Annotated in this window: 43 protein-coding genes and 1 pseudogene; 25 read left to right on the top strand and 19 right to left on the bottom strand. The window is 65.7% G+C overall.

The window, feature by feature from the left end; all coding sequences use genetic code 11:
• From H607_RS0100230 to H607_RS0100215, 4 genes and pseudogenes are all read right to left on the bottom strand, one after another.
• A pseudogene (locus H607_RS0100230) lies at nt 1-398 on the bottom strand (hypothetical protein); the annotation flags it as partial.
• Between the two features lie 108 nt (nt 399-506).
• A complete protein-coding gene (locus tag H607_RS11020) occupies nt 507-719 on the bottom strand; it encodes a helix-turn-helix transcriptional regulator (protein ID WP_037989085.1) in 213 nt (70 codons plus the stop codon).
• A 112-nt stretch (nt 720-831) separates the two neighbouring features.
• Nucleotides 832-1,590, bottom strand: a complete 759-nt coding sequence (locus H607_RS0100220; protein ID WP_028873759.1) for a hypothetical protein — start codon at nt 1,588-1,590, stop codon at nt 832-834.
• The gene (locus H607_RS0100215) at nt 1,580-2,830 is read right to left on the bottom strand and encodes a tyrosine-type recombinase/integrase (protein ID WP_037989083.1); all 1,251 of its coding nucleotides are present in this window, start codon (nt 2,828-2,830) and stop codon (nt 1,580-1,582) included. Before H607_RS0100215 ends, H607_RS0100220 begins: the two co-directional genes overlap by 11 nt.
• 452 nt (nt 2,831-3,282) lie before the next feature.
• Between H607_RS0100215 and H607_RS0100210 the strand changes: the two genes are divergently transcribed.
• From H607_RS0100210 to H607_RS11005, 8 genes are all read left to right on the top strand, one after another.
• Complete coding sequence (locus H607_RS0100210) at nt 3,283-4,197, top strand: NAD(P)-dependent oxidoreductase (protein ID WP_281168716.1); 915 nt, start codon at nt 3,283-3,285, stop codon at nt 4,195-4,197.
• A 97-nt stretch (nt 4,198-4,294) separates the two neighbouring features.
• Entirely contained in the window at nt 4,295-5,095 is an 801-nt protein-coding gene (locus H607_RS11015; protein WP_051240492.1) for a phosphatase PAP2 family protein, read from the top strand.
• On the top strand, nt 5,092-5,703 hold the full coding sequence (locus tag H607_RS0100200; protein ID WP_028873756.1) for a YqiA/YcfP family alpha/beta fold hydrolase: 612 nt from the start codon (nt 5,092-5,094) through the stop codon (nt 5,701-5,703). Before H607_RS11015 ends, H607_RS0100200 begins: the two co-directional genes overlap by 4 nt.
• Before the next feature lie 164 nt (nt 5,704-5,867).
• A complete protein-coding gene (locus H607_RS0100195) occupies nt 5,868-6,317 on the top strand; it encodes an OsmC family protein (protein WP_028873755.1) in 450 nt (149 codons plus the stop codon).
• A 14-nt stretch (nt 6,318-6,331) separates the two neighbouring features.
• Nucleotides 6,332-7,675, top strand: coding sequence for a quaternary amine ABC transporter ATP-binding protein (locus tag H607_RS11010; protein ID WP_083961838.1), 1,344 nt, complete (start codon nt 6,332-6,334; stop codon nt 7,673-7,675).
• Nucleotides 7,672-8,541 carry an ABC transporter permease gene (locus H607_RS0100185; RefSeq protein ID WP_028873754.1) on the top strand — a complete coding sequence of 290 codons (870 nt, stop codon included), beginning with the start codon at nt 7,672-7,674 and terminating at the stop codon, nt 8,539-8,541. The genes H607_RS11010 and H607_RS0100185 overlap by 4 nt, the downstream gene beginning before the upstream one ends.
• Nucleotides 8,538-9,410: a glycine betaine ABC transporter substrate-binding protein gene (locus H607_RS0100180; protein ID WP_028873753.1), complete on the top strand. Its 873-nt coding sequence runs from the start codon at nt 8,538-8,540 to the stop codon at nt 9,408-9,410. The genes H607_RS0100185 and H607_RS0100180 overlap by 4 nt, the downstream gene beginning before the upstream one ends.
• An 11-nt stretch (nt 9,411-9,421) precedes the next feature.
• A complete protein-coding gene (locus H607_RS11005) occupies nt 9,422-10,096 on the top strand; it encodes a trimeric intracellular cation channel family protein (RefSeq protein WP_083961836.1) in 675 nt (224 codons plus the stop codon).
• 20 nt (nt 10,097-10,116) lie between these two features.
• On the opposite strand, the gene H607_RS0100170 is transcribed toward H607_RS11005, so the two are convergent.
• The 3 genes from H607_RS0100170 to H607_RS0100160 form a co-directional block, all read right to left on the bottom strand.
• A complete protein-coding gene (locus H607_RS0100170; RefSeq protein WP_028873752.1) occupies nt 10,117-10,503 on the bottom strand; it encodes a type II toxin-antitoxin system VapC family toxin in 387 nt (128 codons plus the stop codon).
• Nucleotides 10,500-10,733: a type II toxin-antitoxin system Phd/YefM family antitoxin gene (locus H607_RS0100165; protein WP_028873751.1), complete on the bottom strand. Its 234-nt coding sequence runs from the start codon at nt 10,731-10,733 to the stop codon at nt 10,500-10,502. Before H607_RS0100165 ends, H607_RS0100170 begins: the two co-directional genes overlap by 4 nt.
• A 64-nt stretch (nt 10,734-10,797) precedes the next feature.
• The gene (locus H607_RS0100160) at nt 10,798-11,739 is read right to left on the bottom strand and encodes a CysB family HTH-type transcriptional regulator (protein ID WP_028873750.1); all 942 of its coding nucleotides are present in this window, start codon (nt 11,737-11,739) and stop codon (nt 10,798-10,800) included.
• A 103-nt stretch (nt 11,740-11,842) separates the two neighbouring features.
• On the opposite strand from H607_RS0100160, the gene H607_RS11000 reads away from it, so the two are divergent.
• From H607_RS11000 to H607_RS0100135, 5 genes are read left to right on the top strand one after another with little or no spacing between them, the layout of a single operon-like run.
• A complete protein-coding gene (locus H607_RS11000) occupies nt 11,843-13,558 on the top strand; it encodes a nitrite/sulfite reductase (protein ID WP_051240490.1) in 1,716 nt (571 codons plus the stop codon).
• A complete protein-coding gene (locus H607_RS10995; protein WP_037989082.1) occupies nt 13,545-14,069 on the top strand; it encodes a DUF934 domain-containing protein in 525 nt (174 codons plus the stop codon). The genes H607_RS11000 and H607_RS10995 overlap by 14 nt, the downstream gene beginning before the upstream one ends.
• Nucleotides 14,066-14,809, top strand: coding sequence for a phosphoadenylyl-sulfate reductase (locus H607_RS0100145; protein WP_028873749.1), 744 nt, complete (start codon nt 14,066-14,068; stop codon nt 14,807-14,809). The genes H607_RS10995 and H607_RS0100145 overlap by 4 nt, the downstream gene beginning before the upstream one ends.
• A complete protein-coding gene (gene cysD / locus H607_RS0100140; protein WP_028873748.1) occupies nt 14,806-15,708 on the top strand; it encodes a sulfate adenylyltransferase subunit CysD in 903 nt (300 codons plus the stop codon). The genes H607_RS0100145 and cysD overlap by 4 nt, the downstream gene beginning before the upstream one ends.
• Nucleotides 15,708-16,973 (top strand): sulfate adenylyltransferase subunit 1, encoded by a 1,266-nt coding sequence (locus tag H607_RS0100135; protein WP_037989079.1) that lies wholly within the window; start codon nt 15,708-15,710, stop codon nt 16,971-16,973. Before cysD ends, H607_RS0100135 begins: the two co-directional genes overlap by 1 nt.
• A gap of 4 nt (nt 16,974-16,977) precedes the next feature.
• Here H607_RS0100135 and H607_RS0100130 read toward each other — a convergent pair whose 3' ends face one another.
• The 6 genes from H607_RS0100130 to mbhE are packed head-to-tail and all read right to left on the bottom strand — an operon-like array spanning nt 16,978 to nt 22,838.
• Nucleotides 16,978-17,367 carry a Na+/H+ antiporter subunit G gene (locus H607_RS0100130; protein ID WP_028873746.1) on the bottom strand — a complete coding sequence of 130 codons (390 nt, stop codon included), beginning with the start codon at nt 17,365-17,367 and terminating at the stop codon, nt 16,978-16,980.
• A 10-nt stretch (nt 17,368-17,377) separates the two neighbouring features.
• The gene (locus H607_RS0100125) at nt 17,378-17,647 is read right to left on the bottom strand and encodes a K+/H+ antiporter subunit F (RefSeq protein WP_028873745.1); all 270 of its coding nucleotides are present in this window, start codon (nt 17,645-17,647) and stop codon (nt 17,378-17,380) included.
• The gene (locus tag H607_RS0100120) at nt 17,644-18,162 is read right to left on the bottom strand and encodes a Na+/H+ antiporter subunit E (protein WP_028873744.1); all 519 of its coding nucleotides are present in this window, start codon (nt 18,160-18,162) and stop codon (nt 17,644-17,646) included. The genes H607_RS0100125 and H607_RS0100120 overlap by 4 nt, the downstream gene beginning before the upstream one ends.
• A complete protein-coding gene (locus H607_RS0100115) occupies nt 18,159-19,655 on the bottom strand; it encodes a monovalent cation/H+ antiporter subunit D (protein WP_028873743.1) in 1,497 nt (498 codons plus the stop codon). The genes H607_RS0100120 and H607_RS0100115 overlap by 4 nt, the downstream gene beginning before the upstream one ends.
• Nucleotides 19,652-20,002 carry a Na+/H+ antiporter subunit C gene (locus tag H607_RS0100110; protein ID WP_028873742.1) on the bottom strand — a complete coding sequence of 117 codons (351 nt, stop codon included), beginning with the start codon at nt 20,000-20,002 and terminating at the stop codon, nt 19,652-19,654. The genes H607_RS0100115 and H607_RS0100110 overlap by 4 nt, the downstream gene beginning before the upstream one ends.
• Before the next feature lies 1 nt (nt 20,003).
• Nucleotides 20,004-22,838 carry a hydrogen gas-evolving membrane-bound hydrogenase subunit E gene (mbhE, locus tag H607_RS0100105; RefSeq protein ID WP_028873741.1) on the bottom strand — a complete coding sequence of 945 codons (2,835 nt, stop codon included), beginning with the start codon at nt 22,836-22,838 and terminating at the stop codon, nt 20,004-20,006.
• Nucleotides 22,839-22,904: 66 nt separating this feature from the next.
• On the opposite strand from mbhE, the gene H607_RS10990 reads away from it, so the two are divergent.
• Complete coding sequence (locus H607_RS10990; protein ID WP_051240488.1) at nt 22,905-23,741, top strand: IclR family transcriptional regulator; 837 nt, start codon at nt 22,905-22,907, stop codon at nt 23,739-23,741.
• A 126-nt stretch (nt 23,742-23,867) separates the two neighbouring features.
• Here H607_RS10990 and pbpG read toward each other — a convergent pair whose 3' ends face one another.
• Nucleotides 23,868-24,731 carry a D-alanyl-D-alanine endopeptidase gene (gene pbpG, locus H607_RS10985; protein WP_211218412.1) on the bottom strand — a complete coding sequence of 288 codons (864 nt, stop codon included), beginning with the start codon at nt 24,729-24,731 and terminating at the stop codon, nt 23,868-23,870.
• 201 nt (nt 24,732-24,932) lie between these two features.
• Between pbpG and H607_RS0100090 the strand changes: the two genes are divergently transcribed.
• Together H607_RS0100090 and H607_RS0100085 are read left to right on the top strand one after the other, a co-directional pair.
• Nucleotides 24,933-26,777, top strand: coding sequence for a phosphoenolpyruvate carboxykinase (GTP) (locus H607_RS0100090; RefSeq protein WP_028873740.1), 1,845 nt, complete (start codon nt 24,933-24,935; stop codon nt 26,775-26,777).
• 19 nt (nt 26,778-26,796) lie between these two features.
• Nucleotides 26,797-27,963, top strand: coding sequence for an aminotransferase class I/II-fold pyridoxal phosphate-dependent enzyme (locus tag H607_RS0100085; RefSeq protein ID WP_028873739.1), 1,167 nt, complete (start codon nt 26,797-26,799; stop codon nt 27,961-27,963).
• Nucleotides 27,964-27,990: 27 nt separating this feature from the next.
• On the opposite strand, the gene H607_RS12805 is transcribed toward H607_RS0100085, so the two are convergent.
• Together H607_RS12805 and ampD are read right to left on the bottom strand one after the other, a co-directional pair.
• Nucleotides 27,991-28,839 carry a lytic transglycosylase domain-containing protein gene (locus H607_RS12805; protein ID WP_051240484.1) on the bottom strand — a complete coding sequence of 283 codons (849 nt, stop codon included), beginning with the start codon at nt 28,837-28,839 and terminating at the stop codon, nt 27,991-27,993.
• 223 nt (nt 28,840-29,062) lie between these two features.
• A complete protein-coding gene (gene ampD, locus H607_RS10975) occupies nt 29,063-29,704 on the bottom strand; it encodes a 1,6-anhydro-N-acetylmuramyl-L-alanine amidase AmpD (RefSeq protein ID WP_083961835.1) in 642 nt (213 codons plus the stop codon).
• Between the two features lie 66 nt (nt 29,705-29,770).
• Here ampD and cobU point away from each other — a divergent pair, with 66 nt between their 5' ends.
• From cobU to H607_RS0100030, 8 genes are all read left to right on the top strand, one after another.
• Entirely contained in the window at nt 29,771-30,304 is a 534-nt protein-coding gene (gene cobU, locus H607_RS0100070) for a bifunctional adenosylcobinamide kinase/adenosylcobinamide-phosphate guanylyltransferase (RefSeq protein WP_028873738.1), read from the top strand.
• Between the two features lie 83 nt (nt 30,305-30,387).
• Complete coding sequence (cobT, locus tag H607_RS0100065; RefSeq protein ID WP_028873737.1) at nt 30,388-31,428, top strand: nicotinate-nucleotide--dimethylbenzimidazole phosphoribosyltransferase; 1,041 nt, start codon at nt 30,388-30,390, stop codon at nt 31,426-31,428.
• 33 nt (nt 31,429-31,461) lie between these two features.
• Nucleotides 31,462-32,241 carry an adenosylcobinamide-GDP ribazoletransferase gene (locus H607_RS10970; protein ID WP_037989076.1) on the top strand — a complete coding sequence of 260 codons (780 nt, stop codon included), beginning with the start codon at nt 31,462-31,464 and terminating at the stop codon, nt 32,239-32,241.
• Nucleotides 32,226-32,783, top strand: a complete 558-nt coding sequence (locus H607_RS0100050; RefSeq protein WP_028873736.1) for a histidine phosphatase family protein — start codon at nt 32,226-32,228, stop codon at nt 32,781-32,783. The genes H607_RS10970 and H607_RS0100050 overlap by 16 nt, the downstream gene beginning before the upstream one ends.
• An 81-nt stretch (nt 32,784-32,864) precedes the next feature.
• Nucleotides 32,865-33,953, top strand: coding sequence for a Gfo/Idh/MocA family protein (locus tag H607_RS0100045; protein WP_028873735.1), 1,089 nt, complete (start codon nt 32,865-32,867; stop codon nt 33,951-33,953).
• Nucleotides 33,950-35,629 carry an ArnT family glycosyltransferase gene (locus H607_RS10965; protein ID WP_051240483.1) on the top strand — a complete coding sequence of 560 codons (1,680 nt, stop codon included), beginning with the start codon at nt 33,950-33,952 and terminating at the stop codon, nt 35,627-35,629. Before H607_RS0100045 ends, H607_RS10965 begins: the two co-directional genes overlap by 4 nt.
• 30 nt (nt 35,630-35,659) lie before the next feature.
• Complete coding sequence (locus tag H607_RS0100035) at nt 35,660-36,751, top strand: DegT/DnrJ/EryC1/StrS family aminotransferase (protein ID WP_051240480.1); 1,092 nt, start codon at nt 35,660-35,662, stop codon at nt 36,749-36,751.
• A complete protein-coding gene (locus H607_RS0100030) occupies nt 36,748-37,497 on the top strand; it encodes a glycosyltransferase family 2 protein (protein WP_037989073.1) in 750 nt (249 codons plus the stop codon). The genes H607_RS0100035 and H607_RS0100030 overlap by 4 nt, the downstream gene beginning before the upstream one ends.
• Before the next feature lie 54 nt (nt 37,498-37,551).
• Here the strand turns inward: H607_RS0100030 and msbA are convergent, their stop codons facing one another.
• Together msbA and polA are read right to left on the bottom strand one after the other, a co-directional pair.
• Nucleotides 37,552-39,324: a lipid A export permease/ATP-binding protein MsbA gene (msbA, locus tag H607_RS0100025; RefSeq protein ID WP_028873732.1), complete on the bottom strand. Its 1,773-nt coding sequence runs from the start codon at nt 39,322-39,324 to the stop codon at nt 37,552-37,554.
• Complete coding sequence (gene polA / locus H607_RS10960) at nt 39,324-42,044, bottom strand: DNA polymerase I (protein ID WP_037989070.1); 2,721 nt, start codon at nt 42,042-42,044, stop codon at nt 39,324-39,326. The genes msbA and polA overlap by 1 nt, the downstream gene beginning before the upstream one ends.
• Nucleotides 42,045-42,112: 68 nt before the next feature.
• Here polA and H607_RS0100010 point away from each other — a divergent pair, with 68 nt between their 5' ends.
• On the top strand, nt 42,113-42,838 hold the full coding sequence (locus H607_RS0100010; protein WP_028873731.1) for an LOG family protein: 726 nt from the start codon (nt 42,113-42,115) through the stop codon (nt 42,836-42,838).
• 316 nt (nt 42,839-43,154) lie between these two features.
• Here H607_RS0100010 and H607_RS13005 read toward each other — a convergent pair.
• Nucleotides 43,155-43,487: integrase core domain-containing protein (locus tag H607_RS13005; protein WP_157381239.1), on the bottom strand; the 333-nt coding region annotated here is incomplete at its 5' end.

Genomic DNA, 43,487 nt, shown 5'->3' with positions numbered 1-43,487 from the left:
GCTTGCGCCACCCGCGCCGCCTCCTGGCGTTGCCGCGCTAGCTCGGCCTCGGCCTTGGCGCGTTCCGCTTCCCGCCGCCTGGCGCGTTCCTCGCGTTCGGCCGGCGATAGCTCGGCGTCTGGCCGCCCGACAAAGCAGGTTGCTTGCTCGCCGCTCTTCCAGTTGTGCGCGATGACGCCTTGGCCGTCGGCGAACACCTTGACCGAACCGTCGTCCCGCCCCTTCCTCCCGGCGCCGGTCACGTCGCAGCGCACCCATTCGCCGGGTCGGCAGGGGCTTTTCGGTTCGTCGAGTCCGACGGCCGCGCAGGCCTCGGCGATGGCGTCTTGAAGATCGCGGATCGTGCGCGGGGCCGCGGGGGTGGCGCGCGCAGTCGGCAAAGGGGGCAGCGCTACCATGCCGCGCCTCCTGCCCGGCGAGCCTGCCCGGCGTCCGTGCTAGAATCGAAAACCGCGCATTCGTTTTCGGCCGTCTCGGGTTGCCCGCCCGCGACGGCCTCGATTTTTTCACTCATGGCGCGCGCCCTCCTGCACCGGCGCCGCCCAGGTAGGCACGGGGGCCGTGCGCAGCCATTCTTCGACTTCTTCGGCCAGCCAGAAGAGCCGGGAACCGGCCATGCGGGGCGCGGGGAAAGTGCCATTGCGCGCGTGGCGATAAACCCACACACGCGAACGCCCGATGAGCTTGCAGACTTCGGATTGAGACAAAACACGTTGCATGGTGCCGCTCCATAAGGAATGAATGCGACACCAAAGATATTTCACCAAGAGCCGGGTTTTCTGGACATGTCCGCCGCCGCTTGGACATGTCCGGTTTCAAACGTGATCAATCCTAGGCGCGTAGCCAATTCCTCAGGTAGCGCGATAGCGTCTTGGGGGCGATGGTCTTCCCGCGGTGCTGCCCGATGGCCTCGAGCAAGGCCGATGCCTTGGACACTTCGGCCTCGGTAGGGCGCTCGATCAGAAACGCCGCGCCCGCCTCTTCGAGCAGTCCGGCGACGATGGCGCGCATCGTCTCGCGGACATCTTCCCGCGGGGGCGGTTCAATTTCCTGCACTCTGGGGGAATCGGCAGGCGGGGGGAATCCTTCGTTGAGGAATCGCTTGAGAAGAGCGCCAGAGACGCCAAGGAATGGGGGCTTGCGCGGCGGGGAATCGTCATCTTTTGGCGACAGCATCTTTTTCATTGGGGAATGGCCGTTGACACGGCTTATTACATCATCGTAAGCCAAGAACTCGGCCGCGACGGTGCCATCGCGCAACCATTGCAACAGTTCATGACGCCCGACGTCCGACCACGGGGGCCATACCCCTGCCCCGGTCTCGTAGTCGTTTTCAAGTTCAATGCCGCGATTCACCCAATGCCCGCGTGCTTGCAGTACGTCCACGGGGTCGCATAAGAACGGGGCACCTTTTAAGTCTATGCAAAAAACGGTCATCTCCCGATCATTCGGCGCCAGCAGCACATAAAACCCGCTCAGCACGCCCGCATAGATCGCCTCTTCCGACACGTCCAAGATGCGCGCCACCTCGGGCACCGGCAAAACGAAGTCGTCGGGGATGTTGCGCCACCGTTTCAAGTCATCGACCATCGTCGTTTGCTCCTGTAGTGACGAACCTTGCCCATTGCTCCATCAGCGGCCGCCGCTTCTCGACAAGGTCGCCGCGGGCATAGACGGCTTCGACCTCACCCTTGAAGTCATGCGCGAGCGCGTCTTCGAGCAGTGCGCGGGGGTAGTGGGTCTCGTTTTCGCCCCAGGTGCGAAAGGTGGCGCGAAAGCCGTGGGCCACGATGACGCGCCCACCCTGGCGCCGGTCGATCCAACCCACGCCGTCGGCTGCGTGTTTGGCCTCGTGCAGGTCGCGCAATAGTTTGGTGAGCGCCATGTCCGACAAGGGCTTGCCGCCGCGCGACGGGAACACCCAAGGGCAAGCGGTAAAGCGTGGCAGGGCGTGCAGCAGCTCGAGCGCGGCCGCCGACAGGGGCACGGCGTGGGGGCGCTTGGTCTTCATTCGTTGCCCGTAGTCGCTGGCACCGGGGATGCGCCAGACGCGCGCCTCGAAGTCAAACTCTTGCCATTGGGCAAAGCGCACGTTGAGGGGGCGAACGGCCGTGAGGATGAGCAGCGCGAGCGCCCGGGCGGCCATGCTCGTCTTGGCGTCGAGCACCCGCCAGAAGTCGGCGGCCTCGGCGTAGTCGAGCGCGGGCATGTTTTCGCCTTCGACCACCTTGGACGGGGCCGGTAGCAGCTTGTCGAGATGACCTTTCCACCGCGCCGGGTTTTCGCCGCTGCGCAGTCCGTGAGCCGCCGCCCAATCGAGCACGGCCGCGATGCGTTGCTGTAGGCGCGATGCCGTCTCGGTCTTCGTCGTCCATATCGGCTCGAGGATGGCGAGCACGTGGCGCGTCTCGACCTCGGCAGGGCGAAGATGCCCGATGACGGGGAAGGCGAACTGCGCAAGGGTGTTTTCCCATTGCTGCACGTGCTTGGCGTTCGTCCATTCGGCGCGCTTGGCCTCGATGAGCCGGCCGGCGCATTCGGCAAAGGTGAGCGCGACATGACGCTTCACGCGCAGCGTCTCGGCCGGGTCGCGTTTCTCAAGCTTGAGCACCCGCAAAAGCTCGTCGCGCTTCTGCCGTGCATCGGCCAGCGCCAGCACGTCAGCCGGCCCAAGGGTTAGCTCGTTGATCTTGCCATTGAACCGGTAGCGCAGCACCCAGGAACGCGATACGCCGCGCACCCGCAAGTAGAGATTGCGTCCGTCGGCGTGGTAGCCGTCCGGCAGCCTCGCCAGCGTCCGGGGGGTGAGCCGGTTGATTACCGTTGGCATAAATCCTGCCTTATCGCTTGCCTTATCATTTTACGATGCATCGCGAAACACGATGAGGCGGATTGTAGCCTAAGTTCTTTGATTTACAATACTATTTGAAACGACGAGAAATTGCACATTACATGGGAATGGCGGACCCCGGCTCCACCAATTATCTCGTTCCAAGGCACGACAAGTTCCTTGGTTTCACAGTAGAATTCGTCCAACATTATGGCATTCCGCTCGGCCGCACAGTAGCGAAAAGCGGGCAGGGCGATCGCGCATATCGTAGCGGGACATACCGAATTCTACGGCAGCTTTCTTTTCACTCGCACAATCCCAGCAAGAACAGGCGGAAGCCATCTTCCGCAGCACACGGAAACTAGTACTTAGGTCACGAGCATTCCCCCCATCCGCCGCGATACGTTTCGTTCCCCGCAAAGCCGCCTCATCTCCACTATCATGATTCCGTTATCCCTGAGGAGGTCCACGGCATGAAAATCGCTTTTCTCGGTCTCGGCCGGATGGGTTCCGGCATGGCACAGAACCTGCTGCGCGCCGGCCATGAGCTCGTCGTCTACAACCGCACACCGGAGCGGATGCAACCTCTGGTGGCACAAGGCGCCAAGCCGGCAGCCAGCCCCGCGGAGGCGGTTCAGGGTGTCGATGCCCTGGTGACGATGCTCGCCGACGACGCGGCGGTGGAGACCATGCTCTTCGGCGCGAACGGCGCCTTCGCCGCGCTTCCTGCCGGCGCGATCCATGTCTCGTCGAGCACCCTGAGCGAGGTCTTCGTCGTGCGGCTGGCCGAGGAACACGCCCGTGCCGGGCACGGTTTCGTTTCCGCTCCCGTGTTTGGCCGGCCCGAGGCGGCCGCGGCGGGCAAGCTGCGCGTGGTCGTGGCGGGCGCACCGCAGTTCGTCGAACGCTGTCGCCCGATCTTCGAGGCGATCGGCGAGGCGGTACATGTCGTCGGCACGCAACCGCAACTGGCCAACGTCGTCAAGCTCGCGGGCAACTTCATGATCATGGCGCTCCTCGAAGCGCTGGGCGAATCCTATGCCCTGATGCGCAAATCCGGCATCGAACCGCTGCAGTTCCTCGAAATCATCAATGGGCTCTTTCGCTCGCCGGTCTATGAAAATTACGGCCGTATCGTGGCCGAGGAACGCTTCTCCCCCGCCGGCTTCGCAGCCAAGCTGGGGCTGAAGGACGTGCGCTTCGTGCTCGCTTCGGCTGAACGCGCCGCGGCGCCCATGCCGCTCGCGAGCCTCGTGCGCGACCGCTTCCTCGCCCTGATGGCCCAAGGCGGCGAGGCGCTCGACTGGGCGGCGCTCACCCGCATCGCGGCGATGGAGGCGGGTCTTTCCGCTCCGTCGGACCGCTGACTGCACGGAAAGTGACTCCCACTTCGGGGGAATCGGCGTCGCGTTTACAATCGCCCCATCCGGCCGAATCCGGTCCAAGGTGAAAGGGCGAGCATCGATGCGAACGGGAACCTGTCGAGTCAAGGAATTTGGAGTTTGGCTACGTGAAGAGGCACCGCGGCCGGCGCTTGGGCTCGCCGTCGTCGCGGCGCTGATCTTTCTCGGCCTGCTGGGCAAACTGGCCTTCGGCGCGCCTCCCGCCATGGACGAGGCGGTGTTCCGCACCCTGCAAGGCTGGCGCTCGCCGGGGCGCGACGGCGTGATGGTGTTCTTCACCGAGTTCGGCGATCAGGGCATGATCCTGCCGGTGGCGGCGCTGGTACTCGCCTGGCTGGCGGCGCATCGCCTATGGCGCAGTGCGGCCTGTTGGCTGCTGGCAGTCGGCGGGGCCGAGTTCGCCACGGCAGCGCTCAAGTTCGTCCTGCACCGGCCGCGTCCCGGGGCTTTCTTCAGCGGCGTCGAGCAGTATTCCTTCCCCAGTGGCCACGCGCTCATGGGAGTGGTCGTCTATGGCCTGCTCGCCTGGTTCATCTGCCGCCATGCCGGCACCCGCTTACGGGCGGCAACGATCGCACTCACCGTGCTGCTGCTCGCACTCATCGATTTCTCCCGACTCTATCTCGGCGCGCATTGGTGCTCCGACGTGCTCGCCGGCTTCGCCTTCGGGCTCTTTTGGGTCACGTTCGTGGCGCTACTCCACGCCTTTTACGGCCGCGAGGTGATCCCTTCCGCCCGGCTCGCCCGTACCGCCGTGGCGATCTTCGTCGTCGTGGGCGCGGTGCACGTCGGCCTGCATCACAAGACCAACCTGGCGCGTTATGCGCCGGTGGTTGCGCAAGACCAAGGAGTTGCGCCATGATTCTTTATCTACACGGTTTCCGCTCCTCGCCCCAGTCGGTGAAGGCGCGCGCGCTCGCCGCGCACATGACGGCCAGAGGGCTTGCCGATGCGTTCCGCTGCCCCCAGCTGCCGATCGCCCCGGCCGAGGCGATGGCCATGTTGCGCGAGGAAGTGGCACGGCTCGCCGAGCAGGCGGGACGGCTGCCGACGGTGGTGGGGAGCTCCTTGGGCGGTTTCTACGCCACCCGACTCGCCGAGGAACTGGGCGTGCGGGCGGTGGCGGTCAATCCGGTCGTCCATCCGTCGCGGGGGCTGTCCGCCTACGTGGGCCGGCTCACCAACCTCTACACCGGTGAGCCCTTCGAGTGGACGCCCGAACACGTGGCGCAGCTGAGTGCGCTGGAGCGCGACCGCCTGGAACATCCCGAGCGGATCTGGCTGATGGTGGAGCTGGGCGACGAACTGCTCGATCACCGCCAGACCATCGCCTTCTATCAAGGCGCGAAGCAGACGGTGCTCGAAGGGGGCGATCACAGTTTCACCCGCTGGAACGACTATCTCGACGAGATCCTCGTCTGGGCCGGGTTGATGCCGGAAGGGAATACCGGAAAAACGGAGCGCTCGTGAGGTAATCGTCGCGAGCGGAGCAATAGCGAGGCGCACGAAATGCAGTGACTGGGCCTTTCTGCGTAGACGAACGCGAAGCGAGCACCGCGCAGCAGATTGATTCCCCGGCTCTGACGCCCGTCGGTGCTACCATTGACTTCGCCCATTCATCGGAAGGAGCGATCATGGAAGAAAAAAACCCGCCCAGTGTCAGCCTGCGCCAGATCGAAGGGTTCCAGTTCGAAGTGCGTTTTGGCAAAGATATGCCGGTGCTCCTCACCGACGAGCCGCCGCCGCTAGGCAAGGGCACGGGGCCCACACCCACCCAGCTGCTGCTCTCGGCCGTGGGCAACTGCATGGCCTCCAGCCTCTATTTCGCCCTGACGAAGTTCAAGAACGACCCGAAAGGAGTGCGTGCCGAGGCGAGTGCCGAGCTGGGACGCAACGAGGCGGGCCGTTTACGCGTGCGCCGCATCGACGTGCGCCTCGAAATCGGCGCCCCCGCCGCCACCCTGCAGCATCTGGACCGCATCCTGGGACAATTCGAGGAATTCTGCGTCGTCGGCCAGAGCGTGGCCGCCGGCATCCCGGTGATGCTCAGCGTCTTCGATGGCGAAGGGTTGCAGTTGAAATGAGCTCCGAAGCACCGATGCCGACCGATTCCTCCCACCAAGCGCTCGCACCCAAGATTCGCCTGGAAAAAGTCAGCAAGATCTTCGGGCGACATGCCGATCAGGCGCTCGATTTACTGGCCCAAGGGTTGGACAAGAAAACGGTACAGGAGCGCACCGGAGTCGTGGTGGGGGTCTACGACATCTCTCTGGAAATCGCCGAAGGAGAGATTTTCGTCATCATGGGGCTATCGGGCTGCGGCAAGTCCACGCTGTTGCGCCTCATCAATCGCCTGCATGAGCCGACCACCGGCAAAGTCTTCATCGGCGAAGAAGACATCACGGCCATGAGGGCCCGTGAGCTGCGTCGCCTGCGTCGCAACGCTTTTGGCATGGTATTCCAGAGCTTCGCCCTGCTGCCGCACCGCAATGTGCTCAGCAACGTCGAATTCGGTCTCGAATTGCACGGCGTGGCCCGCCAGGCACGGAGAGAACGGGCACAGCAGGCCATCGAGACGGTGGGATTGAGCGGCTACGAGCACAAATATCCCGACGAGCTCTCTGGCGGCATGCAACAGCGTGTCGGGCTCGCACGAGCACTGGCGGTCGATCCGCAAATCCTTTTGATGGACGAAGCTTTCAGCGCGCTCGATCCGCTCATTCGCGGACAACTACAAGACGACCTCATCGCGATCCAGGAGCGCATGGGCACGACGGTGGTGTTCGTATCGCACGACCTGGACGAGGCGATCAAGATCGGCACGCGCATCGCCATCCTGCGCGATGGGCGCTTGGTGCAGGTAGGCACCCCGCAAGAAATCCTCGCTGCACCCGCCGACGACTACGTGAGCGCCTTCGTGCGGGGCGCCGACCGAACCAAGGTGCTCACCGCCGCCGACGTCATGCTGCCGTTGCACACTTTCGCCCATTTGCGTGATTCGCCCCGGGCCTTGTTGCGCAAAATGCAGCATAGCGGTTTCAGCGGCCTGATCGTGCTCGACAATCAGCGCCATCCCTTGGGTTACGTCGAATTACGGCAAGTAATCGAGATGCGAGACCAAACACGCCTCGAACGCTCTGCCTTGCGCCCCCTTCCCTGTGCCACTCCCGAGGAGCCCTTGTCGGAGCTCATTCGGCGATCCAACGTCGAAGGCTCTCCGATGGTCGTGTGCGATACCAAGGGACGGGCCATCGGCGTCATCGACAAAACCACCTTGCTGGCAGCCTTGGCACAACAGGGAGAGACGGACGAATCCACTGCCGCGACGGGGGAGCAAACCGCCGAGCAGCCGGCCTGCGCGCCGCCAACGCCCCCCGCATCCGAACGGAACCCCTCGTCCGAGGAGTCGCAAGTACCTGTGGAACGCGAGGACAAATCATGAAGGAATTCGCCCCCATCCCGCTGGGTGAGTGGGTGAGCGATGGTATCGACCGGCTCACCCGCGAATACGCCACAGCCTTCGACTCGATCAGTTTCGTGATCTACGAGTTGATCGATGCCTTGAAAAGCGGCCTGCACGCCATTCCTGCGCCGTGGTTCATCGTTCTCCTTTCTCTGCTCGCCGTGCTCGCCGCGGGATGGCGACGCCCTGGCGGCTGGGGGTTGGGGCTTTTTACCCTGGTCGGTCTGGGCTTGGTATGGAACCTGCGCTTGTGGGACGATCTCATCACGACGCTTTCACTCGTACTCGCCAGCGAAGCCTTGGTGCTGCTCGTGGGCATCCCCTTGGGCATCGCCTCCGCCAAAAGCGCCATGGTGGAGCGCATTCTGCGCCCGGTGCTCGACGTGATGCAAACGATGCCCGCCTTCGTCTACCTCGTGCCCGCGGTGATCTTCTTCGGGCTCGGCCTGGTGCCTGGTGTGATCTCGACCACCATTTTCGCCCTCCCACCCCTCATTCGCCTAACCAGCTTGGGTATTCGGCAAGTGCCTCGTGAATTAGTCGAAGCCGCACTGGCTTTCGGGGCCACGTGGTGGCAGCTGCTCACCAAGGTTCAGGTTCCCGTCGCCCTTCCTGCCATCATGGCAGGTGTCAATCAATCCATCATGCTCGGCCTCTCCATGGTCGTGATCGCCGCCATGATCGGCGCCGGAGGGCTGGGCAACGTAGTGCTCGAGGGCATCACCCAGCTCGACGTCGGCAAAGGATTCGTCGGCGGGCTTGCCGTGGTCATCCTCGCCATCGTCCTAGATCGCATCACCCAGTCCATGGGGAAAATCTATCAGCAAAAGGGGAAACCGCGATGAAACGACGTCGCTTCCTGTTCCTGAGCTCCGCGGTCGCGCTTTCCTCGTTCGTGCCGCGCGCGTTCGCCCAAAGCGCCACCGTCCGGATCACCTACGTGAAGTCCTGGCCCGACAGCAACCTCAATACGAATATCGCCGCTCAAATCCTGCGTGAACATCTGGGGCAGTCGGTGAAGCTGATCAACACCGACGCTGGCCCCATGTGGGCAGCCGTTGCCACCGGTCGGGCCGATGCCACGCTGACGGCATGGCTTCCCAATACCCACCAGGTCTACTGGGAACGTTACAAGGATCAGGTGATCAACCTCGGCCCCATCACCGAGGGAACCTGGTTGGGCCTGGCCGTACCCGACTACGTCCCGATCGACTCGATCGAAGATCTCGATGCACATGCCGACCGTTTCGGCCGGCGCATCGTCGGCATCGAAGCCGGCGCCGGCATCATGATCAATACCCAACAAGCGATCGAAGCTTATGGCATAAAAAACCTGCGTTTGATCAACAGCTCCACTCCGACCATGCAGGCCGAACTCGCCCGAGCGGTGGCCCGAAAGCGGTGGATCGTGGTCACGGCCTGGACTCCCTTGGGAATTTGGGCGCGTTTCCCGCTCAAACAACTCGCCGACCCCAAGAACATCTATGGTGAGCAAGGGCATATCGATGCCGTGATCCATCCGAGCCTTCAGGAACGCTCACCTGAGACCGTGGAATTCCTGCGACGTTACAAGATGCCACTCGAAGAACTCCAGCGTATGATGCTCGCGCTCGATGAAGGCCAAGCGCTCAAAATGGTGACCCAGGAATGGCTGGATCGCAATCGCGCCACCGTAGAGCAGTGGGTTGTCGAAACGAAAGCCGCCGTGAGTTGAATGAGGGTTGAATGACGCTCATTCAATGGCTCGACTACGCGGGGGTGGCGGTGTTCGCCCTCTCGGGCGGCATCACCGCGGCGCGCAAGCGGCTCGATCCCGTCGGCTTCGCCCTCATCGGCACGGTGACCGGCATCGGCGGTGGGACGCTGCGCGACCTGCTGCTCGGCCGCCCCGTCTACTGGATCACGCAGTGGGAATACCTCATCATCACCGTGCTCGCAGCCTGGCTGGTATTCTTCTGGGGGCGTTTCGCGCCGCGTCCGGCACGCCCCGTGCGCTGGAGCCGGCTGCTCGACTGGGCCGACGCCGTGGGGCTGTCGGTCTTCGCCCTCATCGGCGCGCAAGCCGCGCTCTCGGCCGGAGCCAACGGATTCATCGCCGTGGTCATGGGCATGATGACGGCGAGTTTCGGCGGGTTGCTGCGCGACATCCTCTGCAACGAGATCCCCATGATCCTGCACCGGGAGATCTATGCCTCCGCCGCCGCGGCCGGGGCCGCGGTCTACGTTTTGGGGCTACGAGCCGGCTGGCCCCACGACCCCACGCTCGCCGCCGGCGCCGGCACGGCCCTCGCGCTGCGCGGACTGGGCATCACGCGGGGCTGGCATCTGCCGGCGTATGAGGCGGAAAGACGCAAGACCATCAAGACCATCGAGAAAAAGAACAACGTGACCCCGCTTTGATCTTCGGCCATGACCAAAGATCACCATATGACTTTCACAGGAAATGCGTCAAACGCTGAATCGCACGTGACCAAGGGTACCGACTCCAAGTGGCTTTGAGCAGCCAACATGCGATCGAAGGGATCCCGATGGCTCTGGGAAAACACCCCGGCAAGCAGCGCGTGCGCCGCATTCATCGGCAAAGGCTGAAATGCGTCGAGTTCCATCAGTTCGTGAAAACGTGCTACCACATCCTTCCCCAAAGGCAACTTCCCCAAGCGCCATTTGGTGGCGATCTCCCATGCACTGGCAGCACTGACCAAGACCGTATTGGCGTCATTCTGGATCAAGGTACGAGCTGTCTGCGACAAGCGTGGATCGTCGGTCCACCACCAAAGCAAGGCATGCGTATCCACCAATAACTTCATCGCCCTTCCCACGCTCGCAATTCTGCTTCCGGCAGTGGATCGAAAAAGGATTCCTCGACCCGCCCTGTCAGCCGCCCCGGACGCCGTGCGTGGCGTTGTGAGACGACCGGCAGCAACCGCGCGTACGGTTTCCCGTCACGCGCCAGAATGATTTCCTCGCCGGCATGGACCCGCTCCAACCATTGGGAAAGTGCCTTTTCCACTTCTTCGATCTCGACGATATGCGTCATGACGCGCTCCCCTTGTTGACTCCTCTTCAAATTTGACCGTCGATTCCAATCGTGGTGCCGTCCCTCACAACCCGTAATCCTCCCCGTCCCCCCGCAGCGCCCGTTCCACCACGTCGCGTTTGAGGTGCGGCGCGAAGGCTTCGATGAAAGCGAAGACGAATCCGCGCAGGTAGGCGTCGCGCAGGATACCGATGCGCGTCGTGTTCGATTCGATCAGATGCCCCAGGTCGCGGCAGACGAGGTCGGCGTCGGCCGCGGGGTCGAAGGCCATTTTCGCCAGGATCCCCACGCCCAGCCCCATGCGCACGTAGGTCTTGATGACGTCCGAGTCGAGGGCGGTGAGGATCACCTCCGGCCGCAGGGCGCGGCCGAGGAAGGCCTTGTTGATGTGGTTGCGGCCGGTGAAGGCGCCGTCGTAGGTGATGACGGGGTGCCGCGCGATCGCCTCCAGGGTGAGCGGCTCCAGCGTGGCGAGTTCGTGGCCTTTGGGCACGACCAGCGCGTGCGTCCACTGGTAGCAGGGTAGTTCGACCAGCTCGGGGAAATCGCCGATGCCTTCGGTGGCGATGGCGAGATCGGCCTCGCCGGCGATCACCATCTCGCATACCTGCCGGGGGCTGCCCTGGTGCAACGAAAAGCGTACCTTGGGGAAACGCTCGCGGAAGTTGCGGATCACCGTCGGGAGCACATAGCGCGCTTGGGTGTGGGTGGTGGCGATGGAGAGCACCCCCTCGTCGGCACGCGAAAATTCTTCCGCCACCGCGTGCAGGTGGTTCATGTCGCGCAGCATGCGCTCGCAGATCGCCACGATCTGGCGCCCCGGGTCAGTGAGCGCGGTGAAGCGCTTGCCGTGGCGCACGAAGATGTCCACGCCCAGCTCCTGCTCGAGGGCGCGGATCTGCTTGGAGACGCCGGGCTGCGAGGTGAAGAGCGCATCGGCCGCCTCCGATACGTTCAGGTTGTGCTGCACCACTTCGACGACGTAGCGGATCTGCTGCAGGTTCATCACCGTTTCCTAATAACCGACGGTTATCGAAGTCTAACGCAAATCGCCTGTCGTGCGCCAGAGGCGAGCGCTACACTGCCGCCATCGCATAGGGGAAACTTGCATGTACCGCTACGATTCCTGGGATCAGGCCCTGGTGCAGGCCCGCGTCGCGCAGTACCGCGACCAGCTGCACCGTTTCCTTGCCGGCGAGCTTGGCGAGGACGAATTTCGCCCGCTGCGCCTGCAAAACGGCCTCTACGTCCAGCGCCATGCGCCCATGCTGCGCGTGGCCATCCCTTACGGGTTGCTGGAGGCGCGGCAGCTGCGGATGCTGGCCGACATCGCCCGCCGCTACGACCGCGGCTACGGTCACTTCACCACCCGGCAGAACATCCAGTTCAACTGGATCCGGCTGGAGGATACGGCCGACATCCTCGAGCGTCTGGCCGAAGTGGGTCTGCACGCCATCCAGACTTCCGGCAACTGCATCCGCAATCTCACCACCGATCCGTTTGCCGGCGCGGCCCCGGATGAGCGCGTCGATCCGCGCCCCTGGTGCGAGCTGATCCGCCAATGGTCCAGTTTTCATCCCGAGTTCGCCTTCCTGCCGCGCAAGTTCAAGATCGCCGTGCATGGAGCCGAGGAAGATCGCGTGCTCGTCCGGGCCCACGACATCGGCCTCGAACTCTTGCCGGGCGAAGATCCCCTCCTGCCGCGGGTGCGCGTCTTCGTGGGCGGCGGGCTGGGACGCACGCCGATCCTGGGCAAGCTCCTCTACGACGACGTGCCGGCCGAAGCGCTCTTCACCGTGCTGGAAGCGATCCTGCACGTCTACAACCGCCATGGACGGCGCGACAACCTCTACAAGGCGCGCGTCAAGATCCTGGTACAGGCGATCGGCGTCGATGCCTTTCGCGCCGAAGTCGATGCCTACCGCGCCGAACTCGCGGCACGGGGCGAAGCCCTGCTGCTCACGCGCGAGGAGATCGAACGCGTGGCGGCGCACTTCGACGATCTGCGCCGCGTACGGGCGCGGCAAACCGAGCCACCCACCGTCGCCGCGCTCAGCGCGGACGAATGGCCGGCCTTCACGCGCTGGCGACAGCGCAACGTGCACCTGCAGCGCCAGCCCGGCTACGCCCTCGTCGTGCTCACCACCAAGCGCGCCGCGAGTGCCCCGGGCGACGTTTCCGCCGAGGAGATGGAGGCGATCGCCGACTGGGCCGAGCGCTACGGCGACGGCGAGATCCGCGTCACGCACGAGCAGAACCTGGCGCTCGCCTGGGTACGCGAAGAGACGCTGCCGGGACTGTGGCGCGAAGCCCGCGCGCTCGGTTTCGGGCATCCGAGCTTTCGCCTCGCGCACGATCTCATCTCCTGCCCCGGTGGCGACTACTGCGCCCTCGCCAACGCCCGCTCGATTCCGGTGGCACAGGCGCTGCTCGCCGAATTCGCCGAAGCGGAACTGGAAGACATCGGGCCGCTGTCGATCAACGTCTCGGGCTGCATGAACGCCTGCGGCCACCACCACGTGGGGCACATCGGCGTGCTCGGGGTCGATAAGAACGGCGAGGAATGGTTCCAGGTGACGATCGGCGGGCGGCAGGGGAACGACACGCGGCTCGGCAAGGTGATCGGGCCGGCCTTCCGCGCCGAAGACATGCCGCGCGTGGCGCGCACCCTGGTCGAGACCTACCGCACCCTGCGCGCCCCGGGCGAGACCTTCCTCGACACGCTCGACCGCCTGGGCCCGGCGCCCTTCAAGGAGGCCGTCTACGCCGGCACCCCCGCCGCCCGCCACCCCGCGCTCCGGGAGACCGCCGATGTGGAAGCTTGAGCTCGACGGCAGCGTCTCTTCCTACCGCGCCGTGCTGGTGCAGACTTGGGAATCCGCACTCGGCGAACCCAATGCCGTGCTGGCCTTGCCCGTCTGGCGCGAGGCACTCGCCGCGGGCCGCGCGCCGCTGCCGCCGCGGGTGTGGCTCGCGCCGGAGGAAGACCCGCTCCTCACAGCGGAAGAATGCGCCCGGCTCGAGGAGATCGTGCTGCCCTTTGCCAAATTCACCGACGGACGCGCCTTCAGCCAGGCCACGCGCCTGCGCCGGCGCGGCTGGCATGGCCGGCTCACCGCCTTCGGCGCCTTCCTGCTCGACCAGCTCGACTATCTGCGCCGTTGCGGTTTCGACGGATTCGTCCCCGACCCGGCCCGCTACGACCGTGCGGCCCTGGAGCGCGACGGCGCCCGCTTGCTGACCGTCTTCCCCGAACCCTATCAGGCGAGCGCCGCCGTGCCCGAGCCGCTCTTCCGCCGCCGGGCGCGTGGGCTTGCCGAGGAACGAACCCCATGAGCGATCCCACCCGCCCCCCGCTCGACGCGGCCGCGCTCGACGCACTCGAGCAAAAAACCGGGGCCGCCGTCGCCCTCCTCGAGCGCATCGCCCGCGAGCACGCCCCGGCGGCGCTCGCGAGCAGCCTGGGCGCCGAGGACATGGTACTCACCGACCTCATCGCCCGCCACGCCCCTTCCATCGGCCTCTTCGTGCTCGACACCGGTCGGCTGCACGAGGAAACCTATGCCCTGATCGCCCGGGTGGAGGCGCACTACGGCCTGCGTCTGCAGCTCTTCGCCCCGCAGGCCGAGGACGTGGAAGCCTTCGTCGCCCGATATGGCATCAACGGTTTCTATGATTCGCTCGAAGCGCGCCTTGCCTGCTGCGACGCGCGCAAGGTGCGTCCGCTCGCCCGGGCGCTCGCCGGCAAGCGCGCCTGGATCACAGGAATGCGCCGCGAGCAATCCCCCACCCGCAGCGACCTGCCGCAGGAGCAATGGGACGAAGCGCACGGGCTGGCGAAGTTCAACCCGCTCGCCGACTGGAGCGCGCGCGACGTCTGGGCCTACCTGCGCCACCACGGCGTGCCCTTCCACCCCCTGCACGAGCGTTTCTACCCCAGCATCGGCTGCGCCCCCTGCACCCGCGCCGTGGCCGTGGGCGAAGACCCGCGCGCCGGACGCTGGTGGTGGGAACGGCCCGAACACAAGGAATGCGGCCTGCACCGCCGCCCCGTCCTCACCGGAGAGACCCGATGATCGCCCCCCGCACCCATCTCGACCGGCTCGAAGCCGAGGCCATCCACATCCTGCGCGAAGTGGCGGGGCAGTGCCAGAATCCCGCCCTGCTCTTCTCCGGCGGCAAGGATTCGGTCTGCCTGCTGCGACTCGCCGAAAAAGCCTTCCGCCCCGGCCGTTTTCCCTTTCCCCTGCTGCACATCGACACCGGCCACAACTACCCCGAGGTGATCGCCTTCCGCGACCGGCGCGCCGCCGAACTCGGCGAGCGGCTCATCGTGCGCTCGGTGGAAGATTCCATCGCCCGTGGCACGGTCCGCCTCGCCCGTCCGGACGAGTCGCGCAACCGGCATCAGTCGGTGACCCTGCGCGAGGCGATCGAGGAGTTCGGCTTCGACTGCCTCATCGGCGGCGCGCGCCGCGACGAAGAAAAAGCCCGCGCCAAGGAGCGCGTCTTCAGCGTGCGCGACGAGTTCGGCCAATGGGATCCGAAGAACCAGCGTCCGGAGCTGTGGCGGCTCTATAACGCCAAGGTCCCCGCTGGCGGGCACGTGCGCGCCTTCCCCATCAGCGACTGGACGGAACTGGACGTATGGCAGTACATCGCCCGCGAGGGCTTGGAACTGCCCTCGATCTACTTCGCCCATCCCCGCCCCTGCGTGCGCCGCGGCGGCCTGCTCGCCCCGGTCACCGAGCTCACCCCGGCGCGCGAGGGCGAGACGGTGGAGACTCCGTGGGTGCGTTTTCGCACCGTGGGGGACATCACCTGCACCGCGCCGGTGGAATCGCGCGCCCGCACGATCGAGGAGATCCTGCGCGAGACCGCCGCGACCACTATTTCCGAGCGAGGCGCCACCCGGCTCGACGATCAGACGCACGAAGCGTCGATGGAACAACGCAAACGCGAGGGCTACTTCTGATGGATACCGTACTGCGCTTTCTCACCTGCGGCAGCGTCGATGACGGCAAAAGCACGCTCATCGGGCGTCTGCTCTACGACAGCCGGGCGCTGCTGGTCGACACCCTGGAAGGCATCGAGCGCACCAGCCGGCGCCGCGGAGCCACCGCCCCCGATCTCTCGCTCGTCACCGACGGGCTGATCGCCGAGCGCGAACAGGGCATCACCATCGACGTCGCCTACCGCTACTTCCGCAGCGGCGCGCGCACCTTCATCATCGCCGACGCGCCGGGCCACGAGCAATACACCCGCAACATGGTCACCGCCGCCTCCACCGCCCAGCTCGCCGTGCTGCTGGTCGACGTGCGCCAGGGGCTCACGGCCCAGACCCGGCGCCACGCCCTGCTCGCCGACCTCGTCGGCATCCCGGCGCTGGCGATCGCGGTGAACAAAATGGATCTGGTCGACTACGATCCGGCCGCCTTCGAGGCGGTGGTCTACGCCTTCGAGGACTTCGCCGAGGCAAGCGGCCTGCGCGCGCGCCGCCACTACATCCCCATGTCGGCCCTTTTGGGCGACATGGTGGTCGAGCGCGGCGAGCATCTGCCCTGGTACCTGGGCCCGACGCTGCTGGAAGTGCTCGAGCGCACCCCCGTCGAGGACGGCGCGCGCGACGAGCCCTTCCGCTTTCCCGTGCAATGGGTCTGCCGGCCGCGCGAATCCACCGACCCCCTGCTGCACGACTACCGCGGCCTGGCAGGGCAGGTCGCGGCCGGCACGCTCGCCGTGGGCGAGGAGATCGCCGTGCTGCCCTCCGGGCGCCGCAGCACCGTGACCTCCATCGAAGTGGGGGGCGTGCCGCGCGAGCACGCCGTCGCCGGTGATTCGGTCATGATCCGGCTCGCCGACGATCTCGACGTCGGCCGGGGCGATCTCCTCGTGCGCGCCGACGAATCCGCCCCGACGCTCGCCCGCAGCATAGAAGCCGACCTCGTCTGGCTCGACCCGGCTCCCCTCGCGCCGCGGCGCACCTACCTGCTGCGCCACACCACGCGCGAAGTACAGGCGCGGATCGAAGCGATCGAATGGAACCTGGACGTGGCCACGCTCGAGCGCGTACCGGCGCACGAACTCGCGATGAACGACATCGCCCGGGTGCGCGTCAAACTCGCCCAACCGATCGCCGCCGATCGCTACGAAGCGCTGCGCGATACCGGCAGCTTCCTCCTCCTCGACCCCGCCACCTGGGACACGGTGGCCGCGGGGATGATCCGCGGGGCGCGGTGAGGTGCTAGCGCCGAGGTTCGGCGCCGCTCCCGGATTCCTCCGGCGGCGGCTGGAACGTTCCCCAGTCGACGCCGGAGGCGCCGGGACGGGGCAGCGTCGCGCGCACCCGTTCCCGCTCGCGGTGCAGCCAGGCCCGGGCGAGCATGAGCGCCGAAACCGGAGCCGCCAGAAAGAGAAAGAGCGTGATGAGCAGCTCGTGGATCGACCACTCGCCGCGCACTCCACCGAAATAGACGATCGAAGCGAGCAGCACTCCGCCCACGCCCAGCGTCGTCGCCTTCGTCGGCGTATGCAGCCGCTGCATCGTCTGCGGCAGCCGCACCAGCCCCCACGATCCCACGAAGCCGAAAAACGCACCCACGAGCAGCAAGGCCGCGATCAGCATATCCGCCATCTCGTCCCTCCTATTCGATGATGAGCCCGCGCAGCACGTAACGGCAAAACGCCACCGTCGACACGAACCCGATCATGGCGAAAAAAAGCGCCGCCTCGAACAGCACCGAACTCCCCTGCAGGATGCCCCAGGTGACGATGAGCGCGATCACGTTCACCGTCAAGGTATCCATCGCCAGCACCCGGTCGACCAAGTCCGGACCGCGCCAAAGCCGCCAGGCGCACAGAAGCACGCCCGCCCCGAACGCCACGAGCGCCACCCAAGCCGCCGCTTCGATCATGCCTCACCCTCCCCGAAAATCCGCATCAAGCGCTCTTCATAGCGCGTCTTGATCTCGGCCACCGTCGCCGCCGCGTCTTCCGTATGCAGGCAATGCACCAGCAGGGCCGAGCCGTCGGCAGCCAGGTCACAGCTCACCGTGCCCGGCGTCATCGTGATCGTGCCTGCGAGCAGCGCGATCGCTTCGGGCAGACGCAAGCGCAGCGGCACGACGAGCCAGGTCGAGCGCAGCGTCTCCGGCCGGCGCAACAGCACCCAACCGGCCACCTGCACGTTGGCCTTGGTGATGTCCCACAACACGATCGCCGCGTAGGCCAGCGCGGCGCGCCACGAGCGCACCGGCGGCGGATCCGGCCAGAAAGGGCGCAGAAACAAGGGAATCGCCACGCCCAGGATCGCGCCCATCAGCCACTGCGCGGCGGAAAAATCGTTTTGTAGCGCCACCCACGTCAGGGTCAGCACCAAGCTCAAAGCCGGATGCGGTAGCCAGCGCCTCAGGCTCGCACGAACCCTCATCGGAACACCCCCATCCCCGTCACCGCCTGCACGTAAGCGCCCGGCTCGAGCAGCGCCTGAGCCGCCTGCGTGAAATAGGCGAGCGCCGGCTCGGCGACGAGCGACCAAGCGAACGTTCCCGCCAGCAGCAAGGCAAGCGCCGCCACGCCACCCGCCTCCGGCCCGCGCATCGCCTGCCCTCCATCCCCTTGCGTCTTCCAGAACACCCGCGAACCCGCCCGCGACAGCCCCAGCAGCAGGAGGAAAGACGTCACGAGCACGAACACCCAGCTCGCCGCCCCGGCGCCCCCCTCCACCGGAATGCTGCGCAGCAGCGCGAGCTTGCCGATGAAGCCCGACAGCGGCGGCAGACCCACCGCCGCGATCGCCGCGAGGAAGAACCCTCCGCCGAGCAGTGCCCGTCCAGCGAAATCTTGGCCGCCGAGAACGGCATCGCCTTCCTTGCGCCGTGCCGAACGCACCAGATCGGCGAGCACGAAGAGCGCCGCGCCCGTCAAGGTGGAATGCACCAGATAGTAGAGCCCGGCACCCAGGCGCACCGCCTCCGCCCCCGCAAGCCCCACGAAAAGCACCCCGATCGAGGCGACGGCGGCAAAACCGGCGAGCACCCCCAGCGTGGGCGCGGCCAGCACGCCCAAGGCGCCCACCAGCAAAGTAAGCCACGCCAGCGGTTCCAGCGCCGCGAGCGACGACCACCCCAAGCCGACGAGCGCGAAGCGCAGCAGGGCATAGGCCCCGACCTTGGAGAGCAAGGCAAAGAGCGCCGCCGCCACCCCCGGCGCGTGCCCGTAGGCCCCCGGCAGCCAGAACTGCAGCGGCACCACCGCCGCCTTCAAAAGAAAGACGACGCACAGAAGCATTCCCCCAGCCATGAGGATGCCCCGATCGGAAGCCGCCACCGTCGGCACGCGCAGTGCCAAATCGGCGAAATTGAGGGTGCCGGCCGCGTTGTAGACGAGCGAGACGGCGAAGAGGAAGAGCGTCGAACCGATGAGGTTCACCACCATGTACTGCATGGCGTTGGTCAGCCGCGCCGCGCCGCCCCCGTGCACCATCAGTCCGTAGGAGGCGATCAGCATCACTTCGAAGAAAACGAAGAGGTTGAAGAAATCGCCCGTGAGAAAGGCGCCGTAAATTCCCATGAGCTGGAACTGAAACAGCGGATGGAAGTGCTGCCCGCGCCGGTCCCAGGCGCAGACCGCATGGAGCAGCAATGCCGCCCCCAGGGCGGCGGTGAGCAGCACCATCGCCGCCGAGAGACGATCGACCACCAGCGCGATGCCGTAAGGCACCGGCCAGTCGCCGAGCCGGTAGACGAGCACCTCTCCCCCCTGAACCGCCGCCAGCAGCAGGCACGCCACGGCAAGCTGCGCCGCCGCCGAAGCGAGGGCGAGCACGCGCGCCAGCACCAGCTCCCGACGGGCGAGCGCCACCATCACCGCAGCGCTCACCGCCGGGATCAGGACCGGCAGGATCGGCAGGTGCGCCCTCACCGCTCCACCTCCGGTCGCTGCGTCACCGCCGGCACGTCACTGCGCTCCCTCCCTGCCTCGAAACGCGCCCGGATGGCCAGCACCACCAGAAGCGCCGTCATCCCGAAAGAGATGACGATGGCCGTGAGCACCAGCGCCTGCGGCAGCGGATCGGCGAAGCGCGTCACGCCCTCCCCCCAGATCGGCGGAGCGCCGACGGTCAAGCGTCCGGCAACGAAGACGAATAGGTTGGTGGCATAGGAGAGCAGCGACAGCCCCAGCACCACCGGAAAGACCTGCCTCAGGCAGCAGAGGTACACCCCGGCGGCGGTCAACGCCCCGATGAGCACGGCGAACAAAATTTCCATCTCACCCCTCCTCTTGCGACGGCCTCGGTCGAGCCGGATCCTGAGGCGTGCGGTTCGGCGAAAACCCCACGAGCCGCCCCAAGAACGCCAGCTGCACCAAAGCCAGCGTCACCGCCCCGAACACCGTCAGCAGAACCCCCAGGTCGAACCCCATCGCGCTCGCCAAAGCCACCGGTCCGATACCCGGAACATGTACCTCCCCATGGGCGCTGCGCAAAAACGGCGCGCCCAAGACCATCGCCGCCATACCGGTCGCCCCGGCCACGAGCAGCCCCGTTCCGATCCACACGTGCGCGTCCAGGCGCAGACGCTGCATCGTCCAGGACAGGCCGCTCGCCATGTACTGGATCAGGAAGGCGAGCGCCACGAGGAGCGAGGCGATGAATCCGCCGCCCGGAGCGTTGTGCCCGCGCAAGAAGACGTAAACCGCAGCCATGAGCAGGAAAGGCAACATCACCCGCGCCGTCACGGCGAAAAGCAGGGGATGGCGCGTCGCCGACAAGGCAAACGGGAAACGCCATGCGTGCAGATTCTGCCGTGCCGCCCCCTCCTGCATGCCCTGCAGGAGGGCGTAGATCACCAGCCCGGCGATACCGAGCACCGTGATCTCGCCGTAAGTATCGTAACCGCGGAAATCGACGAGGATCACGTTGACCACGTTGCGCCCCCCGCCTTCTGGTACCGAACGGCTCCAGAAGTAATCGGCCAGGGTCGGTGCCTCGTTGCGCATCATCACCCAGGCAAGCAACCCCACCGCCAGGCCGGCGAGCACCGCCACCGCCGCTGCACCGCGCGGTTTGGGCAGCGATGCCGCATCGTGCTGCGGCAGGAAGAACAGCGTGAGCAGCAGCAGGACCGTCGTCACCGCCTCCACCGCGATCTGGGTGAGCGCCAGATCCGGCGCGGAGGCGTACAGGAAGGCCAGCGAAACGACGAGCCCCACCACCCCCGTGAGCAGCACCGCCCGCAACCGCTCCTGGTGCCAGCGCAGCACGAGGCCGATCGCTGCGAGCGCGATCCCGGCAAAAATCACGGCCAAACCGTCGACGGGCGTCGGCGGGCGCTGCGGCCGCCACCCCTCGCCCATGCCCCACCCCAGCGCGAGCGCGACGAGGCTCACCAGGGTGAGCAGCAGTACGTAACGCCCCAGCACGCCGGAGTGCAGGCGAGCGACGAGGCAATGCGCACCCCGCACCAGCCCTTCCTGCGCGGTGAAGAACGCCTTTCGTCCATCGAGCGGCAAGGCCCAGGCAAGCACCCGGCAAGAGAGGGCTCGGTGGCGCCATACCAGCGCCGCGCCAAAGACGAAAGCCGCGACCGACACCACGAGCGGCGCGCCGAACCCATGCCACAGCGCGAGCTCCGGCCACTCGCGGCCGTCCCCCACGGCCGCCGCGCTCGCCGCAGTGAGCAAGGGCTCGGCCAAGCCTGGCCACAGCCCCAACGCCACTACCGCCACGACCAGGGCCAAGGGCGGCCCCCACAGCAGCGCTGGCGGATCGTGCGGACGCCGCCCCCCCGGAAGGCGCAACGGGCCGAAGAAGAGCGCCGAGAAATACCGGAACGCGTAGGCCGCGGAAAGGATCGTCGCCAGGACGACGATGGCCCATAGCAGCCAGCCGTCCCCCCAGCGTGTCGCCAGCACCTCGGCGAGCATCGCCTCCTTGGAGACGAACCCGTTCAAAGGCGGAACGCCGGCCATCGACAGCGCCGCCAGCGTCCCCAAGCCCGCCGTCCCCGGCATGACTTTGGCCAGACCCGAGAGGCGGCGCAAATCGCGCGAACCCGTCTCATGATCGACGATGCCCGTGTTCATGAAAAGCGCCGCCTTGAACGTCGCGTGCATCAGTATGTGGAGCATGGCCGCGAACACCGCCGTGGGCGAGCCCAGCCCCAGCAGCATCGTGACCAGCCCCAGGTGGCTCACCGTCGAATACGCCAGCAGCGCCTTCAGATCCTCCTTGAAGAGTGCGATCGCCGCCCCCAGGAGCATCGTCGCCGCTCCGATCCCCGTCACCCAGGCGACCCAGGCGTCGGTCTGGCCGAACACCGGCCACAGGCGTGCGAGCAGATACAACCCTGCTTTCACCATGGTGGCCGAATGCAGATAAGCCGAAACCGGCGTGGGCGCGGCCATCGCATGCGGCAGCCAGAAATGGAAGGGAAACTGCGCGCTCTTGGTAAAGGCGCCCAGCAGGATCAAGGCAAGTATCGCCGGCGCCAAGGGTGAGGCGAGAATGAGCTCTTGCCGCCCCGCGAGCTCGGAGAGGCGATACGTCCCGGCGACCTCCCCGAGCAGGATCAGGCCGGCGAGCAGCGCGAGCCCCCCCGCCCCGGTGATCGCCAGCGCAAGGCGTGCCCCACGCCGTCCGTCGGGCAGATGACGCCAAAATCCGATCAGGAGAAACGAAGAAAGGCTGGTGAGCTCCCAGAACACCGGCAATAGCAGCAGATTGTCGGCCAGCACCACGCCCAGCATCGCCCCCTGGAAAAGAAGGAGATATGCATAAAACGTCCCGATGGGTTCGTTGCCGGCGAGATAGCCACGACTATAGATGAAAATCAGGATGCCGATCGCCAGGATCAGGGAAGCGAAGAAAAAACCCAGCCCATCGATACGCAGCGCCCATTCCAGCCCCAGAGACGGAACCCAAGGTGCGACCGCCTCCACCGATTCTCCGGAAAATACCGCCGCCCCATGCCCCCACAGCAGCACGAGCGCAGCCAGACTCGGCGTCAATGCCGCAAGCAGCGCCGGCATACGCCCCGCCCGTGCAAAGAACGGCGGCAGCATCGCCCCCAGCAACGGCAAAGCGACGATTGCACTTGCTCCCATCGCCTCTCCTCATTTCACGATGCGAAAAACGCGCTATACTGTGCGCTCGATTCTGACGATCGACCCATGATACAGCACCCTTCTGCAGCCCCCGACCCTGTCCCTGGCGAAGCCAAAAGTTCGATCCAGGTGATCGACCGGCTCGTCACCCTGCTCGACGTGCTCGCCCGCCATCCCGATCCGCTGCCGCTCAAGGCGCTCGCCGGCGAGGCCGGCCTGCACCCCTCCACGGCGCACCGCATCCTCGCGGCCATGACGGCGGCCGGCTTCGTCGAGCGGCTCGAAGGCGGCTCCTACCGCCTCGGCATCCGGCTGCTCGAACTCGGAGCGCTCGTCAAGGCGCGCCTGTCGCTGCGCGACGTCGCCCATCCCTGGCTGCAGCGGCTGCATCGCACCACCGGCGAGAGCGTCAATCTGGGCATCCGCGACGGCGATCACATCGTCTACATCGAGCGCACGAGCGGGGGACGCTCGGCGGTGCGTGTCGTGCACATCGTCGGCTCCCGGGCGCCGCTGCACACCACCGCCACCGGCAAGCTCTTCCTTGCCGAAGAGCCGCGGGCGGAAGTCGAGCGCTACATCGCCCGCACCGGCCTCGCGCCGATGACGCCGCGCTCGATCACCGATCCGGCCCGGCTGCACGAAGAATTGGCACGGGTTCGCCGGGAGGGCATTGCCTACGACCTCGACGAACAGGAAGTGGGGGTGCGCTGCATCGCCGCCGGCATCCGCGATGAAGACGGCGCGCTGGTGGCGGGGCTATCGCTCTCCACGCCAGCCGAGCGCTACGCCCCGGCGCTGGCCGGGCCGGTGAAGCAAACGGCGGATGCGATCTCGCGCGCGCTCGGCCATTCCCCCACGGGCCGCGCCGAGACACCGGCGCACGAAGCCTTCACTTCCTGAGAGCCGGCGAAGAAATCACCCTGCGCGGGGAAGCGGTAGCGAGAACGGAGCCCGGCGAGGAGCGAGCGCCGGACAACGGTGCCATCGGAGCGCGCAGCAGCCCGATTCCCGGGCGATCCCCTTCGATCAACCGCGGCGTGCCGCGAGCCGCGTCTTGCCGCTGCGGGCTTCGGTGACGCTGCCGCCCGTTTCCAGCCAGCGGCGCAAGCGCTGGGCGTCGGCCACGCGCGTGAGCTTGCCTTGGCTGTTCATCAGCACCATGATCACCGGACGTCCAGAGACTTCGGTGAGCATCACCAGACAGCGGCCGGCTTCGCTGGTATAGCCGGTCTTCTGCAGCGTGATGTGCCAGTCGTCGCGTTTCACCAGCCGGTTGGTGGTGCCGAACTGCACCAGCCGCCGGCCGATCTGCACTTCAGCCTTCTCGCGGGTGGAAAAGTCGCGGATCAAGGGATACTCGCTCGCGGCGCGCACCATCTTCACCAGATCCTGCATGGAAGCGACGTTGGCCGGGTTGAGCCCCGCCGGATCGACGAAATGCGAGTTGCGCATTCCCAGCATGCGGGCTTTGACGTTCATCGCCTGCAGGAAGGCCGGCCGTCCACCGGGATAGTGGCGCGACAGGGCCATGGCCGCCCGATTCTCGGAAGCCATGAGCGCCAGAAGGAGCGCTTCGCGACGGGTGAGCCGGGTGCCCACCGGCAGGCGCGAGCTGCTCCCCTTGAGGGTATCGACGTCCTCGGGACCCACGGTGATCGTCTCGTCGAGCGGCAGGCGGCTCTCGAGCACCACCATGGCCGTCATCAGCTTGGTGATCGAGGCGATCGGCATGGGCTCGGCCGGGTCGCCCCGCAGGGCGATACGATCGAGCGAGCGTGCATCCGCCACGAGAAAAGACTCGGACTTGAGCGGCGGCTCGGCCGCCTGCGCCCACGACACCACCACGAAGAGGAGCGCGAAAATCCCCCCCTGAACGAACCGACGCAGCATGACACCCTCCCGACGCGGATCGAGCGACTGACGATCCGCCAAATATAACAGTTTGTGACGGAAAAAGAGCCATTCGCCGGCGCGAATACGCTGACGTGCCCGTATCCCCGTCATCGACTCGTGCGATAATTACAGCCTTGCCGCCGCCTGCGGGCCGCGACGCCGACCGGCTTTTTTACTGCATCACCCGTGAGGAAGTCCATGACCGACAATCGTTTTCGCCGCATGGCGCTCGACTCGGCGCCCGCCTACGTCCGCCACGAAGGGCTCAAGCGCTGGGTGGCCGACATCGCCGAGCTCACCGAACCCGACCGCGTCCACTGGTGCGACGGCTCGCAGGAAGAATACGACCGCCTGTGTCAGGAGATGGTCGAATCCGGCACGCTGATTCGACTCAACCCCGAGAAACGCCCCAATTCCTACCTCGCCTGGTCCGACCCCTCCGACGTCGCCCGGGTGGAAGACCGCACCTTCATCTGCACCCAGGACCCGGACGACGCCGGCCCCACCAACAACTGGGAAAATCCGGCGAAGATGCGCGCCACGCTCACGGGGCTCTTCCGCGGCTGCATGCACGGGCGCACGCTCTACGTCATCCCTTTCTCCATGGGGCCGCTGGGCAGTCCGATCGCCCACATCGGCGTGGAGCTCTCGGATAGTCCCTACGTAGTGGCCAACATGCGCATCATGACGCGCATGGGCAAAGCCGTCTACGACGTGCTGGGCGAGAATGGCTTCTTCGTGCCGGCCGTGCATTCGGTGGGCGCGCCGCTCGCGCCGGGCCAAAAAGACGTGCGCTGGCCGTGCAACCACACCAAGTACATCGTGCACTTTCCCGAGACGCGCGAGATCTGGTCTTTCGGTTCGGGCTACGGCGGCAATGCACTGCTTGGCAAGAAATGCTTCGCGCTGCGCATCGCCTCCACCATGGCGCGTGACGAGGGCTGGCTTGCCGAGCACATGCTCATCCTCGGCGTCGAATCCCCGCAGGGCGAGAAGACCTACGTGGCCGCCGCCTTCCCTTCGGCCTGCGGCAAGACCAACTTCGCCATGCTCATCCCGCCCAAGCGTTTCGACGGCTGGAAGATCACCACGGTGGGCGACGACATCGCCTGGATCAAACCCGGTCCCGACGGCAAGTTTCGCGCCATCAACCCCGAGGCGGGCTTCTTCGGCGTCGCGCCCGGCACCGGCGTGAAGACCAACCCCAACGCCATGGCCACGCTGCACGCCAACGTGATCTTCACCAACGTCGCACTCACCGACGACGGCGACGTATGGTGGGAAGGCATGTGTGAGCCGCCGGCGCACTGCCTCGACTGGCAAGGGCGCGATTGGACGCCCGAGATCGCCCGCGAGACTGGGCGCAAGGCGGCGCACCCCAACGCCCGCTTCACCGCGCCAGCGAGCCAGTGTCCCTCGATCGACCCCGAATGGGAGAATCCCGAAGGCGTGCCTATCTCCGCCTTCATCTTCGGCGGTCGGCGCGCCACCACCGTGCCCCTCGTCTATGAAGCCTTCAACTGGGGCTATGGAGTGTACATGGCCGCGACCCTGGGGTCGGAGACCACGGCGGCGGCCACCGGAAAGCAGGGCGTGGTGCGCCGCGATCCCTTCGCCATGCTGCCTTTCTGCGGCTACCATATGGGCGATTACTTCAACCATTGGCTGCGCATGGGGCGCGTGGTCGAGCATCCGCCGCGCATCTTCTGCGTAAACTGGTTCCGCCTGGACGAAAACGGCCGATTCATGTGGCCCGGTTTCGGCGAAAACATGCGCGTGCTCAAGTGGATCGTCGACCGCTGCCACGGCCGCGTCGGCGCCAGGGAAACGCCGCTCGGCTGGATGCCGCGGTTCGAAGACATCGACTGGACGGGGCTCGACATCACCCGAGAACAATTCGAGGCGCTCACCCGTGTCGACGTCGAGGCCTGGCGCAAAGAACTCTCCGAGCACAAGGAATGGTTCGACAAGCTCGGCGAGCGCCTGCCGCGCGAGCTGGTGCTCAAGCGCGAGCTCTTCGAACTGATGCTGCACGAAGACTGACCCACGAAGGAGCGCGGCGATGGCCCCGAGGTTCGCCGCCCGTATGGGCGAGATCGCACCGTTTTACGTGATGGATCTGTTGCGCCGCGCCTCCGAGCTCGAACGAGCCGGTTGCGACGTGATCCACATGGAAGTGGGAGAGCCCGACTTCCCCACACCCGAACCGGTGCTGGACGCGGCCCGGCGTTTCCTCGCGGCCGGGCGCGTGGCCTATACGCCGGCGCTGGGTCTTCCAGCGCTGCGCGAGGCGATCTCCGCCTTCTACGCCGAGCGATTGGGTGCCGACGTCGCCCCCGAGCGCATCGTCATCACCGCGGGCGCTTCTGGCGCCCTGGTGCTGGCGCTGGGGATCACCACCGATCCCAGCGACGAGTGGCTGCTACCCGACCCTTCCTACCCCTGCAACCGCCACCTCGTGCGCACCTTCGAGGGGCGAGTGCGGCTGCTGCCGGTGGGCCCGGAGACGGCCTTCCAGCCCACGGCGGCGATGATCGCCGCTGCCTGCGGGCCGCGCACCCGCGGCGTGATGCTCGCCTCGCCGGCCAACCCCACCGGCACCCAGCTCTCGCTCGAAGCGATCGAGGCGATCGCCGAGGCGGCCGCCGCACGCGGCGTGATCACGCTCGTCGACGAGATCTACCAAGGGCTCACGTACGGCGAGGAGATGCGCACCATCCTCTCGCGGCGGCGCGACGTACTCGTCGTGAACAGTTTCTCCAAGTATTTCGGCATGACCGGCTGGCGCCTCGGCTGGTTGGCGCTCCCCGACACCGACTGGGTGCGCGAGGCGGAAAAACTCGCTCAGCACCTCTTCATCTCGCCCTCGACGGTGGCCCAGCACGCGGCGCTCGCCGCCTTCCTGCCGCAGACGCAGGAAGAATTGGAACGGCGGCGCGATGAGTTCGCCCGACGGCGTCACGTGCTGCTGCGCGGGCTCGATACCCTGGGCTTGAACGTGCCGGCCGAACCCACCGGCGCCTTCTACGCCTACGCCGACGTCTCGGCCCTGGGAGAAACGGCCGATCGGCTCGCGCAACGCTTCATCGAGGAAGCGCACGTGGCCGTCACGCCGGGCAGGGATTTCGGCGAGCACCGCGCCGAGCACTTTTTGCGCTTTGCCTATACCACCAGCCAGTCGCGCATCGCTGCCGCCATCGAACGGTTGGCCGAGGTGCTGCGCCGCTGAAACGGCGCCGCACTTTCTGCTTGGACGCTAGCTCTGGCGCCGCGCGATCTGCTCCAGGCTGCGCTTCATCGCCAGCACCCGGCGCGCGTAGCGCTGCTCCGGGTCGTCCGGAGCGCCGGCAAAGGCTTGCAGGGCTTTCTCGATGCTGCCATGGCGTTGTTTGGCTTCGGCAAGCACTTCGATCCCTACCGAAACGTTGAGCACGGGATCAAAGAGGGCGTCGTCGGGCACTCTGCTGCGCTTGAGCCGTGCATGGATACGCTGAACGTGCCACTTCGGGACGACCTGCATCAGCCCTTGCGCCCCGTCGGGGCTCTCGGCGAAAGGATTGAACTCGGACTCGATGGCGATCACCGCCACCACCAACGTCGGATCGAGGCCGCGACGGCGGGATTCCTGCTCCACCGTAAGGAAGAGCGGCGTGAGCGCGGCGGAGGCCACACGATAGCGCCGCGCCACGTGGTCGCGCACGCGCCGCATCTCGGGGCTCAAGGCCTGGATGCCGAGATGCGCCTGCACCGAATCGCCGGGCGCTTTGGCAGCCGCCTTGACTGGCGGCGCAACGGACTCACGCCGGTCGGACGCAGAGGCGACGCGCTTTTCGGGCGGGGCGGACGCTGGAGCAGGAGCGAGCGTTTCGCTGACCACGGGAGGCGGGGCATCGGCGTCGTCATCGCCGTCGTCTTCGGGCAATGGCAGCAAAGCCGTAGCCGTGGGCGCCATTGCCGCCTCTCCGGGATCGGAGACGACGAAAAGCCCCAAGAGTGCCGTACAGCAGGCGAGCACGAGCAAGACAGTGGCCGCCACGCGACCGGGGACGCCATCGCGGCCAGTCGCAATTTCTACTTCTTTGTCATACCGTCGGTCGTCGGTCATGACGATGTCCTCCTTTCATGCCGAGGTGCCTTCGCCGGATGTCACTGTGATGCTGCCGCAGAAATGGCGGCGACGAAGGCGATCGTGAGGTCGTACATGCCGGCCGAAATGCGGCCGAACGGGGCGCGACGGGGGTGCCCGCCGCAGGAGAGAAAAAGCAGAATGATCGTTGAGGGAATCGCAGAATAACGCGAAACTTTCGTTCCGCCAAGGGGTTGGCCGATCAAGACCTTTCAACCGGTCCCCGGTTGTTGCATCCTTGCGACAGCAACAGGGGCAGAAAGCGCCCTGAAACCAGGCCGGCAATCCTCAGCCGCATGACCAGGGTCAGAGGCAGAAGGGCAGTGAAACGATGCCAGTCGAAGAACGGTCCGGGATCCGTCTTACGAACCGGCGATACATGACAATGTCCTGCAACGGAGTCGATCGAAGGATAACGTCTTACGAGGGAAGCGACGAGCGCCGCCGCTCTTTCATATTGGGCAGCCGTGAATGGCTGGCGATCCGAGCCTTCGAGTTCGATGCCCACGGAGAAATCGTTGCAGCGCTCCCGCCCTTCCCAGCAGGAGAGACCGGCATGCCAGGCACGGCGATCCGGAGGAACGAATTCGATCGTCTCCCCATCGCGCCGGATGAAGTAGTGTGCCGACACGCGCAACCCCTCGAGCGAGGCAAAGGCGGGATGAGCGGCCGGATCGAGCGTGTTGGTGAAGAGCCGCTCGACCGCATCGCCGCCGAAGACTTCCGGCGGCAGGCTGATCGCGTGCAGCACCACCAGGCTGATCGGCATGCCCGCCGGGCGATCGTCGCAGTTGGGTGAGGCCACCCGCCGATCGACCCAGCGCTCGAGTTCTTCCACGACCATTTCCTCCAAACTGATTCGTCCAGGGTCTCTATAATAGGCGGTTTCAGGTTCCGGACCCGCACCGATATGAGCACCCACTTCCTGCTCGGCGGCGCTCGCAGCGGCAAGAGTGCCCTGGCGCAACGGCTGGCCGAAGACAGCGGACTACCGGTGACCGTGATCGTCACGGGCGAAGCCCGCGATGGCGAAATGGCCGAGCGCATCGCCCGCCATCGGCAGGAGCGCCCCGCCCATTGGCGCACGGTGGAAGCCCCCTTCACGCTCGCCGCCGCCCTGCGCGCCCACGCCGCCCCTGGCCGTTTCGTCCTAGTCGATTGCCTGACGCTGTGGCTATCGAACTGGCTCCTTGCCTGTCTCGACGACCCGCCGCGCCGAACGCCGACCGAATTCGCCGCCGAGCGCGCGGCGCTGCTCGAACTCGTGGCCGAACCGCCCGGTCCGCTCGTGCTGGTCGCCAACGAAGTCGGGCTGGGGCTGGTGCCCGAAACCGCACTCGGGCGGCGCTTTCGCGACGAGGCCGGGCGGCTCAATCAGGACGTCGCCGCACGCGCCGCCGCGGTGAGCCTCGTCGTAGCCGGACTGCCGTTGCGGCTCAAATGAGCGTTCATGCACGGCACCCGGCGTTTCCGCCGGGATCGCGTTTGCGTACAATGCGGGCTTTCGCCGACGAATCTCCCCTTCCGATGCTCGAATTCTCCCTCACGCCGACGCACGACCCAGACCTCGCCACCCGTCTGCAGCGCGCCATCGACGACAAGACCAAACCGCACGGTGCACTGGGGCGGCTCGAGACCACGGCGCTGCGCTTGGGTCTCATCCAGCGCCGCCTCGATCCCCGCCTGGAACAACCGCAGGCGCTCGTCTTCGCCGCCGACCACGGCGCCACGCGCCGACCCGGCATCTCGGCCTTCCCACGCGAAGTCACCTGGCAGATGGTGGAGAATTTCCTCGCCGGCGGCGCAGCGATCAACGTCTTCTGCCGCCAGCACGGCATCCCCCTTGCCGTGGTCGACGCCGGCGTCGATCACGTCTTCGCGCCGCGCCCCGGCCTGATCGATGCCAAACTCGCTTTCGGCAGCAACGACTATCTCCAGGCGCCGGCGCTCGGCCGGGAATTGGCCGTGCGCTGCCTCGCCACCGGTGCCGAGCTGGTGCGCCGCCTGCCCCCCGAGACCGACTCCCTCTTGCTGGGCGAGATGGGCATCGGCAACACGGCCTCCGCCACCCTGCTCACCCACTGTTTTACCGGCGCACCGCTCGCGGCGATCACCGGCCGTGGCACGGGGCTCGACGATGAAGGACTGGCAACGAAGCGCCAGCTGCTCGAGACAGCACTCGCGCGCGGCGGCGTACCTACCGATCCGATCGACGTGCTCGCCGAATACGGCGGGTTCGAGATCGGCCAGATCGCCGGGGCGATGCTCGCCGCAGCCGCACGCCGTCTCGTCATCCTCGTCGATGGATTCATCGTCACCGCCGCGCTCCTCGTCGCCCATGCCCTGGAGCCGGCCGTACTCGACTACTGCATCTTCTCGCACCGCTCGCAGGAGCCGGGGCACCGCCTGCAGCTCGAGCACCTCGGCGCCGAAGCGCTCCTCGAACTCGACCTGCGCCTGGGCGAGGGGACCGGCGCGGCGCTCGCCTATCCGCTCGTCGTCTCCGCTTCCGCCTTCCTGCGCGAGATGGCCAGTTTCTCCGCGGCCGGCGTGGCCTCGGGCAGCTGAAGCGGTGGCACGTCCCCACCTGCGCGCCCTGCCATGATCCGCAGGCTCTTCTGGCGGTTCGTCGCGGCGCTGCAGTTCTTCACCCGGCTGCCGCTGCCGCGCGATTTGCCCCAGGTACCGCTCCACCAGAGCGGGGCCATCGGGTTTTTTCCCTGGGCGGGACTCGTCGTCGGGTTCCTCGAGGCCGCGGTGTTGTCGTTGGCGCTCTGGCTGTGGCCGCCGACCGTCGCCGCGGTGCTCGCCGTGGCGTTCGTGGTCCTGCTCACCGGGGCCATGCACGAGGATGGCCTGAGCGATGCCGTCGACGGCTTCGGTGCCGGCTGGGATAGAATGCACATCCTCGCCATCATGAAGGACGCACGCCTGGGCAATTACGGGGCCACCGCCCTCGTCCTGGCACTGGGGGCGCGCGTGGCGCTCACCGCCGCGCTCGCCAGCGAGCTCGGAGCGGGATCGCGGTTCGCTGCGCTCATGGCGGCGCATGCGGTCTCGCGCGGCGCCGTACTATTCCCCATGCTGGTGTTGCCCTATGCGCGTGCCGAAGACGCCGCGAGCCGCGCCAAACCGCTGGTTGAAGGGCTGGACCACGCGGCGAAGCTCGCCGCCGCGGTCGGGGTGCTCGTGCCGCTCGCCTGGCTCCCGCCGCCGGTCGCGCTCGCGGGGCTCGTCGCCGCCGGGGCCGCCGCCGCCGCTTGGACCCGGCTGTGCGCCCGCCGGCTGGGCGGCTACACTGGCGACGTGCTCGGTGCCGTCCAACAAACGGGCGAAATCACCTTTTTGCTAGGAATCTTGGCTGCATGGAAATTCATCTGATCCGACATCCGCGCGTGGCCATCGATCCGGGCTTGTGTTATGGCCACAGCGACGTGCCGCTCGCCGAAGCCGCCGAAGAGGCCGCCGAACGCCTGTTTCCCTGGCTGCCCGAGCGTTTTCGCCTTTTTTCCAGCCCCTCGAACCGGGCACACGCACTCGCCCAGGCCCTGGGGCAGCCCATTCTCGACGAACGCCTCAAGGAAATGCACTTCGGCCAATGGGAGCTGCAGCCGTTCGAGTCGCTGGGCGAAGCACTGGAACTCTGGGCGAAAAACCCCTTCGGTTTTCAGCCGCCGGGGGGTGAGTCGGCCGCCGAAATGGCCATGCGCGTGCTCGAATGGTGGCAGGAAACGCGCGAACGCCACCAGGACGAGAAGGCGATCGTGATCGTCGCCCACGGTGGCCCTTTGCGCGTGCTCGCCGGGCACCTGCTCGGGTTGCCGCGCGAGCGTTGGCTCGCCCTCGACTTCGGTTGCGCCCAATCCACGCGCATCGACCTCGAGCCTTGGGGGAGTATGCTGCGGTGGTTCAACCGGACGTAAACGGCATGCCCCGCACGAGATGACAGGAAAGCGACAGGTTGCCTGGATATAATCAAAGAATTTTTACGAGCTTTACCTTCCATGACCACTCAAGACACTCAATTGAATTTCGCCCTCGTCGGCTGCGGGCGTATCGCGCAGCGTCACGCAGAAATCCTCGGAAAAGGGGAGATCCCCCGCGCCCGGCTCGTCGCCGTCTGTGACGTCAAGGAAGAACGTGCCCGCCAGTTCGGCGAGAAATACGGCGTGCCCTGGTTCGTCGATTACCACGACATGATGGAGCAGCTCGGCGAGCAGATCGACGTGCTCAACATCCTCACCCCGAGCGGCATGCACGCCCCCGTGTGCCTCGATCTGGTTTCCTATCGCAAGCATTTCGTGGTGGAAAAACCGATGGCGTTGCGTCTGGAAGACGCCGATGCCATGATCCGGGCCTGTGACGAAGCAGGGGTGCGTTTGTTCGTGGTCAAGCAAAACCGCTACAACGTCCCCGTGCGTAAGCTGCGCGAGGCCCTCGAAGCGGGACGATTCGGTAAGCTCGCCTTGGGGACGGTGCGCGTGCGCTGGTGCCGCGATCAAAAATATTACGATCAAGATGCCTGGCGGGGTACCTGGGCGCAAGACGGCGGCGTCTTCACCAACCAGGCGAGCCACCACGTCGATCTCCTGCAGTGGATGCTCGGCCCGGTGGAATCGGTGTTCGCCAAGTCGGCCACCGCCTTCGTCGACATCGAAGCCGAGGACACGGGCATTGCCGTGCTCAAGTTTGCCAGCGGCGCCCTGGGTATCATCGAGGCCACGACCGCCGCCCGCCCCAAAGATCTCGAGGGGTCGATCTCCCTGCTCGGAGAGCGGGGCACCGTCGAGATCGGCGGATTCGCGGTCAATAAAATGCTGCGCTGGCACTTCGTCGAGCCCCAGCCGACCGATGCCGAGATCCTGGAAAAATACAGCGAAAATCCGCCCAACGTCTATGGATTCGGCCATCGCCGCTATCTCGAAGACGTGGTCTCGAACCTGATCGACGGCACACCGGGTGGGGTCGACGGCCGTGAAGGGCGCCGTTCGCTCGAGCTCATCACGGCCCTCTACGAATCGATCGAAACGGGGCGGGAGATCTCCTTCCCCTTTCAGCCGAAACATTGCCGCCTGGGTCGCGAAACAGCGTGAACGCGGAGATCCTCGCCGGGCGAGGGGCGGCACGCCGGCCCATTCCTTTGGCATGGCTCCTTGGCTGGCTCGCCCTTGCCGTGGGCACTTTGCTCATCCGGCCGGCTTTTCCCATCGACGAGAGCCGCTACCTGGCGGTGGCGTGGGAAATGTGGTGGCGCGACAGCTTTTGGGTGCCTTACCTCAATGGCGAGTACTACAGCGGCAAACCGCCCCTCTTTTTCTGGTTGATGCAGGCCGGCTGGAAACTGTTCGGGGTCAATGAGTGGTGGGCACGAGCCGTCGCCCCGCTTTTTGGCCTGCTCAACCTTTTCCTCACCGCCAGGCTCGCCCGACGGCTCTGGCCCAAGGAAAGCGTGGCCGCCACCGCGCCTGTGTTTCTCCTGGGGGCCTTTTATTGGGCGCTTTTTTCTTCGAGCACCATGTTCGACATGCTTTTGTCGAGTTTCGTGCTCCTGGCCATCCATGCTTTGGTGCGCTATTGGCAGGGAGGATCGGCCTGGAACTTCGCCGGCCTGGGGGTGGCGCTGGGTTTGGGTATCCTGGCAAAAGGACCGGTCGTATTCCTGCCGGTGGGATCCGTCGTACTGCTCGCGCCCTGGTGGATGAATGAACGGCAGGCGAATTTCTCCTGGAAGCGCTGGTATGGCGGTTTCGCCTTCGCCAGTGTGCTCGCGGGATGCATCGCTCTGTGCTGGCTCATTCCCTTGGCCATGAATACCACCAAGGAGTATTTTCTCGATCTCACGATACATCAGACCGCCGGTTATACCGTGCATTCTTTCTCGCACCGGCGGCCTTTCTGGTGGTATCTGCCGCTGGTTCCCGTGCTGCTCTTTCCCTGGTCGTTGTGGCCTCGGGGATGGTTGGCACTGCGCCGCCTCGACGTACGACGCGACTCGGGAGTACGCCTATGCCTGGCCTGGGCTGGAGCCACTTTGCTGCTCTTCTCGCTCATCAGCGGTAAACAGGCACACTACTTGTTGCCCGCCTTTCCGGCCGTGGCCCTGCTCCTGACCCATGCGCTCCAAAACGAGAACGCGACTGACCCCCCCGGGGCCACCTTTGCATGGAATCATGGCATCCCGCTGCTGGTCTTGCTGCTCCTGGGCGGGGCATTTGCTGTCTTTCCTTTGCTTTCATCCCGCAATCCGAAGCTTGCACTTTTTGCCCATTCCGACCCCTATCCTCTAGTATTCGCTGGATTGCTCCTCATGGTGAGCGCGCTCGGACTGATCGTGTTCGTGCGTCGTCATGCCTCGCAGACTACGGTAGTGGCATGTTCCCTGGCTGCCACCACTTGGTGCGCCCTGCTCCTGGGACAGTGGGGAATATTTCATGGAAGTTGGCCCGCCCTCGATCTACGCGTACCGAGCGCCGTTCTGGCCCAAGAGCAAGCGCATGGGCATCCCCTGGCTGTTCGGGGCAATTACTCGGGAGAGTTCTCGTTCTACGGTCGGCTGACCACGGTCGTATCCGAACTGAGCGAAGATGAACTATCCGGCTGGGCCAGAGATCATCCGGACGGCTGCATCATCCTTCACGTCGATGAGGCGACTCCCCTTCCCCTCGACGAGGTGACGCCGCTCTACCACGCCCCCTATCGGGGTGACGTTCTGACGATGTGGCGTGCTGCCGACCTGGTTTCTCACCCTGAACTGGCCCATTTACGATAAGTGTCCATTTACGTTACGCGAGACAGGCTCATGACCTCCATCCCCCTTTCCAAGATCACCATCACCGACGAGGTTCGCCAGGCGGTGCTCACCGCCGTCGATTCGGGCAAATACATCCTGGGCGAGCAATGCGCCGCCTTCGAGGAAGAATTGGCCGCCTATGTCGGGATGAAGCACTGCGTGCTGTCATCATCCTGGACGGCCGCCGTTTTCCTGCTGCATCGGGCCATGGGGCTCGAGCCGGGCGATGAGGTGATCGTGCCGTCCCATACGGCCTTTCCCACCATCGAGCCCCTGATCCATTGGGGGGCGAAGCCGGTCTTCGTCGACGTCGACGAAACCTATTGCCTCGATCCGGCCGCAGTGGCTGCGGCCGTCACGCCGCGCACCGTCGGCATCATCGCCGTGCATCTCTATGGTCATCCGGCCGACATGGACGCCTTGCAGGCGATCGCCGAACGCCACAAGCTGTGGTTGCTCGAAGATTGCGCCCAGGCCACGGGAGCAACCCATCGCGGCCGCAAGGTCGGTTCGATCGGCACGGCCAGTGCCTTTTCCTTCTATCCCACCAAGAACCTGACCGTGCTCGGCGACGGAGGCTGCATCATGACGAACGATGCGGCGGTGGCCGAGCGGGTGCGTATGCTGCGCGACCACGGGCGCAAGTCCAAGTACGTCCACGAGATGGTCGGATTCAATCTGCGTTTCAATGAAATCCAAGCGGCGGCTGGACGCGTCCTGCTGCGGCAGCTCGACGAGTTCAACGCCCATCGCCGCCGGGTGGCAGCGCGCTACAACGAACGCCTCGCCGGGTTGGTGGCCACGCCGCTGGAAAAACCCTGGGCGGAACACGCTTATCACATGTACGTCATCCGCACGCCGCGGCGGGACGAGCTCGCCGCCCATCTCGCTGCCCATGGCATCGGCACGGGGATTCATTATCCGATCCCCAACCACCAGCAACCGGCCGTGACGGCGCTCTACCCCGACCTGCCCAAGCTCCCCCATACCGAAGCGCTCGTCGGTGAGATCCTCTCTTTGCCCATCTATGGAGACTTGCCGCTCGCCGACGTCGATTTCGTCTGCGATCGCATCGTGGAATTCCTGGAGCGCAGCGCGTGAGTGAACCGAAAGTCAGTTTTGCGATCCCTTGTTACAACGAACGGGACAACCTCGAGGCACTGCTCGAGCGCCTCGAGGCCGAAGCGGACCGGCTGGGGCTGGACTACGAGATCGTCATCACCGACGATTGCAGCACCGATGGCAGTTGGGAGCTGCTCTGTCGCTTGCTCGAGACCCACCCCCGCCTGGTCATCCAGCGCCTGAACCGCAATTCGGGCGAATCGGCCGCGAGCTTTGCCGCCATCCGCGCCGCCCGCGGCGAGATCATCGTGACGATGGACGCGGATCTGCAAAACGATCCGCGCGATCTGGAAAAATTTCTCGCCGCCATCGAACACGCCGACTGCGTATGCGGTACGCGCAAGCAAACGCGCAAGGAAGGCGACTCCTGGATCAAACACGTCATCTCGCGGGCGGCAAACTGGGTGCGCAGTCGCGTGCTCGACGATCCCATTTCGGACGCTGGCTGCACCTACCGAGCCTTTCGCCGGGAATGTCTGCAAGATATCCCCTTCTTCAAAGGGGTCCATCGTTTCCTGCCCATTCTCATCCACATGCAGGGCTATCGCGTCGTCGAAGTCCCCGTCGCCAATCGTCCCCGCCTGGGCGGCAAGAGCAAGTACGGTATCTTCGACCGATTCGACGCCATCATCGACATGCTGGCCGTGCGCTGGATGAAACGCCGGATGATCCGTTTTTCCGTGGCTGAACAGAAAAGGGCCTCTGCGCCCCTGCCTTCGAGCTGAAATCCCGCGAGCCCCTGAATCCGGGGCAGTCCGAACGAACGGCCGCCCCCGGATTCAGGTCACCAGATCCTCCCGGTACAGCTGCGCGTAGCGCCCCCCCGCGGCGAGCAGCTGTGCGTGCGTGCCGCTCTCGACGATGCGCCCGCGCTCCATCACCACGATGCGATCGGCCCGCTCCACCGTCGTGAGGCGGTGCGCGATCACGAGCGTCGTGCGTCCTCGCATGAGGGTCTCCAGCGCGGCTTGCACCGCGCGCTCGGACTCGTTGTCCAGAGCGGAGGTGGCCTCGTCGAGTACCAGTACCGGCGCATCTTTCAAGAGGGCGCGGGCGATCGCCAGGCGCTGGCGCTGGCCGCCGGAGAGCAGCGCCCCGTTCTCGCCGATGGGGGTATCGAAGCCTTGCGGCAGGCGTTCGATGAATTCCAGCGCGTGCGCCGCGCGCGCCGCCGCGACGATCTCCTCGCGCGACACCTGCCGCTCGCCCGCGCCGTAGGCGATGTTCTCCGCCACGGTCGCGTCGAACAGCACCACTTGTTGCCCGACGTAGGCGATCTGACGGCGCAGCGCCGCAAGCCGCCATTGCGGCAAGGGAACGCCGTCGAGCCGGATGCAGCCTTCGGTGGGATCGTAGAAGCGCAACAGCAGCTGGGCCATGGTCGACTTGCCGCTGCCCGAAGGCCCCACCAGGGCGACGACGGATCCCGGCTCGATGTGCAGATCCAAGCCGTCGAGCGCCCAGTCTCGGGCATTGGGATACCGGAAGCGTACCCCCTCATAGACGATTTCGCCGCGGGCACGCTCGAGGGCAAAGCTTCCCTCATCGCGTTCCGGCGGTACGTCGAGCAGCGAAAAGATGCTCTCCGCTCCAGCCAAGCCTCGGGCGATGCGCGCATTGACTTCGGTCAGCTGCCGGATCGGTTTGGGCAGCAGCCCCGCGGCCGTGACATAAGATACCAGGTCACCGGCGGTCGCATCGCCGCGCAGCCACAGCACGAGCCACAGCAGGGAGCCGATCGCCACGAAGGTGACGAGCTGCGTCGTCGAGCCATTGCGGGCTCCGATCCGCGCCAAGCGCAGCTGCCGCTGGAAATCCTCGTCGTTGGCCCGGGCAAAGCGCTGCAATTCCCGCTGCTCGCCACCAAAGGCTTTGATGACTCGTTGTGCCAATACCGCCTCGGTGGCGATGGCGGTGATGCGCCCCATCGTCTCCTGCAAGCGGCGTGAGGCGGAGCGCAGCTTGCGCCCGGCACTGCGCATCATCGCACCGAGCACGGGAAGAAGCACCGCCAGCATCAGCGTGAGTTTCCAGTTCGACCACAGCAGATAGGAAAAGAGCGAGACCACGGTCAACCCTTCACGCACGACGACGCGTATCGCATCGGTCACGGCGCCCGTGGTCATGGTCACGTCGAAAGTGAGCCGCGAGATGATGCGTCCCGAATCCTGGCTGTCGTAATAGGCCGTAGGGAGCCTCAACCCATGCGCGAAGAGGGCTGCTCTCAGATCATGAATGATGCCCACGGATACTTTGGACAAGGAATAAGCCCCGAGAAACGAACCGATCCCTTGCCACAGGGCCACCAACATCAGGGCCGCCGGCACGAGATAGAGCGTGTCGATCTCGCCTACGAGGGGTAGGTTCAACCATGCCCGTGCCGGATTGGTCAGGCCGTCGACGAAATACTTCAGCGCGCCCATCATCATCGGCTGACCGCTGGCGAAAATCGCATAACCGATCATGGCCAACACGAACGCAGCACGATAGGGACGCACGTATTGCCACAGCCGGCGATAGAGCACCCAGGAAGAATCCATGCCCCGTTCCATCAGTGCGCCTCGTCCCAATTACGGCCCACGCCGACGTCGACCACGAGCGGCACGCGCAGCCTCGCGACGTTCTGCATCTGGTCGGTGACGAGCGCACGCGCGGTGTCCACCTCCGCCTCGGGCACTTCCAGCACCAGCTCGTCGTGCACTTGCAAGATGAGTCTCGTCGCAAGGCCGCCCTCTCGCAAGGCACGATGAACGCCGATCATCGCGAGTTTGATGAGGTCGGCCGCGGTGCCCTGCATGGGTGCATTGATCGCCGCCCGCTCATCGGCCTGGCGTTGGGCCGGATTGCGCGAACGGATGTGGCGCAACCACACGCGGCGGCCGTAGAGCGTCTCGACGTAGCCCTGCTCATAGGCCGTCTTGCGCGCCTGCTCCATGTAATCCGCCACGCCCGGATAACGGGCGAAATAGCGGTCGATGTACTGCTGCGCCGAAGTGCGGTCGATCCCCAGGCTACGCGCCAGGCCATGCGCGCTCATGCCGTAGATGAGGCCGAAGTTGATGGTCTTGGCCACGCGCCGCTGTTCGGGCGTGACTGCCTCGAGCGGTACCCCGAAGATCTCGGAAGCGGTGTGCTTGTGGATGTCCTCGCCGTGCAGGAAGGCCGCCACCAGGGTCGCGTCGCCCGAGAGGTGCGCCATGATGCGCAGCTCGATCTGGGAATAATCCGCCGACAGCAGCAGGCAGCCGGGCGGAGCGACGAAGGCCGAGCGGATGCGCCGCCCCTCGGGCGTGCGCGCCGGGATGTTCTGCAGGTTCGGCTCGCTCGAGGACAGGCGCCCCGTGACCACCACGCTCTGGGAAAAGGTGGTGTGCACCCGCCCCGTGCGCGGATCGATCATCTTCGGCAGCTTGTCGAGATAGGTGTTCTTCAGTTTCGAGAGTTGGCGGTGCTGCAGCAGCACCTCGACGATGGGATGCTCGTGCGCCAGGCGCTCGAGCACTTCCTCGCTGGTCGAAGCCTGCCCGCCGGCGGTCTTCTTGGCCGCTTTCAGGCCCAGCTCGCCAAACAGGAGTTCGGCGACCTGCTTGGGCGAAGCGAGATTGAACGATCGCCCGGCAAGCTCATAGGCTTTTTGCTCGAGCGCGCGCAGCTGGGTTTCGAATTCACCCGATTGGGCCGCGAGCACCTTGGGATCGATCGCCACGCCGGCGCGCTCCATGGCCACCAGCACGGGCACGAGCGGACGCTCGATGTCGCGATAGACGCGTTCGAGCTTGGGTTCGGCGGCGAGTTTGGCCGAGAGCACGTCGAAGAGCCGCCAGGTGAGGTCCGCGTCCTCGGCGGCGTAGGCTGCCGCGCGCGCCGGCGGCACCTCGTCGAAGCCGATCTGTTTCTTGCCGCTGCCGCATACCTCGGCATAGGTGAGCGGTTCGAGCGAAAGCCAGCGGCGGCTGAGCCGGTCGAGGTCGTGCTGGGCGTCACTCTCGAGCACGTAGGACATCAACATCGTGTCGTCGATGACCCCGCCTGGCTCGGCCCCGTGCGCCGCGAGCACGTGCCAATCGTACTTCGCGTTCTGCGCAACCTTGCCCTCGGCCGCGACGAACCAGGGCGCGAGCCGGCGCAGCACTTCTTCGCGCGGCAGCTGCGGCCCGACCTCGAGCCCGCGATGCGCGAGCGGAATGTAGCACGCCCGGCCCGGGCCCACGGCGAAGGAGATGCCGACGAGGGAAGCCTTGCGCGCGTCCAGGCTGGTCGTTTCGGTATCGAATGCCACGCGGGCACCCTGCTCGATTTCACCGAGCCAGCGCTCGAATTCGTCCCAGTCGGTGAGGCAGGCGTAGGCCGAACGCCGCGCCGCGGCTTGCGCCGGCGATTCGAACCCGTCATCGCCGCTCGACTCGGCCGCCGCCTCGACTCCCTGTGCCCGCAGTTCATTCAACCAGGTGCGGAATTCGAGCCGTTCATAGAGCGCGAGAAGTTTCTCGCGCTGCGGCGGACGCGCCTGCAGATCTTCCAGTCGCACCGGCAGATCGAGGTCACAGCGCACGGTCAGGAGCTTTCTTGCCAGCGGCAGGAAGTCGCGCGCCGCACGCAAGTTCTCCCCCACTTGCCCCTTGATCTCATCGGCATGCGCCAGCAAGGCATCGAGCGAACCGTACTGCCGCAGCCATTTCGCCGCCGTCTTGGGGCCGCAGCCCGGCACGCCGGGGACGTTGTCGACCGCGTCTCCCACCAGCGCCAGGTAATCGACGATGCGCTCTGGCGGCACGCCGAACTTCTCCTCCACGCCTTGGGCGTCGAGTTTCTCGCCGCGCATGGTGTCGACCCACAGCACCCGCGGGCCGACGAGCTGGGTGAGGTCCTTGTCGCCGGTGGAGATCACCACCTCCCAGCCGCGCGCCAACGCCTGGCGGGTGAGCGTGCCGATCACGTCGTCGGCTTCCACCCCCGGGATCACGAGGAGCGGCCAACCCTCGGCCTCGATCGCCTCGTGCAGCACGGGAATCTGCGCGGCGAGGTCCTCGGGCATCTCGGGGCGCTGCGCCTTGTACTGGGGATACCACTCGTCGCGAAAGGTTTTACCCGGTGCGTCGAACACGCAGGCACGATACGGCGCGGGAAATTCCTGCGCCAGGCGCCGCAGCATCGACAGCACCCCGCGGATGGCGCCCGTGGGCTCTCCCCGGGAAGTGCGCAGATCGGGCAAAGCGTGATACGCTCGATAAAGATAGCTCGAACCGTCGACGAGCAGCAGACGCGTCGTCATGGCGTCTCTCACAGAAGCTTGCAAACGGGCAACTATACCGCGGTTCGGCGCACGACGAAAGGAAGACCATGCCGCTGCACGACAAACTCCCCAATCCGGTCGTCGACCCCAAGGACATCCAATACAACGGGCGCGAATCCTGGCGCATCTTCGGCATCATGGCCGAATTCGTCGAGGGCACCGAGCGGCTCGCCGCCATCCGCCCGGCGGTGAGCATCTTCGGCAGTGCCCGCGTCGTGCCCGACCACCCTTATTATCTGCTCACCGAGCGCATCGCGCGCAAACTCTCGGACGCCGGATTCACCGTCATCTCCGGCGGCGGCCCCGGCGTGATGGAGGCGGCCAACAAGGGTGCCTACTTCGGCAAGAGTCCCTCGGTGGGGCTCAACATCCAGCTGCCACACGAGCAGCACGCCAACCCCTATCAGGACATTTCGCAGACGTTCCGGCATTTCTTCGCGCGCAAGTACATGTTCGTGAAGTTCGCCTCGGCCTACGTGGTCATGCCCGGCGGATTCGGCACCCTCGACGAGCTGCTCGAAGCGATGACCCTCATCCAAACCGGCAAGAGCCGGCGCATCCCCGTCATCCTCGTCCATCGCCCCTTCTGGCAAGGACTCCTCGATTGGATGCGCGAGCGGCTCGTGGGCGAAGGGATGATCGACCCCGAAGACCTCGACATCGTGCAACTCATCGACGATCCCGACGAGATCGTCGCGGCGATCTTCAAGTACTACGAAAGCCGCGGTTTCGAACCCCTGCCGACCGAACGCGAACTGATGCTCAACCTCTGACAAACCCCGAAGCCGTGCGCAGAAGGTCGAGCTCGACAACACGCCGGGGATGAGTCTCCAAACAGGTATTGCGTGTAACTGTCAGGTCCCGGACGATTACACGGTATTTTTATGAAAACCAGAGCTGGCGGGGCGGCGAAGCGGTAAACGGGACATGGAGGATGGCGGCATGAGCGAAAAACGTAGTATGACCCCGATTATCCCGATACTTTGTTGTGCAATGACAATGACTCTTGGACTAACCATATTCCTGCTATCGCGGACCGCCACGGCCAATCCACAACAAAACGACGAGGCGATTCTTTCCGAGATTATATTAGCTGTCAGGTCCCGGACGATTACGCGGTATTTTTATGAAAAGTTCCGGTTTTTCCGCATACCATCTTTTCATGGCCTCGATGGGCGGAACATGCCCCAAGGCTTTCTGGGGGATGTGGTGATTGTACAGCCAGACGTAGCGATGAATCGTTGCCTCCAGCGCTTCGCGGCTGTCGAAGCGGTGGGTAGCAAGCACTTCACTGATGCGTCCATTGAAACGCTCGACCATACCGTTCGTCTGCGGGCGGCGAGGTTTGGTCAGCCGATGTTCGATGCCGAGCGCCTGGCACAGTTCATCGAAGGCATGCGTTCCCGTAGGGGTACGCTCACC

Origin of the sequence: Tepidiphilus margaritifer DSM 15129 (assembly GCF_000425565.1) — a bacterium.
Classification (GTDB): Bacteria; Pseudomonadota; Gammaproteobacteria; order Burkholderiales; family Rhodocyclaceae; genus Tepidiphilus; species Tepidiphilus margaritifer.
Note: the sequence above shows the minus strand (reverse complement) of the source record. Positions and strands in the feature narration are given on the sequence as shown.

Excerpts from the sequence above, each read along its gene's own strand:
- H607_RS0100165 (WP_028873751.1), bottom strand. The coding sequence starts at position 10,733 with ATGACGCATATCGTCGAGATCGAAGAAGTGGAAAAGGCACTTTCCCAA.
- H607_RS11015 (WP_051240492.1), top strand. The coding sequence starts at position 4,295 with ATGCGAACGGGAACCTGTCGAGTCAAGGAATTTGGAGTTTGGCTACGT.
- H607_RS10990 (WP_051240488.1), top strand. The coding sequence starts at position 22,905 with ATGATACAGCACCCTTCTGCAGCCCCCGACCCTGTCCCTGGCGAAGCC.
- H607_RS0100045 (WP_028873735.1), top strand. The coding sequence starts at position 32,865 with ATGACCACTCAAGACACTCAATTGAATTTCGCCCTCGTCGGCTGCGGG.
- H607_RS0100110 (WP_028873742.1), bottom strand. The coding sequence starts at position 20,002 with ATGGAAATTTTGTTCGCCGTGCTCATCGGGGCGTTGACCGCCGCCGGG.
- H607_RS0100035 (WP_051240480.1), top strand. The coding sequence starts at position 35,660 with ATGACCTCCATCCCCCTTTCCAAGATCACCATCACCGACGAGGTTCGC.
- mbhE (WP_028873741.1), bottom strand. The coding sequence starts at position 22,838 with ATGGGAGCAAGTGCAATCGTCGCTTTGCCGTTGCTGGGGGCGATGCTG.
- H607_RS0100085 (WP_028873739.1), top strand. The coding sequence starts at position 26,797 with ATGGCCCCGAGGTTCGCCGCCCGTATGGGCGAGATCGCACCGTTTTAC.
- H607_RS0100185 (WP_028873754.1), top strand. The coding sequence starts at position 7,672 with ATGAAGGAATTCGCCCCCATCCCGCTGGGTGAGTGGGTGAGCGATGGT.
- H607_RS0100220 (WP_028873759.1), bottom strand. The coding sequence starts at position 1,590 with ATGGTCGATGACTTGAAACGGTGGCGCAACATCCCCGACGACTTCGTT.
- H607_RS0100120 (WP_028873744.1), bottom strand. The coding sequence starts at position 18,162 with ATGAGGGTTCGTGCGAGCCTGAGGCGCTGGCTACCGCATCCGGCTTTG.
- H607_RS11010 (WP_083961838.1), top strand. The coding sequence starts at position 6,332 with ATGCCGACCGATTCCTCCCACCAAGCGCTCGCACCCAAGATTCGCCTG.
- H607_RS10995 (WP_037989082.1), top strand. The coding sequence starts at position 13,545 with ATGTGGAAGCTTGAGCTCGACGGCAGCGTCTCTTCCTACCGCGCCGTG.
- H607_RS0100135 (WP_037989079.1), top strand. The coding sequence starts at position 15,708 with ATGGATACCGTACTGCGCTTTCTCACCTGCGGCAGCGTCGATGACGGC.
- H607_RS0100050 (WP_028873736.1), top strand. The coding sequence starts at position 32,226 with ATGGAAATTCATCTGATCCGACATCCGCGCGTGGCCATCGATCCGGGC.
- H607_RS0100145 (WP_028873749.1), top strand. The coding sequence starts at position 14,066 with ATGAGCGATCCCACCCGCCCCCCGCTCGACGCGGCCGCGCTCGACGCA.
- H607_RS0100160 (WP_028873750.1), bottom strand. The coding sequence starts at position 11,739 with ATGAACCTGCAGCAGATCCGCTACGTCGTCGAAGTGGTGCAGCACAAC.
- H607_RS0100090 (WP_028873740.1), top strand. The coding sequence starts at position 24,933 with ATGACCGACAATCGTTTTCGCCGCATGGCGCTCGACTCGGCGCCCGCC.
- msbA (WP_028873732.1), bottom strand. The coding sequence starts at position 39,324 with ATGGAACGGGGCATGGATTCTTCCTGGGTGCTCTATCGCCGGCTGTGG.
- H607_RS0100125 (WP_028873745.1), bottom strand. The coding sequence starts at position 17,647 with ATGATCGAAGCGGCGGCTTGGGTGGCGCTCGTGGCGTTCGGGGCGGGC.
- H607_RS11020 (WP_037989085.1), bottom strand. The coding sequence starts at position 719 with ATGCAACGTGTTTTGTCTCAATCCGAAGTCTGCAAGCTCATCGGGCGT.
- H607_RS12805 (WP_051240484.1), bottom strand. The coding sequence starts at position 28,839 with ATGACCGACGACCGACGGTATGACAAAGAAGTAGAAATTGCGACTGGC.
- H607_RS0100200 (WP_028873756.1), top strand. The coding sequence starts at position 5,092 with ATGATTCTTTATCTACACGGTTTCCGCTCCTCGCCCCAGTCGGTGAAG.
- H607_RS0100130 (WP_028873746.1), bottom strand. The coding sequence starts at position 17,367 with ATGGCGGATATGCTGATCGCGGCCTTGCTGCTCGTGGGTGCGTTTTTC.
- H607_RS0100170 (WP_028873752.1), bottom strand. The coding sequence starts at position 10,503 with ATGAAGTTATTGGTGGATACGCATGCCTTGCTTTGGTGGTGGACCGAC.
- H607_RS0100195 (WP_028873755.1), top strand. The coding sequence starts at position 5,868 with ATGGAAGAAAAAAACCCGCCCAGTGTCAGCCTGCGCCAGATCGAAGGG.
- H607_RS11005 (WP_083961836.1), top strand. The coding sequence starts at position 9,422 with ATGACGCTCATTCAATGGCTCGACTACGCGGGGGTGGCGGTGTTCGCC.
- H607_RS0100010 (WP_028873731.1), top strand. The coding sequence starts at position 42,113 with ATGCCGCTGCACGACAAACTCCCCAATCCGGTCGTCGACCCCAAGGAC.
- cysD (WP_028873748.1), top strand. The coding sequence starts at position 14,806 with ATGATCGCCCCCCGCACCCATCTCGACCGGCTCGAAGCCGAGGCCATC.
- ampD (WP_083961835.1), bottom strand. The coding sequence starts at position 29,704 with ATGGTCGTGGAAGAACTCGAGCGCTGGGTCGATCGGCGGGTGGCCTCA.
- H607_RS10970 (WP_037989076.1), top strand. The coding sequence starts at position 31,462 with ATGATCCGCAGGCTCTTCTGGCGGTTCGTCGCGGCGCTGCAGTTCTTC.
- polA (WP_037989070.1), bottom strand. The coding sequence starts at position 42,044 with ATGACGACGCGTCTGCTGCTCGTCGACGGTTCGAGCTATCTTTATCGA.
- cobU (WP_028873738.1), top strand. The coding sequence starts at position 29,771 with ATGAGCACCCACTTCCTGCTCGGCGGCGCTCGCAGCGGCAAGAGTGCC.
- pbpG (WP_211218412.1), bottom strand. The coding sequence starts at position 24,731 with ATGCTGCGTCGGTTCGTTCAGGGGGGGATTTTCGCGCTCCTCTTCGTG.
- H607_RS11000 (WP_051240490.1), top strand. The coding sequence starts at position 11,843 with ATGTACCGCTACGATTCCTGGGATCAGGCCCTGGTGCAGGCCCGCGTC.
- H607_RS0100215 (WP_037989083.1), bottom strand. The coding sequence starts at position 2,830 with ATGCCAACGGTAATCAACCGGCTCACCCCCCGGACGCTGGCGAGGCTG.
- cobT (WP_028873737.1), top strand. The coding sequence starts at position 30,388 with ATGCTCGAATTCTCCCTCACGCCGACGCACGACCCAGACCTCGCCACC.
- H607_RS0100180 (WP_028873753.1), top strand. The coding sequence starts at position 8,538 with ATGAAACGACGTCGCTTCCTGTTCCTGAGCTCCGCGGTCGCGCTTTCC.